Raw genomic sequence first — 55,709 nt, forward strand, 5'->3', positions numbered from 1 at the left:
TCGACCTGACCGCACTGCAGAACACCCCCGCCCTGCCCCTCGGCGAGCTCGAGCACGCGCGCTGGCTCGCCGCCGGACGCGCCCCCGAGCCGGTCGCGCAGGACTGCTCCGGCAAGCACGCCGGCATGCTCGTCACCTGCAAGGTCAACGGCTGGTCGATCGAGGACTACCTCGACCCCGCGCACCCCCTGCAGCAGGCGATCCGCGCGACCACCGAGGAGGTCGTGGGCGCGGTGACCCACACGACGGTCGACGGTTGCGGCGCACCGCTCTTCGCCGTGCCGCTGCGGGGTCTGGCGGCGGCCTTCGGTTCCCTCGCCGCCGCGGACGAGGGCTCGGACGAAGGGAGGGTCGCCGCGGCCATGCGCGCCGCACCGCACATGGTGGGCGGCACCGACCGGGACGTCACGGCCTTCATGGAGTCCGTGCCCGGCCTCATCGCCAAGGACGGCGCCGAGTCCGTCTACGCCGCAGGCCTGCCCGACGGTCGGGGTGTGGCGATCAAGGTCGCCGACGGCACCTCCGGAACCCGCGCGCGCCGCGGCCTGCTCGCCCACGCCCTGCTCGCGCTCGGCGTGGACACCGAGGGCCTGCGCGCCCTCGCCGACCAGCCGGTCCTCGGCCACGGCCGCCCGGTGGGCGCCGTGGAGGTCGTCGGGCTGACCGCATGAGGACGGTCGTGCAACGGGTGACCTCGGCCCGCGTGCGAGTCGGCGAGGAGACCGTCGGCGAGATCGGACCCGGCCTCGTCGCCCTCGTCGGCGTGACCCACGACGACGGGCCCGAGGAGATCGCGACGACGGTGCGCAAGATCGCCGAGCTGCGCATCATGGCCGGCGAGACGTCCGTGACCGACAGCGGCGGTGCGGTGCTCGTGGTCAGCCAGTTCACGCTGCACGCCGACATCCGCAAGGGGCGGCGCCCCTCGTGGAACGCCGCCGCCCCGGGGCCGGTCGCCGAGCCCGTCGTCGAGGCCGTCGCCGCGGGGCTGCGCGAGCGCGGCGTGACGGTGGCGACCGGCCGGTTCGGCGCCGAGATGGCCGTCGACATCCACGGTGACGGTCCGGTGACCCTCGTCATCGACGTGCCCGCCTAGGTTGCCTCGCCAGTAGGCTGGGTACGTGCAGATCATCGGTCAGATCCAGGGCTGGATCATCCTCGGTCTGGGGCTCCTCGCCCTGGCCACGGAGGCCTACGCCCTCATCCACGCCGTCCGGCAGCGCCCGGACGCCTTCACGGCTGCCGGCAAGAAGTCGAAGACCTTCTGGGTCGCGGCCCTCGCCCTCGCCACGCTCCTGGGCTTCGCCGTGCTCGGCAGCGGCCTCGGCCTGCTGGCGATCATCGGCATCGTCGTCGCCGGCGTCTACCTCGCGGACGTGAGGCCCGCCATCGACACGGTGATGGGTCGCGGCCGTTGAGCCGCGGCACCATGCCTTGTCCATCACCAGGGGGAGAGTCCGTGAGCGACCTGCCTGACCCGCGACGGTCGATCTTCGTCTCGCAGCGCCCGTGGGGCCGGTTCGAGCAGTTCACCAGCAACGAGCCGACGAGCGTCAAGCTCGTCACCGTCGAGCCGGGCCACCGCCTGTCGCTGCAGACCCACGAGCACCGGGGCGAGTTCTGGCAGGTCCTCGACGGGCCGCTGGACGTCACCGTCGACGACGAGTCGTGGTCGGCGCAGGCCGGCGAGAAGGTGTGGGTGCCCCCGGGCGCCGTCCACCGGCTGGGCAACTCGGGTGACGCGCCGGCCCGGGTCCTGGAGATCGGGTACGGCGACTTCGACGAGGCCGACATCGTGCGCCTCGACGACGACTACCGCCGCTGAGGTCCCGCCAGCGGGCCGGATCGCGAGGCCACGAGCGACCACGGGACGGTCAGCTCACCCAGTCGCCACCGGTCGGACCGGCCGATGACCGGGACATCCTTCGCGACCTCCCCGATGGCGGCCACCGCCCGCTGCCGGGCCCCGTACGGGGCGAAGGGGGCCGACCACCGCCACGCGTCGTCCAACCGCTCGAGCAGGTCGTGGACCGGCTCGCCCGGGACGTTGCGGTGGATCAGAGCCTTGGGCAGGCGCGCGGCGACCGCTGAGGGTTCCCGCCGCGGGCCGAGGTCGCGCAGTCGCCACGAGAGGGTGAGCGTGCGCGGTCCCTCCGGCCCGAGGGTGATCCAGCTGCCGAGGCGGCCGAGCTCGTCGCAGGTGCCCTCGACGAGGATGCCGTGCTCGTCCAGCCGCTCGAGCATCGTCGCCCAGTGCCCCTCGACCTGGCTCTCGTCGTACTGACGCAGCACGTTGAAGGCGCGGATCACGCGGGCCCGCCGCCCGCGGGGCAGGGGCACCTCGAAACCGCCGAGGGCGAACTCCACGCCGGGGCCGGCCCATGCCTGTGCGCTCGCGACCCGCACGGGGTCGATCTCCAGACCGCGCACCCGTGCCTCGGGGCGCACGGTGCGCACCCGCTGGGCCCACTCCGCCGTCGTCACCCCGCTGGCGCCGTGGCCGAGGTCGACGAGGACCGGCGGCGGCCCGGCGCGCAGGAGACTGCGGTGAGTCGAGACCAGCCAGCGGTCGCACCGGCGCAACCTGTTCGGGTTCGTCGTTCCCCGCGTGATGCTGCCGACGGGACGCTGGCTGGACACCCGGGAAGCGTAGGCCGAGCCGGGACACAACTACGCTGTCGGGGTGGACGATCGAGTGAAGGGCGGTCCGGTGAGCGATCAGCCGATCCGCCGAGTGGCCATGATCAGCGTGCACACCTCGCCGCTGGAGCAACCCGGCACGGGTGACGCCGGCGGGCTCAACGTCTACGTCGTCGAGTCCGCCCGCGAGCTGGCCGCCCGTGGCGTCGAGGTGGAGATCTTCACCCGGCGCACCGCGGCCGATCTGCCGGACGTCGTCGAGATGGAGCCGCGGGTACTCGTGCGCCACGTCGACGCCGGCCCCTACGAGGGCCTGCTCAAGGAGGACCTGCCGGGTCAGCTGTGCGCCTTCGCCGCGGGGATGATGCGGGAGATCGCCCGCGTGCCCCAGGGGCACTACGACCTGGCGCACTCGCACTACTGGCTCTCGGGGCAGGTCGGCTGGCTCGTCGCCGAGCGCTGGCAGGTGCCCCTCGTGCACACCATGCACACGATGGCGAGGGTGAAGAACCGCCAGCTCGCCGAGGACGACGTCCCCGAACCACTCGGGCGTGAGATCGGGGAGATCCAGGTCGTCGACATCGCCGACCGGCTCATCGCCAACACCCTGCAGGAGGGCGACGAGCTCATCGAGTACTACGACGCCGACCCGGACGCGGTCGAGGTCGTGCCGCCCGGCGTCGACCTGACGACCTTCACCCCGGGCGACAGGGACGACGCGCGCTCGCGGGTCGGCCTGCCGAAGGACGCGGTCGTCCTCCTCTTCGTCGGCCGGATCCAACCGCTCAAGGGCCCGGACGTCCTCGTGCGGGCCGCGGCCGAGCTGCTCGAGCGGCGCCCGGAGCTGCGCGACCGCCTCGTCGTCGCCGTCCTCGGTGGCGCCTCGGGCCGCGGGCTCGTGGCACCGGACCGGCTGCACCAGCTCGGGGAGGAGCTCGGGGTCACCGACGTCCTGCACCTCGCACCGCCCGTGAGCCGGGCGGAGCTGGCCGACTGGTACCGCGCCGCCGACCTCGTCGCCGTCCCCTCGCACACCGAGTCATTCGGCCTCGTGGCCATCGAGGCGCAGGCCAGCGGGGCGCTCGTCGTCGCGGCGGACGTCGGCGGTCTGCGCACCGCCGTCGGCGACGGCGGCGTGCTCGTCCCCGGCCACGACCCCCACGTCTGGTCCCGGCACCTGGAGGTGCTCATCGACGACCCGGCCGAGGCCGAGCGGCTGCGGCGGCGTGCCCGCTCGCACGCCGAGTCCTTCGGCTGGTCGGCGACGGTGGACCGACTCCTCGATGTCTACGCTGGGGCCGTGGCCGAACGGCACAACATGCTCGTGGAGGTGGCGCGATGAACGATCGGGAGCAGGCCCTCGAGGTGGTGCGCTCGGTCATCGCCGAGGCCGGCATCGAGAACGAGCCCGGCGCGCGCGACGGCGAGATCGTCGTCACCCTGCCGGGGGAGCAGAAGCTGAAGACGGTCGCCTCGCTCCTCGTCGGTGAGCAGGCGCTGTCCGTCTCCGCCTTCGTCATCCGCAACGCGGACGAGAACCACGGCCGCTTCTACCAGTTCCTGCTGCGCCGCAACCTGCGCATGCGCCTGCTCGCCTACTCCATCGACTCCTCCGGTGACGTCTACGTCGGGGGGAGGATCCCCCTTCGCGCGGTGACTCCGGAGCTGGTCGACCAGCTCCTCGGCCTCCTGCTCGAGGCGGCGGACGAGCCCTTCAACGAGCTGCTGCTCATCGGCTTCCGCAGCTCGATGCAGAAGGAGTGGGACTGGCGCGTCTCCCGCGGGGAGTCCCTGCGCAACCTCGAGGCGTTCCGCTCGGTCCTCGAACACTGAGCCCCGCGGCTCGGGTCGATGGGGATGCGGCCCGACTCAGGGAGTGAGGAACGAACGACCAAGGGCCGTGTGCCCATCGGCCTGTGCCGCGTACCCGTCCGCGTGGGACGGGGCTGCGTCGCTACGCTGGGCCCCATGTCGACACTGATCCTGCTGCGCCACGGGCGCTCTGACTGGAACGAGAAGAACCTCTTCACCGGCTGGGTCGACGTCGACCTGATCGACCGGGGCCGTGAGGAGGCCGTGCGCGGCGGTCAGCTGATGAAGGAGGCGGGGATCCTCCCGGACGTCGTGCACACGTCGGTGCTGCGCCGGGCGATCACCACTGCCAACATCGCCCTCGACGAGGCCGACCGGCACTGGATCCCGGTGCGTCGCGACTGGCGCCTCAACGAGCGCCACTACGGCGCCCTGCAGGGCCTGGACAAGGCAGCCACGCGGGAGAAGTACGGCGAGGAGCAGTTCATGCTCTGGCGCCGCAGCTTCGACACCCCGCCGCCGCAGATCGACCCCGACAGCGAGTACGCCCAGACCGACGACCCGCGGTACGCCGGCATCGAGGTGCCGCGCACCGAGTGCCTCAAGGACGTCATCGAGCGCTTCATGCCCTACTGGGAGGGCCCGATCCGCGAGGACCTCGCCGCCGGCCGGACCGTCCTGGTCACCGCGCACGGCAACTCCCTGCGCGGGCTCGTCAAGCACCTCGACGGGATCAGCGACGAGGACATCGCCGGTCTGAACATCCCGACCGGCATGCCCCTCGTGTACGACCTGGGTGAGGACTTCATGCCCACGCGCCCGGCCGAGTACCTCGACCCCGAGGCCGCCGACGCCGAGGCCGCGAAGGTCGCCAACCAGGGCAGGTAGTGCGTCAGGCGCCGTCGTCGACGTCGACGTCCTCATGGTCGACGCCGTCGGCCTCGCCGGTGACGAGGAAGCGCACGCGGCGGGCGACGGTGACGGCGTGGTCGCCGAAGCGCTCGTAGTAGCGGCTGAGCAGGGCGACGTCGACGGCCGCGCTGCTGCCGTGCTCCCAGCGGCTGTCGGCGAGACGGGCGAACATCGAGCGGTGCAGCTCGTCGAGCTCGTCGTCGATCTCCTCGATCGCGCGGGTGCCCTCGAGGCTCTGCGTCACGATGATGTCGGCGACGCGCGCGACGATGCGCTCGGCGACGTGACCCATCTGGAGGAAGGACGCGCGCATGTCGTCGGGGACGGCGTTCTCCGGGTAACGCAGCCGGGCGACCTTGGCCACGTGACGGGCGAGGTCGCCCATCCGCTCCAGGTCGCTGGACATGCGCATGGACGTGACGACGGCCCGCAGGTCGCTCGCGACGGGGGCCTGCCGGGCCAGCAGGTCGATGGCCTTCGAGTCGAGCAGGTTGCGACGCTCGTCGATCTCCTGGTCGGCCTCGATGACCTGCTCGGCGAGCTGGACGTCGGCATCGAGCAGCGCGGACGTGGAGCGGCGGATCGCCGAGCCGACGAGGTGGGCGAGCTCGACGAGGTCGTTCGACACCTGCTTGAGCTCCTCGTGGAAGACCTGGCGCATGGGTCGCCTTTCGTGTCGGGGCTTGGTACTGGGTCGGATTCAACGCTGCCTGCGTGAACGAACTCCAGCCTGAAGATGAACATCGTGGGATGCACCGCTGGATGCGGCGTCCTGGTGCCAGCATGCCTGATCCGAGAAGTACTCTCGATGTCGTGGAGCCAACGACCGCGGCAATTCTGGGTGGGCTGGCCGGCCTGCTCATCGGATTTCTCGTCTGGGCCGCGATCACCATGACCGACCGGGAGCGGGCCATCGAGCCGGCCCCGGAGCCGGAGGTGCCTCGTGGTGTCGGAGATGTGCTCGCCGTGCTGCGCTCGTCCGGCGTGGTCCTCGACCTGGACGGCGGGGTCGTCACCACCTCCCCGGCAGCGGTGACCTACGGGCTCGTGCGCGCCGGCCGGCTGGCCCACCCCGAGATCCGTGAGATCGCCGACAAGGTCGCCCGCGACGGGGTGATCCGCGAGGCCCAGCTCGAGCTCAGCCGGCAGGGGTTGAGCTCCACGGTGTACGTCTCGGCACGGGTGGCACCGCTCGGTGCCCGCCACCTGCTCCTGCTCGTCGACGACCAGACGCAGGGACGGCGCGTGGAGGAGACCCGCCGGGACTTCGTCGCGAACGTCAGCCACGAGCTGAAGACACCGGTCGGCGGCATCTCACTGCTCGCCGAGGCCGTCATGGACGCCAAGGACGACCCCGAGGCCGTCGACCGATTCGCCCGCCGCATGCAGGGTGAGGCCACCCGGCTGTCCAGCCTCATCAAGGAGATCGTCGAGCTCTCCCGCCTGCAGGGCACCCCGGTCCTGCAGGACCCGGAGCTGGTCGAGATCGAGGAAGTCGTCCAGCTGGCACTGGAGCACGTGCGCATCGAGGCCGAGGCGAAGCGGATCACCCTCACCGACAAGGTCGCCGACGAGCTGTACGTGCGCGGGGACCGGGACATGCTCATCACCGCGGTGCGCAATCTCGTCGGCAACGCCATCGCCTACTCGGATGCCGACACCGCGGTCGGCGTGGGTGCCCGCCTGGTGGACGACACGGTCGAGATCGCCGTGACCGACCAGGGGTCCGGTGTCCCGGAGGCCGAGCAGGGCCGGATCTTCGAGCGCTTCTACCGGATGGACATGGCCCGCTCCCGCGCCACCGGTGGCACCGGCCTGGGGCTGTCGATCGTCAAGCACATCTGCGCCAACCACGGTGGCGACGTGCGGGTCTGGAGCGATGGCCAGCACGGCTCGACCTTCACGATCCGCCTGCCCGTCGCCTCTGAGACGCTCGAGTCGTTCGACCAGAACCGCGAACCACCAACCCCCACAAAGGAGTTCCGCCGATGACCCGAATCCTCGTGGTCGAGGACGAGGTGTCCTTCTCCGACCCGTTGTCCTACCTGCTGGAAAAGGAGGGGTACGACGTCGAGGTCGCCGAGAACGGCCCCGACGCCGTGTCCTCCTTCGAGGCCGACGGTGCCGACCTTGTCCTGCTCGACCTGATGCTGCCCGGGCTGTCCGGCATCGACGTCTGCCGCACGATCCGGCAGCGCTCCAACGTGCCGGTCATCATGCTGACGGCCAAGGACGGCGAGATCGACAAGGTCGTCGGTCTGGAGATCGGGGCGGACGACTACGTCACCAAGCCCTACAGCTCGCGCGAGCTCCTGGCCCGGATCAAGGCCGTCCTGCGCCGCCGGGCCGAGCCGGAGGAGCTGGTGCCGTCGACGATCGAGGGCGGTCCCGTGCGCATGGACGTCGACCGGCACGTCGTGGCGGTCGACGGTGAGCAGATCCAGCTCCCGCTCAAGGAGTTCGAGCTGCTCGAGATGCTGCTGCGCAACGCCGGTCGGGTCCTCACCCGCGTCCAGCTGATCGATCGGGTCTGGGGCAGCGACTACGTCGGCGACACCAAGACCCTGGACGTGCACGTCAAGCGGCTGCGCGCCAAGGTCGAGCCCGACCCCGCGAAGCCGGTGCACATCGTCACCGTCCGCGGGCTCGGCTACAAGTTCGAGGCCTGAGCACACGAAGGGGGGCCGACCGGATCAACCGGTCGGCCCCCCCTTCGTCATGGGTCGGGTGGGTCAGTGCTCCTCGGACCCCTCGCCCGCGGTGCTGCTCGGGGACGGTTCGGGGGTCCAGCCCTTGGGTGCGTAGGGCCGGTAGTAGCCGCTCGGGTCGACTGCCGGGACCAGGACCGGCACCGTCTTGTCGACGGCGCTGACCTCGACGTCGACCATGTCGCCGGCGCCCTCCTCCAGGCCGCTGAGCGTCAGGTCGGCGTCGCCGAGCGTGACCACCGAGTTGGGGTCGACGGTGGTCGAGGCCTTGCTGCCACCGGCCGAGATGGTGAACTCGACCTTGTCGGAGCCCGTGTTCTCCACGGTGCCGGTGACGACGGCGTCGCCGCCCTCCACACCGGTGACCAGGGCGAGGTTCTCGACCTGGAAGTCGGGCAGGCCCGGGACGGCCACACCGTCTCCGATCGACTGCGTCTCTGCCGTCTGGAACGGGGAGAACACGGAGCAGCCGGCGGTACCGACGGTCAGGACGACGGTCAGCGCGAGGGCGCGGCCACGGGTGCGGAGATTGTGCTTCACGGGGCACATCGTACCGGGAGCGCACCGGCAGGTGGATCGGGGTGCGGCCGTGGATGATCGACCCGGCTCGGGCCGTTCATGCCGGCCGCCCCACGCCCGCGCGCGGGGCATTCTGTCGCTGCTGGTCACCTGTGCGACCCACGACACGCCGTGTTAAACTGGAGGTCGCGAAAGGGGCAATCTCCACATGGATTTCACAGTCGGCGAGACGGTCGTGTACCCCCACCACGGGGCTGCTTTGATCGAAGAGATCAAGTTCCGAAAGATCAAGGGCGAGGACAAGCAGTACCTCAAGTTGAAGGTGGCACAGGGCGACCTGACCATCGAGGTGCCCGCCGAGAACTGCGACCTCGTGGGTGTCCGCGATGTCGTCGGCAAGGAAGGGCTGGATCGGGTCTTCGAGGTGCTGCGCACGCCGCACGCCGAGGAGCCCACGAACTGGTCACGTCGCTACAAGGCCAACCTCGAGAAGCTGGCCTCCGGTGACGTCATCAAGGTCTCCGAGGTCGTCCGCGACCTCTGGCGCCGTGAGAAGGACCGCGGCCTGTCCGCGGGCGAGAAGCGGATGCTGGCCAAGGCGCGCCAGATCCTCGTCTCCGAGCTGGCACTGGCGGAGAAGACGGACGAGGACAAGGCCGAGACCATCCTCGACGAGGTCCTCGCGTCCTGAACCACCCACTCATCGACGACGCCCACACCGACTCCGGTGTGGGCGTCGTCGTCGTGGCAGCCGGGTCCGGCAGGCGGTTGGGTGCCGATCGACCCAAGGCCTTCGTCGAGCTCGCGGGGGTGACGCTGCTCGAGCACGCGCTGCGCGGCGTGGTCGCCGCGGGCGTCGACGAGGTGGTCGTGGTCGTCCCGGCCGACCTGGTCACGCAGGCGGACGCGGTCGCGGTACCCCTCGGCGGAGCCACGGGGCCGACGATGATCGTCGTCGCCGGTGGGGCCGAGCGCACCGACTCGGTCGCGGCCGGGCTGTCGGTCCTCTCCGAGAGGGTGCGCCTCGTGCTCGTCCACGACGCGGCCCGGTGCCTGACTCCCGTGGCCGTCTTCGAGCGTGTGCTCGCGGCGCTCGAGCGAGGGGCGAAGGGGGCGATCCCGGGGGTCCCCGTCGTGGACACGATCAAGACCGTCGATCCCGACGGGGCCATCACGGGCACCCCGTCGCGTGACTCGCTGCGTGCGGTGCAGACGCCGCAGGGGTTCCGGCGGGACGTGCTCGAGCAGGCCCACGCCTCAGGGGTGTCCGCGACCGACGACGCCGCGCTCGTCGAGGCGCTCGGTCACCGGGTCCTCGTCGTCGAGGGGGACCACCGCTCGCTGAAGATCACCACCCCCGAGGACCTCGCGCACGCCGAGCGCCTGCTGCGCGCCTGATGTGCAACTGCTTAGGCAGTTGCGATCCCTGTACGCAACTGCTTAGGCAGTTGCAGAGGGTCGTAAGAGGTGGCGCCGCACGGCCAGGGCAGCGGCGCGGCCGGCCCGGTTGCCCCCGATGGTGCTCGCTGACGGCCCGTAGCCAACCAGCTGCACCCGGGGGTCGACGGCGCTGGTCAGCGAGGTCTGCACGTCCGTGCTCCCGGGCAGGAGCGCGATGCCGCCCTCGGGGCTGCGCAGGCCCAAGGGCGCCAGGTGGCGCACCGCGGGACGGAAACCGGTGGCCCACAGGATCGCGTCGACCCGCTCGAAGGTCCCGTCCGCCCACCGCACCCCGTCCCGCTCGATCCGCTCGAACATCGGCCGCCGCCGGTCGTAGACACCGGTGCGGGCCGCGGCCATCTCCTGCGGACGCAGCGCCAGCCCGGTCACCGACACGACGCTGGCCGGCGGACGACCCGCCCGCACCCGCTCCTGGACGAGCTCGATCGCCTCGCGACCGGAGAACTCCCCGTCGGTCCACACCGGCTCGCGCCGGGTCACCCAGATGACGTGGGCGATCATGGCGATCTCGCCGATGAACTGCACGGCGGACGCGCCACCGCCGACGACGAGCACGCGCTTGCCCCGGAAGTGCTCCGCCCCCGGGTAGGCGACGGTGTGCCACTGCTCCCCGGCGAAGTCCCGCTGGCCGGGGTAGGCCGGGATGAACGGTCGCGTCCACGTCCCCGTGGCATTGACCAGCGTGCGCGTGGTCCAGGACCGCCCTCCGGCGTGGACCACGAGCAGCCCGTCCTCGTCCCGTACCCGGTCGACGTGGACCGGCCGCAGCACCGGGAGCTCGTGGGTGGCCTCGTACTCGTCGAACCACTCGGCGATGACCTCGTTGGCCCGGTCGCCGGACCCGCCCGGAGCGGGCGCGTCCGGCAGGTCCGCGACACCGTGGACGTCGTCCATCGACAGCGAGTCCCAGCGGTGCTGCCACGCGCCACCGGGGCGGGTGTTCGCGTCGAGGACCACGTGCTCGATGCCCAGGCGGCGCAGGTGGAAGGACGCGGACAGACCTCCTTGGCCCGCACCGATGACGACCGAGTCGTGGATCTGCACGGACTCCACGCTAGACGCCCTCGCGAGCGGGGCCGGTTCTCCTCGCGAGCGGGGTCGGTGCTGCGAGACTGGCGCCATGACTGCCCTGCCCCGTACCGGGATCGGTGTCGACGTCCATGCCTTCGCCGAGCCCGGCTCCGGCCGCGAGCTGTGGGTCGGGGGACTGCTGTGGCCGGGCGAGGTCGGCCTCGAGGGGCACTCCGACGCCGACATCGCCTGCCACGCGGCCTGCGACGCGCTCTTCTCGGCCGCCGGGATCGGGGACCTCGGCGCCCACTTCGGGACCGGGAGGCCCGAGCTCGCCGGTGCCTCCGGACTCACCCTGCTGACCGAGGCGGCGCGGCTCGTCGGCGAGGCCGGCTTCGAGATCGGCAACGTCGCGGTGCAGGTCGTCGGCAACCGGCCCAAGGTCGGCACCCGCCGCGACGAGGCCCAGACGGCCATGTCGCAGGCGTGCGGCGCTCCGGTCAGCCTGAGTGGCACGACGTCCGACGCCCTGGGCCTCACCGGCCGTGGGGAGGGCGCGGCCGCCCTGGCCACCGCGCTCGTCGTCCCGGCCCGGGGGGCCTGAGGCGGCACCGCCCCGGGCGGTGGTGTCGTACGGTGTCGGTGTCATGATCGGTCCCAGCAGCGTCGTTGATCTTCGGTCCCGCCTCGGGGAGGTCGGGTACCTGGCCGACGACGGCCTGGCGACCGTCACCCACCTCGCCATGGCGATGCAGCGGCCGCTCCTGCTCGAGGGTGAGCCCGGCACCGGCAAGACCGCGCTCGCCGAGGCCCTGGCCGAGTCCTTCGACCTGCCGCTGATCCGCCTGCAGTGCTACGAGGGCATCGACGCCAGCCAGGCGCTCTACGACTGGGACTTCACCCGCCAGATCCTCCACCTGCGTGCCCTCGAGGCCACGGGGGAGGCGGTGGAGACGAGCGTCGTCGAGCAGTCCCTCTTCGACGAGCGGTTCCTCATGGCCCGACCGATCCTGCGCGCCCTGCGGGAGAGTCCGGCTGTGCTCCTGGTCGACGAGATCGACCGCGCCGACGACGAGTTCGAGGCCTTCCTCCTCGAGGTGCTCTCGACGTACCAGGTCTCGATCCCCGAGCTCGGGACGGTCCGCGCCGGGCAGCCGCCCATCGTCGTCCTGACCTCCAACCGGACCCGGGACCTGCACGACGCCCTGCGGCGACGCTGCCTCTACCACTGGCTCGAGCACCCCGGCCCCGAGCGCGAGACCGCGATCGTGCGTGCCCGGCTGCCGCAGGTGAGCGCCACGCTCACCGAGCGCGTCGTGGGCATCACGCAGCGCCTGCGCCCCGAGGGCGTGCTGATGAAGCCGCCGGGGGTCGCCGAGACCCTCGACTGGGTGCGGGCCCTGCACGAGCTCGGCCGCACCGACATCGACCTGGAGTCGGCCTCGGCCACCATCGGGGCCCTCTGCAAGTACCGCGAGGACACCGACCGGGTGCGCGCGCTCCTGCCCGAGCTCGTCGGCGGGTGAGTCGACGTGGCCCCGGGGACCTCCGCCGACCCGGTCGCCGGGCTCGTCGGCTTCACGGCTGCGTTGCGCGCCGCGGGCGTCCGGGCGGACCGGGCCAAGGACTTCGTCGAGGCGGTCGGTCACCTCGACGTCGGGAGGCGTGAGGACGTCTACTGGGCCGGCCGGGCCACGTTGTGCGACGAGCCGGACGACATCCCCGTCTACGACCGTGTCTTCGCCCACTGGTTCGTCCCCGAGCGGGGGGACGACGCTCGCGTGCGGACGACCAGCGCCCATCAGATCAGTGTGGCGCCGCTCGACGTCGACGACCCCGGCGACGGCCAGCAGGAGGGCGACGGTGACGTGGTCACTGCCGTCGCCTCGACGATCGAGCAGCTGCGGCACCGGGATGTCGCCGAGCTCGCCCCGGACGAGCGAGCGCGCCTCAACGCCCTGCTCGCGGGGCTGGACGCCCGTGGCCCGGTACGCCGCTCACGACGGCGCTACGCCTCGGCGCGCGGGGAGATCGACATCACCCGCACCGTCCGCGAGCAGCTGCGCCGGGGCGGTGAGCCGGGGCCCCTGCGCCGACGCACGCGGCGCGACCGCCCCCGACGGGTGGTCCTGCTCATCGACGTGTCCGGGTCGATGGAGCCGTACGCGGACAGCCTGCTCCGCTTGGCGCACCGGGCGGTGGTCGCGGCTCCACGCACGACGGAGGTCTTCACGCTCGGCACGCGACTGACCAGGGTCACGCCGGCCATGCGCCACCACGACCCCGACCTCGTGCTGGCCGAGGCCGGGTCGATGGTGCCGGACTGGTCGGGCGGGACCCGATTGGGTGAGGTGCTGCGGGCCTTCGTGGACCGCTGGGGCCAGCGTGGGGTCGTTCGCGGCGCGGTCGTCGTGGTCGCCAGCGACGGCTGGGAGCGTGGAGGGGCGGAGCTGCTCGGCGAGCAGATGGCCCGGCTGCGTCGGCTGGCGCACGCGGTGGTCTGGGCGAACCCGCACCGGGGCAAGCCCGGCTACGCACCCGTCCAGGGCGGGATCATCGCCGCCCTGCCGCACCTGGACGGGATGGTCGACGGGCACTCCTTGGCGGCCTTCGCAGAGCTGCTGGAGGTCGTCCGCGACGCCTGAGGGGCGCCGGCCCGGACGGGTCAGTGTCGGAGCACGGCGGCGAAGGCGGCCGCGACCGGGCGCCACGCGGCCTCCACGGCGGGTTCGGCTGCCTCGATCTCGGCGAGGACCGCCGGGACGTCGACGTCGGCCAGCTCGCGGGTACCCACGTCCTTGCTCGCCCAGTCCGAGACGATCGCGCGGTCCGCCTCCGGGTGTCCCTGCACGCCCCACACCGTGGGTGCGAGACGGGCGAGCAGCAGGTCGCCGCGCTCGTTCGTCGCCAGCGGTGTTGCGCCCGAAGGGGGCTCGGTGACGATGTCGTCGTTCCACTGCACCACGGGAGCGGCATCGGCAGCGGCCAGGACGGGGTCGCCGGCCAGTCCCGGGAAGCCGAGCACGGACAGGACGCCCAGGGTGCGCCCCGCCGGGTTGCGGCCGACCCGTCCACCCAGCGCCGACACGGCCAGCTGGTGGCCGAGGCAGATGCCGAGGACCGGCACCGCCCCCTTCGCCGCGGTGCGGATGAGCCCACGCGTGGCGGGCAGCCAGGGGGCCACCTCGTCGTCCGCGTGACCCATCTGCCCACCGAGGACGAGGAGGCCGTCGTGGCCGCTGAGGTCCTGCGGCAGGTCGTCCCCGGCGTACGGGCGGCGCACGTCGAGCGCGACCCCGGCCTCGGCGAGCCAGGTGCCCACGCGGCCCGGAGGGCAGGTCTGCTGGTGCTGGACGACGAGGAGGGCCATGGGCGGCAGGCTAACCCGCGGACGGGGGTGAGTTTCCCTCGCGGTCGCGCACCCGCAGGGAGGAGACCCGGGCCAGTCGCTGCAGCTCCGAGACGTGCCCGCACAGGGCCTCCCGGCCCTGCGTGGTGAGCGCCACCAGCGTCAGCCGTCGTCCCCGGCTGACCTCGCGCGAGGTCGTGACGTACCCCGCGGCCTCGAGGCTGCTCAGGTGCTTGCTCAGCGCCGAGTCCGACAGGTCGAGGTCGTCGCGGATGCTCGCGAAGGGCATCCCTCGGGTCGGCGCGAGGAGGGCGCAGATCTGCAGTCGGTGGCGCTGGTGCACCACCGGGTCGAAGACCGGGCGCGGCATGCCCCCAGAGTAGGTGACTTGCCGCGGTGGAAAGTGCGGTGTCCCGCCGACGGCGCAGGCTGCGGGGGGTGGCCTCGAGGGCGCGGGCGACCCCCCGTCGTCCGTGGGCGAGGATGGGAGCCACAGCACCGGGGCTCTGCCCCCGACCCAGCGAAAGGAGTCGCGTCGTGTCCCAGACCGTCAAGGCAGTCATCGCCCGCTCGAAGGGGGCGGACGTCGAGCTCGTCGACATCGTCGTCCCCGACCCGGGACCGGGTGAGGCCGTCGTCAGCGTGCAGACCTGTGGGGTCTGCCACACCGACCTGCACTACCGGGAGGGCGGGATCAACGACGAGTTCCCCTTCCTCCTCGGCCACGAGGCCGCCGGCACCGTCGAGGCCGTGGGGGAGGGCGTCACGGACGTCGCCCCCGGTGACTTCGTCGTCCTCAACTGGCGCGCGGTGTGCGGCCAGTGTCGCGCCTGCGCGAAGGGCGAGCCGCAGTACTGCTTCGACACCCACAACGCGACGCAGAAGATGACCCTGACCGACGGCACCGAGTTGACGCCCGCGCTGGGCATCGGTGCCTTCGCGGAGAAGACGCTCGTCGCCGCCGGCCAGTGCACCAAGGTCGACCCCTCCGCCGACGCCGCCGCCGTGGGCCTGCTCGGTTGCGGTGTCATGGCCGGTTACGGCGCCGCGGTCAACACCGGCGGCGTCACCCGCGGTGACTCGGTCGCCGTCATCGGCTGCGGAGGCGTCGGCGACGCGGCCGTCGCGGGCGCCCACATCGCCGGGGCGACGACGATCATCGCCGTCGACACCGACCCGCGGAAGCTCGAGATCGCCAAGGGCTTCGGCGCCACGCACACGGTCGACGCGAGCAGCGAGGACACCGTCGAGCGCATCCGTGAGCTCACCGGCGGCTTCGGCGCGGACGTCGTCGTCGAGGCGGTCGGCCTGCCGCAGACGTACGAGCAGGCTTTCTACGCCCGCGACCTCGCCGGCACCGTCGTGCTCGTCGGCGTCCCGACACCGGAGAAGGAGGTCACCCTCCCGATGATCGACATCTTCGGTCGCGGCGGCGCCCTCAAGTCCAGCTGGTACGGCGACTGCCTGCCCAGCCGCGACTTCCCGGTGCTCGTCGACCTCTACCAGCAGGGACGCTTCGATCTCGACGCCTTCGTCACCGAGCGCATCGGCCTGGGGGACGTCGAGTCCGCCTTCGCGAAGATGCACGCCGGCGACGTCCTCCGCTCGGTGGTGGTCCTGTGACCGCCCGCATCGACAAGGTCGTCACGTCCGGCACCTTCGAGCTCGACGGCGGCTCGTGGGAGGTCGACAACAACGTCTGGATCGTCGGCGACGACAGCGAGTGCATCGTCCTGGACGCCGGGCACGAGGCCGGCCCCATCCTCGAGGCGATCGGGGACCGGAGGCTCGTCGCGGTCGTGTGCACGCACGCGCACAACGACCACGTCAACGCCGCGGCCGATGTCGCCGACGCCATGCAGGCGCCGATCTGGGTGCACCCGGACGAGGCCCCGCTGTGGCGGATGACCCATCCCGACCGGGCGCCCGACGGCGCGCTCGCCCACGGGCAGATCATCACTGTCGCGGGCACCGACCTGCACGTGCTGCACACCCCGGGCCACGCACCGGGCGCCTGCTGCCTGCACGCGCCGGAGCTGGGTGTCGTCTTCTCGGGTGACACCCTCTTCGACGGCGGGCCCGGGGCCACGGGTGGCCGCTCGTACAGCGACTACGACCGGATCGTCACCTCGATCCGGGAGAAGCTGCTCGGACTCCCTGCGAACACCGTCGTGCACACCGGGCACGGGCCGGACACCACAATCGGTGCCGAGGTCGCGCGCGAGCCGGGGTGGGAGCGCCCCGAGGGCGCATAGGCGGTACCCGCCAACGACGGGCGAAGGGAGCCCCGGTGGCCCCCTTCGCCCGTCCTGCTCGAGCGGCCGGATGACCGCCCCGTCCGTCCGCGCCGTTAGCCTTGGGCCTGTGACCCTGCAGCTCTTCGACTCCGCCACACGCACCCAGCGCGACTTCGTCCCCGTCACCCCGGGTCGGGTGGGGATGTACATCTGTGGGCTGACGACGCAGGGCGCGCCGCACATCGGTCACCTGCGTTTCGCCGTGGCCTTCGACATCCTGCGGCGGTGGCTCGTGCGCGGGCACGGCTACGACGTCTCCCTCGTGCGCAATGTCACCGACATCGACGACAAGATCCTGCGCAAGGCCGCCGAGACGGGCGAGGACTGGTTCGCCCTCAGCTACCGCAACGAGCGCTACACCGCCGAGGCCCTCGACCTGCTCGGTGTGCTCCCCGCGACCTACGAGCCGCGCGCGACCGGGCACATCCCCGAGATGGTCACGCTCATCGACACCCTCGTCGAGCGGGGCCACGCCTACCCGGCCGAGGACGGCAGCGGTGACGTCTACTTCGACGTCAAGAGCTGGCCCGACTACGGCGAGCTGAGCAACCAGGGGCTCAACGACATGGTGGCGGCCGACGACGCGGACCCGCGCGGCAAGCGCGACCCGCGTGACTTCGCCCTGTGGAAGGGCCGCAAGGGGGAGGAGCCGACCAGCGCCAACTGGCCGACCCCCTACGGCGAGGGTCGTCCCGGGTGGCACCTCGAGTGCTCGGCCATGTCCCGCAAGTACCTCGGGGACACCTTCGACATCCACGGCGGCGGCATCGACCTGCGCTTCCCCCACCACGAGAACGAGCAGGCCCAGTCCCGCGCCGCGGGCTTCGGCTTCGCGAACTTCTGGCTGCACAACGGCTGGGTGACGGTCAAGGGCGAGAAGATGGGCAAGTCCCTCGGCAACGCCCTCGAGGTCCAGCACCTCGTGCGTGACCACGACCCGCTGACCGTGCGCTACTTCCTCACCGCCGCGCACTACCGCTCGATGATCGAGTACCACCCCGGCTCCCTCGACGAGGCGGGGTCGGCGGTGGAGCGCATCGCGGGCTTCCTGCGCCGTGCGCTGCCGGGCCAGCCGGTCGTCGAGGCGGACCCGCAGGTGGAGATCCCCGCGGAGTTCACCGAGTCGATGGACGACGACCTCGGGGTCGCCGGTGCTCTGGCCGTCATCCACGAGACCGTCCGCAAGGGCAACACCGCGCTGGACGAAGGGGGTCGGGCCGAGGCCGCGGAGATCGCCGCCACGGTGCTGGCGATGACCGACGTCCTCGGGATCAACCCGCTGTCCGCCACCTGGGGTGGCGCGGGCGGCAGCCGCGAGGAGGAGCTGCACGAGGCGCTCGACGCGCTCGTGCGCATGCAGGTCGACGCGCGCGCGGAGGCCCGCGCCGCGCGCGACTTCGAGACAGCCGACCGGATCCGGGACGGTCTCGTCGAGGCCGGGATCACCGTCGAGGACACACCGGGCGGCGCCCGGTGGAGCCTGAGGAAGGAACACTGATGGCCGGCAACAGCCAACGACGAGGCGCGGTGCGCCGGTCCGGGTCGAAGAAGGGGATGCAGGTCGGTACGGGCGGCCAGCGTCGCAAGAGCCTGGAGGGCAAGGGCCCGACGCCCAAGGCGAGCGAGCGTCCGAACCACAAGGCGTACAAGCCCAAGGCGGAGCAGAAGCGTCCCGCGAAGCCGCAGCGCAAGAAGACCTCCTCGACGGAGGTCGTCGCCGGGCGCAACTCCGTGCTGGAGGCGCTGCGCTCGCAGCTGCCGGTGACGACGATGTACATCGCGCACCGCATCGACAGCGACGACCGGGTCAAGGAGGCGCTGCAGGTGGCCGTCGCCGCCGGCACTCCGATCATCGAGGCCTCCCGGCAGGAGCTGGACCGGCTCACCGACGGCGCCGTGCACCAGGGCATCGCGATCCAGGTGCCGCCGTACCAGTACGCGCACCCGAAGGACTTCATCGACTCCTCGCTGCCGGGCGTCCCGCTCGTCGTCGCGCTCGACTCGATCACCGACCCGCGCAACCTCGGGGCGATCGTGCGCTCGACCGCCGCCTTCGGTGGCCACGGCGTCGTCGTCCCGCAGCGGCGCAGCGCGGGCATGACCGCGTCGGCGTGGAAGACCTCCGCCGGTGCCGCCGCGCGCCTGCCGGTCGCCCAGGCGGCGAACCTCACCCGTGCTCTCGAGGACTACCGCAAGGCCGGCTTCTTCGTCGTCGGGCTCGACATGGACGGAGACGTCGAGCTGCCCGGGCTGGAGCTGGCGACCTCGCCGCTCGTGGTCGTCGTCGGCTCCGAGGGCAAGGGCCTCTCGCGTCTCGTGCGCGAGACCTGCGACCAGATCGTCTCGGTGCCGATGAGCAGTGCCGTCGAGTCCCTCAACGCGGGCATCGCGACCAGCGTGGCCCTGTACGAGATCGCCCGCCTGCGCCACGCCGAGGGGTGATTGCCCGGGCGCACCGCGCATGATGGGGTGGGGCCGAGCGGGGGTCGCAGGGGTCCTCGCCAGCGCAGGAGGGAACCCGATGTCCGCAATGCCCCCACCCCCGCCGCCCGGCGGTGACCAGTCCGGCTACCAGCCGGCGCCCGCGTACTCGTCCCCGGGTGGTTACCCGGGCGGCCCCGTGATGACGGCGGCGCCACCGTCGATCGTCCGGGCCAAGTACGCGATGTGGGCCGGTGCGGTGCTGCAGCTGGTCACGATCCTCACGTCCTTCGTCGGCATGGACGACATGCGTGCCCAGGTCATGGAGGCCTTGGACCAGCAGGGCGTCCCCTACACGGAGAGCACCATCGACGCCGCCGTCGCGCTGGGGGTCGGGTTCAGCGTCTTCCTCGGCGTGGTCGGTGCGATCCTGTGGGTGCTCATGGCGTGGCTGAACGGCAAGGGCAAGGGCTGGGCGCGCATCGTGGCGACGGTCCTGTTCGCGCTCTTCGTCATCAGCTTCCTCTTCAGCTTCGCGCAGGCGACGTCGGCGGTGACGATGATCGTCAACGTCCTGGTGCTCCTGGCCGGAGCCGCGGCGGTCTTCTTCCTCTGGCAGAAGGACTCCACCGCCTGGTTCCGCGCCCACAAGGGCGTCTGAGCCCACGGGCGAAGGGGGCGCGCCGGCTGGCTCAGCCACCCTCCTCGTCGACCACGGGCAGCTCGGCGGTGTCCGCCCCCAGGAGCTCGCGCTCGTCGGGCTTGCCGGGCAGCACCTCGCGCAGGTAGTCCGCGAGCGCCTCCTCGATGGGGATGTCGTGGCCGGTCCGCTCGGCCAGGTACCACCGGTGCTCGAGGATCTCGTGGAAGAGCTCGGCCGGCTCGAGCTTGCCACGCATCTCACGCGGCACCGCGCGGGTCGTCGGCTCGTAGACGCGGGAGAGCCACTCGTGGGCGACGATCGACTCCTCGTCGCCCTGCCGGTCGGTCGCCGCGCGGTAGGAGTCGAGGTCGTTGAGCAGGCGACGGGCCTGGTTCTCCTCGACGTCGAGGCCGGTCAGGCGCAGCAGCCGGCGGCTGTGGTGGCCGGCGTCGACGACCTTGGGCTCGATGCGCACGTGGGTGCCGTCGAGGTCGGTGGCGATCGCCAGCTCGTCGACGTCGAAGCCCAGGGCGTTCAGCCGCCGGATCCGCTCGTCGACCCGCCAGCGCTCGCCGGCCTCGAACCACTCGTCACCGGTCAGCTCCTGCCACAGCCCGCGGTAGCGCTCGATGATCTCGTGGGAGACCTCGATCGGGTCGAGGCCCTCGGGCAGGTACCCCCCGGCGGCCAGGTCCATCATCTCGCCGGCGATGTTGACCTGGGCCAGGTCGAGGTCGTGCTCGCGCTGCCCGGTGCTCAGCGTGTCGTGCAGCTCGCCGGTCTCGGCGTCGACGAGGTAGGCGGAGAAGGCGCCGGCGTCGCGGCGGAAGAGCGTGTTGGACAGGGAGACGTCCCCCCAGAAGAACCCGGCGAGGTGCAACCGGGCCAGCAGGACCGCGAGGGCGTCGGCCAGCCGGGTCGTCGTGTCCTCGCGGAGGTGCTGGCTGAAGAGCGCCCGGTAGGGCAGCGAGAACTGCAGGTGCCGGGTGACCAGGCACGCGTCGAGCGGATCGCCGTCCGCGTCGGTGCGCCCGGAGACCACGGCGAGGGGCTCGACGCACGGCAGGTCGAGGCGGCGCAGCGCCCGCAGCAGCTGGTACTCCCCGCGGGCGAGGTCGGCCCCGATCTCCTTGACGGCGACGATGCCGCCGGAGAGGTGCGCGAAGCGCACGACGTGCCGGGAGATGCCGCGGGGGAGGGCGGCGAGGATCTCGGGGGGCCACTCCTCGAGCGGGACCGACCAGGGCAGGTCGAGCAGTGCCGGGTCGGGCCGGGCGGCGGAGATGTCCAACGGCACGGCGGCCTCCTCAGGCGGTCCGGGCTGCGACGAGGGCGTCGAGGACCGCGGGGACCTCGCTGCAGTCGTCCAGGCGGGTGCGGGCGGCGGTCTCACCGGGCCCGACCTTGATGGACAGGTCCCGTGGACCGAGCACCGTGAAGACGTGCTCGTCGGTGACGTCGTCGCCGAGGTAGACGACCGCGTCGACGCGCAGGTCCCCGGCGAGGGCCTGCAGGGCGGTGCCCTTGTCCGCTCCGACGACGCTCAGCTCGTGGACGCCCTTGCCGGAGAGGAGGCTGACCCCGGACATCCGGGCGGCCTCGGTGGCGATGTCGGTGGCGGTGTCGACGGCCTCCTCGGGCAGCCCCCGGGTGTGGAGGACCAGCGCGGTCGGCTTGTGCTCCATGCGGATCCGGGGGTCACGGGTGGCGACGGCGGGCTCGACCCAGGCGCGCAGCGCGGTCAGCCGGGCCCCGGCCGCCTGATCGGTGGGGCCCTGCCGGGCGCGGTTGGTCTCGGCGCCGTGGCTGCCGATGAGCGTCGTCCCCGAGTCGCCGAGACCGCTGAGCTCGGTGAGGGTGGCCAGGTCGCGCCCGGAGACGACCGCGGTCCACGTGTCCGCGGCGGCCGCCAGCGTGGTGATCGCCTCGATCGTGCCGGCCTGCGGTCGGGCGTCCAGCGGGTCGAGGACGAAGGGGGCGAGGACCCCGTCGAAGTCCGTCGCCACGAGCAGCCGGGGCCGCGCGGCGACCGCCGCGATGCCGTCGCTGACCTCGGGGCGCACTCAGGCCCCCTTCGCCGTGGACCGGGACGGGCGGTCCGGTGCCGTCTCGAGGTTGGCGAGGAACGTGTCCGCCCACTTCTGCACGTCGTTGTCGGCGACGCGCCGGCGCAGGGCCCGCATCGACCGGCGCTTGTCCTTCGCGGACATGTTCATCACGCGCAGCATCACCCGCTTCAGGCCCTCGATGTCGTGCGGGTTGCACCGGAAGGCCTGCTTCATCTCGTGCCACGCGCCGGTGAACTCGCTGAGGATGAGCGCGCCGCCGTCGTCGTGGCGGCAGGTGACGTACTCCTTGGCCACGAGGTTCATCCCGTCGCGCAGGGGGGTGACGAGCATGATGTCGGCCGCCTGGAAGAGTGCGGCCATCTCCTCGCGCGGGTAGCTCTGGTGCAGGTAGTCGACCGCCGGTGCGCCGATGGTGGAGTAGGCGCCGTTGATGTGACCGACGACGGTCTCCACCTCGGTGCGCAGCTGCTGGTAGGCCGCGACCCGCTCACGGCTCGGTGTGGCCACCTGGACGAAGGTGATGTCCGGCGTGGAGATGGCGCCGTCGGCGAGCAGCTCCTCGTAGGCCTTGAGACGGTGGCGGATGCCCTTGGTGTAGTCGAGGCGGTCGACGCCGAGCATCACCACCTCCGGGTCCCCGAGCGAGGCACGGATCTCCCGGGCCCGCTCCTGGACGGCCTCGGTGCGCGCCAGCTCCTCAAGACCCCGGTAGTCGACGCTGATCGGGACGGCGGAGGCGCGGACCTGGCGACTCGTGCCGTCCGGGTCCTGGGTGGTGACGACCTCCCCCCGCGTCGTGCGCCCGTCGAGCTGGCGGCAGGCGCGCAGGAAGTTCTGCGCGTCGGGGGCGCGCTGGAAGCCGAGGTAGTCGGCACCGAGGAGGCCCTCGAGGATGCGTGAGCGCCACGGGAGCTGGGCGAAGAGCTCCACGGGCGGGAAGGGGATGTGGTTGAACCAGCCGATCCGCACGTCGGGGCGGCGCTCGCGCACCATCGCCGGCACGAGCTGGAGCTGGTAGTCGTGGATCCACACCTTGGCGCCCTCGGCCGCCACCTCGCACACCGCCTCGGCGAAGCGCTCGTTGACGATCTGGTAGCAGCGCCACCACTCGCGGTGGAAGTGGGCCTGGACGATGACGTCGTGGTAGATCGGCCAGAGCGTGTCGTTGCTGAAGCCCTCGTAGTAGCTCTCGCGCTCCTCCTCCGACAGGGGGACGGGGTGCAGCCACATCCCGGCCTCCTCGAAGGGCTCGGGGGCCTCGCCCGTCTCGCCGGCCCACCCGACCCAGGCGCCCTCGCGGTGCTGCATCACCGAGTCCATCGCGGTCACCAGCCCCCCGGGGGAGCGGTGCCACTCCGAGGAACCGTCGTCGGCGACGACACGGTCGACGGGGAGCCGGTTGGCGGCGATGACCAGATCGAAGACGCGCTGGGCAGTCATGGGACGGACCTCCTGGATGATGGCCCTCCCACCATATGGCGATGGCCTTCCGCCGGGGCGTCCGGAGCACTAATCTCGATGCATGAAGATCTCGGACGTTCTGCGCAGCAAGGGCTCTGATGTCGTCACGATCGCTCCGGACGACACGGTGGCCACCCTCCTGGGCCTCCTCGCCGAGCACCGCATCGGTGCCGTCGTCGTCTCGGGTGGTGACGGCGCGGTCGACGGCATCGTCTCGGAGCGGGACATCGTCCGGCATCTGCACCGCCTGGGCGCCGCGGTCCTCGACGAGCCGGTCAGTGCGATCATGACCGCCGAGGTGCACACGTGCACCACCCACGACGACGTGCGCGACCTCGCGGCCCGGATGACCGAGCGGCGCATCCGCCACATCCCGGTCGTCGAGGACGACACGCTGGTGGCCATCGTCAGCATCGGTGACGTCGTCAAGCACCGCATCCGGGACCTTGCCGCCGAGCGGGACCAGCTGGAGGCCTACATCACCCAGTGACACCAGGTCACAGCCGCCACACAGGCATTTCTCCGTGATCACCCAACCACGGCCTTCTAGGCTGGTGGCATGACGACACAGGTGCTCGGGGAAGAACCGTCCCCGGAGGAGCGTGGTGAGGCCACGGTGTCGCACTTCGAGACGATCGGGCGCTACCGCGTGCTGCAGGAGCTCGGGCAGGGCGGCATGGGCATCGTCCACCTGGCCCTCGACGAGCGCGGGCGCGCCGTCGCCGTCAAGGTGCTGCGCCCGCACGTGGCCCACGACGAGGACGCCCGTTCGCGGTTGGCCCGCGAGGTCGACACGCTCGCCAGGGTGCGCTCGGACCGGATCGCCCCGGTCTTCGACGCGGACCTCGAGGGCGATCGTCCCTACATCGTCACCCGCTACGTTCCCGGGCCGAGCCTCGACCAGCTCGTGCGCGACGAGGGGCCGCTCGACCCGCAGGCCCTGCTCTCCCTGGCACGCGGGCTCGTCGACGCCCTGCGCGCCATCCACCGCGTCGGCGTGATCCACCGGGACCTCAAGCCCGGCAACGTCCTCATGCTCGACGGCGCCCCCGTCGTCATCGACTTCGGCATCGCCCACGTGGCCGAGAGCTCGCGGATGACGATGACCGGCCTGGTCATGGGCACCCCCGGCTACCTCTCGCCCGAGCTGGTCGAGGGCGGTGACGTCACCGCGGCCACGGACTGGTGGGGGTGGGCCGCCACCCTCGTCTTCGCGGCGACGGGACGACCCCCCTTCGGCCGGGGCGGCATGGAGGCCGTCCTCGCCCGGGTCGCCCGCGGTGAGGCGGACCTGCGCGACGTCGACCCCGGGCTCGCCCCGCTCCTGTACGCCTGCTTCGACCCGGACCAGTCACGGCGTCCCGACGCCGACGAGGTGCTCACGGCTCTCGACGCCTGGGCCAACGGCCGTCCGGTGACCGAGGTCCTGCCGCAGCGCACCCGCACGCTCGAGCAGGGAGCGACGCAGGTCGTGACGCCCGCCCCGGCGCCGGTCGAGCCGCCCTCCCCGTGGGGGCAGGGCGACTGGCGCGACCCGAACCCCCGTCCCGCGCCGGTGAGCGCACCACCGCAGGCGAACCAGCAGTGGCCGGGCATGGCGGCGGGCGACCCGGACCGCCCGGGCGACCCGCGGATCGGTCGTCCCCGGCGCTCCGACGTCCTCGCCGCGCTGCTGGCCGTCCTCGTCGCGATCTTCGCCGCTGCCCCGTGGGTGGGCATGGCCCTGGCCCTCGTGTGGTCGTGGCTGGCCCGCACCGTCGACCTGTCGATGACGAGCACCGTGCGGCGGCGTCACCGCTCCGGGCGACGCCGCAGCGACGGGGTCGTTGCCGCGTTGGCGAGCCCGTGGCACCTGCTCACCGGTGCGCTCCAGGCGCTGGTGTCGGCGCTGCTACCCCTCGCCGTCGGTGCCGCCGGCGTCCTCGTGACGGCGCTCGGGCAGAGCGCGCTCGACGGGCTCGGCGTGCGGCTGGAGTCGCCGCTCCCGCTGGCCGTGGGCGCGCTGCTCGCGCTGCTCGTCGGGTGGTGGGGCCCGGGCGGCCCGGGCCTGCGTCGCGGCAGCCGCAGCCTCGCGCGCAGCGTCACCGGCATCCCGGTCGTGCGCCTCGTGGTCATCGCCGTGCTCGTGGTCATCGCCGTCGGGGTCCTCGGCGCCCTCTTCGCCGGTGCGCTCGACATCACGTGGTGGCCCGGCACCCTCTCGCCCCTACCCGGACCGGAGCAGCTGCCCACCCGATGACGACACCGCCTCCACCCCCGCGACCGCGCCGGGACCCCCAGAGGTCCCGGGTGGTGCAGGACCCCATCACCGACGACCTGACCCCCCAGCAGCGTGCCGCTCGTGACTCCGCTCGGGAGTCGTCGGCGTCCGAGCAGACGGCGGTGGCCGTGCCGGTGACGAAGCGGCGCCGTGACTCGCGCTTCCGTCCTGCGGAGAAGACGCAGGCGGTGCCCCGGCCGCGCCAGGAGCCCAGGCCCGAGGAGCGCAAGGAGAAGCCCGGCCGGAACAAGCCGGTGCCCCGGCCGGCGGCCAAGCCGAAGCGGGAGAAGGCGGCGCCCACGCCGCGCCGGGAGCACCGCTCGCGGTTGCGCCCGCTGCTGCGCGGGGAGGAGCCGACGCAGACGATCCCGCTGCGAGGCTCCCTGCGCGGCACCCCCTACCGTGACCCGCGTGTCACGCGCGCGGTCGCGGAGGAGCAAGCCGCGACGACCGCCCTCGACCTCGCGCTGCGCGTCGCCGAGCTGATGCTGCGCTCCGGCTCCAGCTCCAGCGGTGTCGAGACGGCCGCGATCGCCGTCGGTGTCGCCGCGGGTCTGGAGGACCTCGACGTCGACCTGACGATGCAGTCCCTGCACATGCAGTGCCGGACGCCGTCGGGGCAGACGATCTCGCGGCTGCGGGTGGTGCGCCAGCCACGGCAGGACTTCGCCCGTCTGGCGATGGTGCACGCCCTCGTCGACGACCTGATCTCCGGGGACATCGACGTCGAGCAGGCCGACGCGAAGATCAAGGAGATCAACACGACGCGTCGGACGTGGTCGCGCTGGGTGGTCGCCCTCGGTGAGGGGAGCGTCGCCGGTGGCGTCGCACTCATCCTCGGCGCCAGCATCCTGGGTGTGCTGCTGGCGATGCTCTCCGGCGTGCTCATCATCATGCTCGCCGGGTGGGTCGCGCGGATCGACCTCCCGGACTTCTACCTGGGCGCGCTGGGCGGGGCGCTGGCCACGGTGATCGCCTTCCTCGCCTACGTGTACGGACCGATCAACGGCGCGGACTTCGCCTTCGTCGTCGCCGGTGGGATCGTCGCCCTGCTGCCCTCACGCACCCTGACATCGGCCACGGAGGACCTCCTCTCGGGCTTCCCGGTGACCGGCACGGCACGGTTGTTCGCCGTGATGTTCCACACCCTCGGTCTGATCATCGGTGTGGCCAGCGGCCTGGGGATCAGCCTGCAGCTGGCCGTCGCGCTCGAGCTCGGCTTCGAGCCCCCGGGGATCGACAAGCTCGCGTGGGCCTCGGCCCCCGTCCCGATCGTCATCGGGGGCGCGGTCTTCATCGGCTTCGCCGGTGCGCTCACCCTGCAGAACAATCCGCGGATGCTCCCGCCCGCCGCCATCCTGTGTGCGCTCGGCGTGACCGTCGCGCTGGCCTCCACGGATGCGGGCCTGGGCCGCGTGACGTCCACCGGGCTCGCGGCCGTGGTCATCGGCTTCTTCGCGCGACTGATCGCCCTGCGGATGGACTCCCCGCCCATCACCCTCTTCGTGCCCGCGTCCTTCGGCCTGTATCCCGGTCTCGGGATCTTCATCGGGCTGTACCACCTGACGAGCTCGGCGGGTGGGTACAACCTCGAAGGGGGTCTGGTCTCGGTCTTCTCCTCGCTCGGCGTGATCATGGCGATCGCGACGGGAGCGACGTTGGGGGACAGGCTCGCGACGCCACTCGACGCACCCGTTGCCCAGCGGCGGAAGCAGGCGGTGGAGGCCGAGAGCGACCGGCGCACGGACGAGGGCTGGGAGATCGTCTAGCGACACTTGGTCACGGGGTTTGACCCGTTTGATCACAGGACGGTAACGTTCCCACGTCCGCAGATGGCCAGACCTTCTGGCAGCTTCACCACGAAGCCCCCTGAACTCCGTGGAAGGAAATCCCACCGCATGTTCTACTCCCCCAAGCACGCCACGGCCGTTGCCGCCTCCCCGACCCGCCGGCGGATCGCCGGTGTCGCGGTTGCAGGTGCCACCGCAGCCGTCGGCTCCATCGCCACCGCCTCCAGCGCGAACGCCGCGACGTCCAGCGGCGTCTGGGACCGTGTCGCCCAGTGCGAGAGCGGCGGCAACTGGTCGATCAACACCGGCAACGGCTTCTACGGCGGCCTGCAGTTCACCACCTCCACCTGGCAGGCCTTCGGTGGCGGCCAGTACGCCCCGAACGCGCACCAGGCCACCAAGGCCCAGCAGATCGAGGTCGCCCAGAAGACGCTGCAGGCGCAGGGTCCCGGCGCGTGGCCCGTGTGCTCCGTCGAGGCCGGCCTGACCACGGCCAACGGCATGACCGGCGGCTCCTCCGCCCCGGCCCCCGAGCCCGCCCCGGAGCCGGCCCCCGCCCCGGCCCCGCAGCAGGCGCAGGAGCGTCCCGCTGACCAGGGCGCCTCCCGCAGCGCCGAGCGCAGCGGCGCCGGCCTCGCCGTCGACGGCATCTTCGGCCCGAACACCAAGGCCGCCGTCGAGAAGTGGGTCGGTGGCAGCGTCGACAGCGACCTGAGCTCGGACGACATCAAGGCCCTGCAGGGCGCGCTCGGCGTGACCCAGGACGGCGTCGTCGGCCCGATCACGACCAGCGCGCTCCAGGCGCACGTCGGTGCGACGCAGGACGGCATCTGGGGTCCGAAGACCACCGCCGCGCTGCAGCAGCACCTCAACGGCTGAGACTGAGTCTTCGCCCTCGAAGGGGGCGTCGCACCCACGGGTGCGACGCCCCCTTCGTCATGTCTCGGTGGTGTCAACGGGCCAGAAGTTACAAGTCTGTATTTATGTGACGAGTGTTGTTTGTGGGACTCGTGAGTCCCTAGCGTCGCTCTCGGACCGTGCGGGGCCCCCTGCCCGCACTCAGCCGAAAGGGACCACAATCATGTTCAGCACCAACGACTTCCCCGATCAGCCGACATCGCGTCGTGGCCGTCGGTTCAAGGTTGCCGGCGCCACCATCACCATGGGCGCGCTCGCTGCGGGCGGGGTCGTCGTCGCGACCGGCGCCGGCGCGTCCGGCACCGTCTGGGACCGCATGGCCGACTGCGAGTCGTCGGGCAACTGGAGCATCAGCACCGGCAACGGCTACTACGGCGGCCTGCAGTTCTCCTTCCAGACGTGGAAGGGCTTCGGTGGCCAGAAGTACGCCTACACCGCCGACCGCGCCACCAAGGGCCAGCAGATCGAGATCGCCCAGGAGGTCCTCAAGGTCCAGGGCCCGGGCGCCTGGCCGGTCTGCTCCGTGCGGGCGGGCCTGACGGTCGCCAACGGCCTCGCGGTGGACCCGTACAGCGGCCAGGAGCGCGCCTCGCGCGACTCCGAGCGCACTACCATCTCCGGCGAGCTCGCCGTCGACGGCATCCGCGGACCGAAGACCAACGCCGCCATCGAGAAGTGGGTCGGCCAGTCCCAGGACGGCAATCTCGGCTGGCACGACCGCGCCGCCCTCCAGGCCAAGCTCGGGGTCAACCGCGACGGCATCGTCGGTCCGGTCACGACCAGCGCTCTCCAGCGCAAGGTCGGCGCGGACGTCGACGGCGTCTGGGGCCCGCAGACGACCACGCGCCTGCAGAGCTTCCTCAACAAGTACGTCCTCTGAGGTCCTGACTCGGTGAAGGCCGGGGCCGCGGGCTACGATGCCGCGGTCCCGGTTTTTCGAACCCGGGCACGCTGGCGTGGCGCAATTGGCAGCGCACCTGTCTTGTAAACAGGTGGTTGGGGGTTCGAGTCCCCCCGCCAGCTCTCTGAGCAGGGCAGACACGTCAGTCACCGCCCTCTACGTCGTCCAAGCCTCCACTTTCGCCTCCACTTTGGGGTAGCGAAGGGGGCCGTGGGTTCGCCGCTTCGAGCGCCGCGAGCACCCGCGGATCCTGCTCGCCGCGCCCGAGGTAGACGTCCTGGGTCATGGACACCCGTGAGTGGGCGAGCTGGTCGGCGATGATCCGCGCGGTCACGCCCGACCCGTCGAGGATGCTGGCCGTCGTCTTGCGCCATGCGTGCGAGGTCACCCACTCCAGGTCACTGTCCGCGCGGACCTCGTGAAGCCAGCGGCTGACCGTGCGCGGCTCACGAAAGCCCCCGTCGATCGTGCCGAAGACCGGCTCGTCCGGGCCGACCCCGACCTCAGCGCGCCGCCGCAGCATCGCCACGCACCACTGCGGAAGGGGGAGACGGCGCTGCCCGGCGGACGACTTCGTGGCCTTGCGGATGACGCCCTGCCCGGTCACCCGGATCAGCGTCGAGGTAACGTCCACGGCGCCCTCCTCCAGGTCGATCTCCGACCACAGGACCGCGACGACCTCGCCGAGCCGCAGACCTGTGGCCAGCATGAAGGCGCACAGGTCCGGCAGGTCACGCGAGACCGCACGTGGGTCACGGGTCACCGCGAGGAACCACGCCGCCCGCTCCTGCTCGGTCAGCGCCCGTGGCCGACGACGCGGGGCAGTGCTCAGGCGGCGAACCTCCCGGGTCGGGTTGAAGCGAATCGCGCCCTCGCGCACCGCGCGGCCCATCGCGCCGGAGATCACCGCACGGGCCGTACGCGAGGTCGCCGGCCCGACCCGCTCGTGCAGGTCGACCAGGAAGCGGTCCACGACCGGCGTGGTCACCTCGCCCAGCCGCAGATTGCCCAGGGCAGGAGAGACACTGCGCTTCCACTGCCGTCGGTAGGTCTGCACCGTGCCCGGTGACCGCTGATCCATCCGCACCAGCTGCTCCAGGTCGTCCAGCCATTGCCGCACCGCCTCGTCCAAGGTGTCTCGCGCTGTCAGCCGACCCACGCCGGCCGTCGCGGCGTCCTGCAACGCGGTGGCCAAAGCACGCTGAGACGCCGCTTGCGATGTACCCCAACGCTCCATGCGACGGCGGCGACCGTCGAAGCCCCGGAACCATGCGCGGCTCTTGTAGGCCGTCCCGGAGGCAGTGGTCACCCGTACCGTCGATATCGAGCCCCACTCACCAGGGGCCAGTCCCTGACGTCCCATGGCTCACGCTGCCGTCTGCTCTTCGAGCCACGCGAAGACGTCGGTCTCGCGGTAGCGAAGCCGCCGACCCACCTTGAAGGCGGGCGGTCCCTCACCACGGCAGCGCCAGTCGTAGAGCGTTCCCACGGGTATCCCGAGGAACGTCGCCACGTCCTGAATGGTCCACAGCGGGTCATGTCGATTGCACATCTGAATCCCTTCTCTCTTTCTCTCTCAGTCATCGCGTTGTTGTCGCCCGTGCCTTCTCCGCTCGCCACTGGTCGTAGGCACGAGCACGGTCCGCCGCGGCCAGTGCCAGGGCGGTGTCCGCGTCGGTGTCCCACCCGGTCCCGACGTAGCTCCAGGAGCCGACGACGAGCGTGGTCTCCTCCTCCTCGTCGGCCATCAGGTCCGCGAAGTCCAGAACCGGCATCTCGCACCCGTCCCGAGCGCTGTCGGCGGCGATGCGCTGCCACCGCTGCCGAGCGCGACGCAGGGCACCGAGGGTGATCGAGTAGCACCGCGACTTGCTGGAGAAGTGCCCGCGGAAGCCGAGCATGTGCACCCACTTGCCCAGCAGCTCGTACTCGTCCTCCGGCGACCGGTGCGCCGCCAGGTCATCGATCGTGGCCCGCAGCCGCCGATAGTGCCCCGACGCGCGACGCGGATCGGTCGTGTCCGAGGCCGCCTTCGTCGCGTACTTCGCCAGATAGCCGGCCACCTGCTCACCCACCAGCGGAGCGTCCGGGTCATCCACGCGCGTGGCCGTCACCGAGCGGGCATCGACCTGGGCGCCGAAGCTCAACCGCCTCACCTCACGACCGGCACACGGCGGCGCATCGAAGCCCACACGACCAGCGGCGTCCTCGAGCATCCCGGCCAGCACCCCGGCCGAGACACCCTCTGGGGCAGGGGCGTACCCGTCAGCGGTCTTCGGCCCGTCGAGGCGTACCAGAGCGTGGAAGTGGACCACGCCCCGCGCCTGGTACTCCGCGACCTTCGCGTACTGCAACGTCACGACCTCCCGCAGCCGCGAGGCCGGGACACCCATTGCCCGGGCGATCACGCGCCGGGTGGTGATGGTGAATCGCCGCCACAGCTCCGGTGCCCACCACTGCCAGATCACGTGCGCGGCGTAGTCGTAGCAGTCCGGGCAGATCGGGGTCCCCACGTCGAGGTCGTCGCTCTCGTGCGCCTGCCAGCACGCCACCGGGCGACCGTGCTCGCACACCTCGTGTCCATCCCGAGGACGGCACCGCTGCCCACCCTTGGCCGTGTGCACCGACCCGAAGGAGGGAGCCGTCAGGGTGAGGAACACCAGCGGGTTGCCGCTCACGCGCTCCGGCACGCTCTTGCCGCCGACCACCCCGGCCCGGATCATCTCGAAGGTGTCGCGCGCATAGATCCGCGAGCACGCCGGGCAGACACTCGCACGCCGGTTGCCGCACCGCACGTACGTCACGCCGAAGGGCTCCTGGGCCGAGGAGTAGCTGGAGACCACCTCGCCCGTGGCCCGGTCCACCCGGCTGGAGGAGCCCACCAGCTTGATCGGTTGGGCGCAGTGCCCGACCCGAGCGGCCGCATCCGACCAGGCCTCGAAGGTCCCGCCCAGGAGCCGGTCGACCATCCCCGCTTGTGCCGTGGCTCCCACGTGGTCGAGGTCGAGGGGCGAGGCATCGCCGTACCCCGGGAACCCGCCATGCGACGTCCCGGCCACCGGCATGCCCTCAGGCCGTGTCATCGCGAACCTCGTCGTCGCTCCACCCCACGAGACCGTCGAGGGACTCCCCACGAAGCAGCCGCGCCGTCATCGCCTCCCGCTGTACCGGGGTGGTGCCACCCCAGATGCCGTACTCCTCGCCGAACCACAACGCCGACGCCAAGCACACGCGCTGCACCGGGCACGAGCGGCAGGCCCGCCGAGCCGCGCGGGAGGCCAGCGAGCCGTCCTGGGCGAACCACGCCGCACCGCCATCCGCAGACTCTGCGCACGCCCCGTCGATGCGCCAGCCCCATGCATCGAGCCGCGATGCCAGCGAGGGCGAAGCCGTCACCCCGCCAACCGGCGTGCCATAGACACGCTGTCGCACGTCCCGGTCCGTGCCGTTGCCGACCTGGGCACTGCGTAGGCGCTTCATGCCGCTTCACCGCCCTCGCTGCTCTCCTCCGTGTGGCCGAGGGGTGCGTGCGCGGGGATGCTCTTAGCCAGGGCCACCACGTCGTCGTCGGTGAGGTAGGCCGACCGGACACGGCGGATCGCGCGGGTGCCCTCCACGCGCACGTATCCGACGCCGGGCATCAGTTCGCTGATCTCGTCGGCGCGGGCGCCGCTGTCCCGTGCTCCTTCGCCGAGCACCATGTCGACCTGGATCGGGTTGTCCACCCGCAACGAGATCCGGGTGGGGAAGAGGTCTCGCCAGGTCACGACGTCCTTGCCGGGGTCCTGCACCGCCGCCACGACGCTGATGCCCACCGCGCGGCCCTGCGTCAGCAGCAGGCCCATTGCCTGGTCGATGCGGCGCGTGACGGCCCGCTCGGCGAAGGCGGTCAACGTCGCCAGCTCGTCCACGACGATCACCAGATGTGGGTCATCCGCAGTGGGGGAGTGCAGCCGCTGCCCGGTGTCCGCCAGTCGAGCCGCCCGCTCGCTCTTGACCTTCACCGCCTCTTCGAGGAGGTCGCACATCGCCTCGGCGTCGCCGCCCTCGAACCGGGCGAAGCAGCCCCGCCCGAGACCAAGTTCCATGCCCCCCTTGGGGTCGATGGCCCACACCTGCGCCCAACCGTCCCGCAGGGCCGGAGCCAGACCCGCCAACATGGACCACAGCACCGAGCCCTTCCCGGACCCCGTGGCCCCGGCGATCAGGGTGTGCGTGCCCGACAGGCGCATCCGCCACGTGCCGCCGTCATCGGCCAACCCCACCGGCAGACCCGCGAGGTCGGTGCCCGACGAGGCGATGGGCGCGACCACGCGGGCGAGCACGTCGCGACGGACCAGTTCGATCCATACCCGCCCGGGGCGAGCAGGCGCCACCCGAGCCGACCGCGAGCCGAACGCCTGCCCGACCGCCTCGACCCGAGCCGCCACGTCATCGAAGGTCAGCCCCACCGGTACCTGGACCAGCAGCCGCTCGATACCGGCCGGGGTGACCTGGAGGCGACGCAGCTTCGCCACCTCGCACGCCGTGTGCTCCTCGTTCCGGGGCGTCACCACCAGCCCACACCGGCTGGCCACGTGCGGCCAATAGACCCGATAAGCCGGCAGCCGCCACGCCTGCGAGAGCCGAGGCCGAGCCAGACGCCCGAACGAGTCCGGGTACACGATCCGCCACACGACGAGCCCCAGGACGGCGATGGCGATGAGAGCCACGACGATGCTCGGGCTGACCATGCGCCAAAGCAGCACCCCGAGCACGACCACGACCCCCGCCACCGGGTGACGCACCGCCGACACCGCCAGCCACCACGTCCCACGGAGGAGGAGCCAGCACGCACGCAGGGCGGCCTCCACGACAACGGAAACCACGTCATCGCCGAGACCGCCCTGTGCCCGCTGCGGGTACTCACGCATCGCGCGCGACCTCCCGGTGTGCGTCCTCGATCTGAGCGGTGGCCTCGTGCGCTGCCCGCTCCATCACCAGCAGAGCCGTGTCCAGATCGGGGTCCGGACCCGAGTGGACAAGGTTGCGCACGTTCATCACCCGCTCATCGATGTCCCGCAACGTACGCACCAGACCGAACAGCACGCCCGGAACGGCGTTCTCGCTCACACCCAGCGCGGACGCCCACGCCCCTGCACCCACAGGCCGTGCCATCTCACGCCACCTTCTCCGCAGACGAGGCAGCAGCCTTGCCCGGCGCCTTCAACGACTCCGCACGGAAGGACCACGCCAGCCGAGGCCGATTGCCGTTGTCGTCCACGTACGGCAGCGCCGTCAGCCCGACGAACTCCACCGGCGTCCACGGAAACGACGTCGTGTTCTCCGGAGGCACCGGCTGCACCTTCGCCGCGATCTTGATCGAGATCGCCGTCTCCTTCTTGCCGGCCTCCTCATCCGCGTCCAGGACCATCACCTGCCACAACGGCAACCCCGAGTCCTTGTCCAGCTGCTGCGACCGCGACCCATCCGCACGCCGCTCCGCATTGAAATCCGCCACCGGCTCCACACCCCCCTTCAAAAACGCACCCGCGGGAAAGACGTCCGCGTGACCAACCGGGAACCGACGCTGCATTGCCATGTCACTCACTCCTAAGTGGTATATGCCAGTTATCCCAAGGTGGCATATACCACTTGGATGGTCAAGTGGAACTGCGCTGAATCTGGAGTGATCCGCTAAGGGAGGTCGTACCGCTGCTCGGCGGTGTAGCGCCCAGGTGGGTAAACGGCTTCGGCGAACTCGATGGGAGCGTCTGCCCCGTCGTAGACGATGTGCTCCACCACGAGGACCGGTGTCGAGGGCTTAGCCAGCCCGAGTTCGGCGGCGTCCTCCTTACCTGCGGTGCGAGCGGTCATCCGGTCGCGTGCGTAGCGCGCGGTGCGACCAGTTTTCTCCTCGACGTAGGCCACCGTCCCGGTGCGGATGCGCTCGGTCGACAGGAGGCGTGGGGCCACGGATGCCAATTCTGCGCTGAACCACGAGGTGGAGATTTCAGCCTGCTCGTCCCCCTCCCACGTGATGCGGTGACGTCGGATCGCAGCCGTCCCCTCTGGCAATGCCAGCCCGCGCACCACGTGTCCGGGAGGCTGCTCGACCACCCCCGCGGCCACAATCTCTGCCCGCTCGTTCCCGCTGTAGATGCGACCGGCGCGCTTGGCCCTCGCGTACCGATCCTGCGGGCGGCGATGGACATTGAGGTCAGCGACGAACGTTCCGGACCCCTGGACCGACGTAAGGAAGCCCTCGGTGCGGAGCAGCGACAGCGCCTTGGTGGCTGTAGGTCGAGAGACGTCGTACTGAGTCGCCAGAGCACGCTCGCTCGGCACCTCGTCGCCCGCCCGGAGTTCCCCGCTGAGGATCCGCGTGCGGAAGTCGTCGGCGATGCGTCGAAACTTCGCGGCGGTCTGGCTGCTCATCACTCACACCTCATCTGGCTAATACCACTTAAGAGTAGAGGTTGCAGCGTCCCCGAGACACAATCGCTCGTATGAGGACTCTCTATGTGGCAGCCGGCGGCGGCGGCGATGCGGTCGGCGCCCTGCTGGCCAGACGAGCCCTCGGCGATACGGACCAGCGTCCACCCCTCGTCACGACGTACGCATGGGAACGGCTTCGGATCGATCCTGTCCCGGGTCCTCGCGCTCGGACAGACTTCACGGCCTTGGCGCCGGTGGGAGACCAGCCGTTTGAGGTGACGTCTGGCTCTGACACGGCGCCTCCAGGCAGGAGCGTGCTCCCACGTCTTGTAGAGTCGAGCGGAGCTCGGATCTTCTTGCACGATCTCGATGGTGGGACCATAGGGCTCAGGGATCAGTTGCGACACCTCGCGCGGTCACTCGACGTCGGCGAACTCGTGGTGGTCGACGTTGGTGGAGACATCGTGGCGCGAGGGTCAGAGCCCGGCCTTCGGAGTCCACTGGCCGACTCGCTCAGCCTGGCCGCTGCACTTGGGACAGGAATTCCGACCACCGTGATGATTCTGGGTGCCGGGGCGGATGCGGAGGTTCCGGAGGGCGAGGTGAAGCGACTCTTGGAGGGCGCTGGAGGAAGGCCAGTCGGACGCGTCACTTCGGATGACGTACACGCTCTCGCACCGGTCCTCTCCTGGCATCCCACTGAGGCGACCGCCTTGGTAGCTGCCGGAGCGAAGGGGATGAGGGGCTTCGTCGCGATGCGGCGAGGACGAGATCCTGTGCCGGTCAGCGACCACACACCGGAAGTCTGGGTAGTTTCCCAGCCGACTCTTGATTCGTTCCCTCTCGCACGGATGCTCCAGGAGACAACGAGCCTGTCCGAAGCGGAAGACGTGATGCGATTCGCCGCTGTCAACGAGATTGACTTCGAACGCAAGGTCGCCGCGGAGACGCCGGCGGAGCGCCCTCGGAAGCCTCTGCCCGTGGTCATATCGGACATGGCTGCTATGGGCGCAACGCACATCACGAGTCGGCGATTGTCTGAAACCCTCTGTCTCCGTGGGCTGGACGAGGTTGAGTCGAGTGGGAGCACGCCGACTGATGGAATGTGGTCGAGAGACGACCTCGTTCGTATCGCCAGGTCAATAGAGGGCTAGCGCAAGCCGGCTATCTCGTGTGTGCCAGGGTCTTCGGCCACGCGGTCGGTGCTGGCCACTAGGGTCGAGCCAACATCACGGGTCGAAAAGGGGAATGCATGGCGCCGGTCGGGTTCGCGGACAAGGTCGCGTTCGTGTGGAAAGTCGCGGACAAGTTGCGGGGTACGTTCAAGCAGCACGAGTACGGGTCGGTGATGCTGCCGCTTCTGGTCTTGCGCCGCATGGACGCGGTGTTGGCTCCGACCAAGGAGGCCGTGCTGGACCAGGCGGTCACGCTCGGTGCCCTGCAGGCGGACCGCAAGACCACCGGCAAGGCCGTGGACGAGGGCATGGACTACGTGCTCAAGCACGTTGCGGGTCAACGCTTCTACAACCTCTCGCCTTTGACGTTCACGAGCATGCTGCAGAACGACAAGGAGCTCGCGGAGCAGCTGGCCAGTTACATCCGCCGCCTGTCGGGGGACGCCTACGGCGTGATCGAGGCCTACAACTTCGATGCGAAGATCGCCCGGATGGACCGGGCGGGCATCCTCTACCCGGTGCTGGCGGACTTCGCCGATCTCGACCTGCGCCCCAATGCGGTCAGCAACGAGGCGATGGGTTACATCTTCGAAGAGCTGCTGCGGAAGTTCTCCGAAATGTCCAACGAGACCGCGGGTGAGCACTACACCCCGCGGGAAGTCATCGACCTGATGGTCGCGCTGCTGCTGCACGGCAAGACCAGCGCTGAGCTGACGGCAAATCCCAAGCCGGTGCGTACGGTCTACGACCCGGCCGCGGGCACGGGTGGGATGCTCATGGGCGCCGCGCACGGCATCACCGCGGCCAACCCCGCGGCGCGGGTGCAGGTGTACGGGCAGGAGCTGAACCCGGAGACGTGGGCGATCGCGCAGTCGGACCTGATGATGCAGGACACTGACCCGGGCCAGATGGCCTTCGGCAACTCGCTGACCCAGGACGCCTTCCCCGGCGAGCCTTTCGACTTCATCTTGGCCAACCCCCCGTATGGGGTGGACTGGAAGTCCTATGCCCAGCCGATCAAGGACGAGCACGCCAACCAGGGCTTCCACGGGCGCTTCGGCGCCGGCGTGCCGCGGGTCTCGGACGGGTCGCTGCTCTTCCTGCAGCACATGCTCGCCAAAATGAAGCCGTCCGGCTCCCGCGTGGGGATCGTGCTGTCCGGGTCGCCGCTGTTCTCCGGCGCGGCCGGCTCGGGCGAATCGGAAATCCGCCGATGGATCCTCGAGAAGGACTACCTCGAAGGCATCGTCGCGCTACCAGACTCAATGTTCTACAACACCGGCATCTCCACCTACGTGTGGATCCTGACCAACGACAAGGACGAGCAGGATCGCGGCCTCGTGCGCCTGGTCGATGGTCGGGAGCTCGGCACCAAGATGCGCAAGTCCCTTGGGGACAAGCGCAAGGAGCTCACTCCGGATGCGATCGCCGCGATCACCCGTCTCTACGGCGGCGCGCGGGACGAGTTCGCCGATGATGAGCGGGTTCGGGTGCTGGAGAGGGAGGAGTTCGCCTTTCAGCGCATCACAGTCGAGCGGCCGTTGAGGCGAAGGTGGGAAGTCACCCCCGAGGCCGTCGCCAGTGAGCCCTTCGGTGCCTTTGCGCATTTGGTGGGGCGCCGCTTCGAGACCGAGAAGGCCCTCCTGGCCGAGGTGGGCGAGTTGTCGACAAAGGACAAGAAGGCCTTCGCCAAGGCCTGCGTGATCGCTGACCCGGACGCGCCGGTGATTGCGAAGAAGGGCAAGCCCGAGCCGGACCCGGACCTGCGCGACCAGGAGAACGTGGCCCTGCCCGAGGGCTTCTTCGACCTCGACGAAGTCAGTCGTCCCGCAGTCCTGGAGAAGGAGGCCGAGCGGCACCTGACCGACGAGATCCACCCCTATGTGCCGGACGCGTGGATCGACCACACCAAGACCAAGGTCGGTGTCGAGATCCCCTTCACAAGGCAGTTCTACGTTTACGAACCATCAAGGCCCCTCCACGAGATCGCCGCTGAGATCAAGGACCTAGAGATGCAGATCCAGGGCTGGATGAAGGGCCTCGGCCTGTGAATCGCCGGATCCGGCTTCAGTACTTGTCTGCTATCCCGATCACCAACGGCTTGGGCCTGTCCGGTCAGCATGACAACCGGGATTGGCCCCGTTACGTTCGCACCACTGACATCGCCGGACCACGCTCTCTTCGGGATGACGTATTTGCATCGCAACCACCAGATGTGGCTGAGGCAGCGATGCTCGCGTCAAACGACATCATTGCCTGCGCGGTTGGGGCGACTGTCGGAAAGAGCACGCTCTTTACCTCTGAGGAGCCCGCCTGTTTTGCGGGGTTCTTGGTGAGAATTCGACCGAATGCCGACACCGATCCACGCTTCTTGTCCTATTGGATGCAGTCCAAGGACTACTGGGCTCAGATTGAGCAAGGCGTCGTCAAATCCACAATTGAGAACTTTTCGGCGTCGAGGTTTCGAGCTATGTCAGCGCCATACCTTGCGCTGGAGGAGCAGCGGCGGATTGCGGACTTCCTCGACGACCGGGTCTCCCGGATCGATCGAATCATCGCCGCCCGTCGCGAGCAGCTGGAAATGGTGCGCCACCAGTTTGCGAGTCTCCTTGAGTCGCGCCTCGACGCTTTGCCAGAGCGGGTTCGAGCGTCTCGTGTCCTGCGGGTTCTGCCGGGCTATGCGTTCCCAAGTGCGGAGTACTCAGAAGACCTTCGAGACATCCCCTTGCTCCGAGGCGTCAACGTTGGAGTCGGAACGTTGCGATGGGACGAAACTGTTCGTTGGCCGAGGAATCAGGTCAGCGATGTCGCGCACTTCCGGTTGTCGCCGGGCGATGTTGTTCTTGGGATGGACCGGCCTTGGATCGGTGAGGGCCTTCGTATCGCACAGGTGAAGGCCAGCGATGGTGGGCCGCTCCTCCTTCAGCGTGTCGCCAAATTGATTCCGAGCGACCGCTTGAATACTCACTTCATGATTCGCGCTTTCCAGAGCCACGCCTTCAGGGCCCAGATCGAATCGGTGCTCACAGGACTTTCGGTTCCTCACCTGAGTGGGGACCAGATCTTGGAGTACCGCATGCCATACGGTGCTCGTGTTCAGCAACGAGCTGTCGCTGAAGAACTCGATGAAGCCGATGCCGTCGCCACGCAGTCGACGCAGCAACTTCAGCGGTCGATCGACCTGCTGACCGAGTACAAGTCGTCGTTGATCACGGCGACCGTTACGGGGGAGTTGGACATGTCGACTGCTGCTTCGAGGCTTCCGGGGTGAGTTGAATGAGTAACACGACCGAGGCGGTGTTCGAGGGCAACATCGAGACCCACCTGACGACGAATGGGTGGGGGGCGGTGCCCCCTTCGTCATATGACCGGGATCTGGGGTTGTTCCCGGACGAGGTCATCGCCTTCGTTCAGGAGTCGCAGCCGAAGGCATGGCAGCAGTTGGTCACGCGACATGGCGGGGAGGCCACTGCGAGACAGCGCCTGGTCAAGGTTGTCGCGGGTGCCATCGATCATCGGGGCACGATCAGTGTGCTGCGCGGGACCGTCAAGGACTCGGGTGTAGTGGTGCGGATGTGTTGGTTCAAGCCGGCCAACACCCTCGCCCCTGAGCTCCAAGAGCGGTATGAGGCGAACCGGTGCGCGGCGGTGCGCCAGCTGCATCACTCGGAGTCTCGCCCGGCAGACTCCCTGGATCTGGTGCTCGTGATCAACGGCGTCCCGGTGGCCACCGCGGAGTTGAAGAACCCGCTGACCGGTCAGGGGCTGGAGCAGGCGATGCACCAGTACCGGGTCGACCGGAACCCGCACGATCGCATCTTCGCCAAGCGGACACTGGTGCACTTCGCGGTCGACCCGCACCAAGTCGCGATGACCACGAAGCTGGCGGGTGAGGCCACGCGGTTCCTGCCGTTCAACCAGGGCACCGCTGGTCCGGGGAACCCGGGGGCGGCCGGCAACCCGCCGAACGACGGCTACCAGAGTTCGTACCTGTGGGAGCAGGTCTGGGACAAGGATGCGTGGCTGGACCTGATTGCCACGTTCATCCACGTCGAAGATGGGCGCGTGCTCTTCCCGCGATTCCACCAATGGCACGCAGTCCGCTCCATTCTCGCCGCAACCCATACGGACGGGGCGGGGGTGGATCGGTTGATCCAGCACTCGGCCGGGTCGGGCAAGTCGAACACCATCGCCTGGACGGCGCACTCTCTCTCCCGGCTGCATGACGAGGGTGATCAGCCGATCTTCGACAAGGTCATCGTCATCACCGATCGGCGGGTGCTCGACAAGCAGTTACAGGACACCGTGGCTGGGTTGGATCACACGCCAGGCACGATCGTGCGGATCGACCAGAAGTCCGACCAACTCAAGGACGCGTTAGCCGGGCACGGGGCGCGGGTGATTATCACCACGCTTCAGAAGTTCCCCGTCGTCGCCAAGCTCGCCGCCGAGGAAGCGGCCGAGGGCGAAGCGCGAGGTGTCGCGGGGCGGCGGTTCGCGGTGATCGTGGACGAGGCGCACTCCTCGACCACGGGTGACTCGATGAAGAAGCTGAAGAAGGTTCTGGCCTCCGGCGATGACGCGCTGGCGGAGGCAGAAGCGGCGGAGGCGGAGGTCGAGGCGAGTGAGGCCCCGGATGATGCGCTGGTCGAGTCGGCGCGCAACCGCGGCAAGCAGTCGAACCTGTCCTACTTCGCCTTCACCGCCACTCCGAAGCCAAAGACCTTGGAAACGTTCGGGCAGTCCAACGGCGACGGCGTGAAGGTTCCCTTCCACACGTACTCGATGCGTCAGGCGATCGATGAGGGGTTCATCCTCGATGTGCTGGCGAACTACACGACCTACTCGACCTACTACAAGCTTGCGACAGCCGAGCCGCGGGAGGACCCGGAGGTCGACTCGGCGAAGGGGCGGGCGGCGTTGGCGCGGTTCGTCTCGCTGCACCCGTACATGATGGACGCCAAGGCGGAGGTGATCGTCGAGCACTTCCGGCAGAAGTCCGCGCACAAGATCGACGGCCAGGCCCGGGCCATGGTCGTCACCCGCTCGCGACTGCACGCGGTGCGCACCAAGGAGGCGATCGAGGCATACATCAAACGCAAGGGCTACGACACGGGGGCGCACCCCCTTCGCGCCCTAGTCGCCTTTAGCGGGACGGTCACCGACCCGGACGCTCCGGAGATTGCCTACACCGAGGCGATGCTCAACGGGTTTCCCGAGACCCAGCTGCCCAAGCGGTTCGAGGAGGACTACCAGGTCCTCGTCGTGGCGGAGAAGTACCAGACCGGGTTCGACCAGCCGCTGCTGCACACGATGTACGTCGACAAGAAGCTCGCCGGGGTCAAGGCCGTGCAGACCCTCTCCCGGCTGAACAGGACCCATCCGGGTAAGGAGGACACCTTCGTCCTGGACTTCGCCAACACCGCCGAAGAGATCCAGGAGGCGTTCGAGCCGTTCTACGAGCAGTCGCTGGCGCAACCGACCGACCCGAACGTGCTGTACACGATGGAGCACGACCTGATGTCGGCCGGCGTGCTGTCGCTGGATGAGATGGCCGCGGCCACGAGCGCACTGCTCTCGGACGATCCGAAGCAGCAGCCGACCATCTACGGGAATGTCACCCCCGCCGTGGGGCGGTTCGTCACCCTCGACGAGGACGCACAGGAGTCCTTCCGCGGAACGCTGACCCACTTCGTGCGGGCCTACGCCTTCGTCGCGCAGGTCATGCCCTGGGCGGATGCGTCGTTGGAGCGGCTCTTCCTCTACGGCAAGCTGCTGCTCACCGAGCTTCCCGCAGCGGAGTCCGATCCGATGCCTCAGTTGAGCAAGAGCGTGCAGCTGACCCACCTGCGCCTGTCCGTCACGAGCGAGGGCACCATTGGGCTCGACGGCGCCGACGAGGCCGGCGTCGCCCTGCCCGGGGAGGGCAAGGGCTCGGCCACCGAACCCATGCTCGACAAGCTCTCCGCGCTCATCGCCGTGATGAACGAGAAGTACGGCGCCGACCTCGGCGAATCCGACAAGGTATGGGTCGACCAGCAGTGGGCCGTCGTCATGGAAGACGAGGAGATGGAAGCGGTCGCGCTCCATAACGACCGCTCCCAGTTCGAGCTTGTCCTCGAGGAGAAGATCAAGGAACTGCTCCTGCAACGGCACGATAAGAACGGCGAGCTGTTCAGCCAGTTCTTCGCCAACCCCGACTTCCAGCAGATGTTGCTGGGCTACCTCGGGGGAACCTACGACGAAATTCGAGCCCGCACAGTGTGAGTTCGTTGACCCAGGGTCTTTGTCGAATTCCGCCTTGCAGTAGTCAACAGAACTCTTAGATATCTACTCAGGCTCCTCTGTTGCGTCTGCATTGGCGTATGTCTGCAGCGCTCCTTCCAGGCTCTTGTAGCGATCCTGATAGACAGCTGCTTTAACGGTCTTGGGGTACTTCAAAAAGCCGTAACCGCCAATCCGTCTCAAGTTTCCCTTAGGGCCCGATTCGGGGACACCCCACATGAGCTTGGCGATAGGCGCAAACATAGCCAAGGCTAGGTCGTCTCGTCCGGAACCCGTGGCGGTGTTCACGCAGTATCGGAAGGCTCCGAGGGCGATGTCGACCAGAGAACTCATGTGGCTCGCGCCATCGCACGTTTGGCTCAGGTGTAGCGTGCGGGTGAGCATAATAGAGCGGCCACCCGGCAACTCTAGAGGTTTGGTGAAGCGCTCCTCCAAGTAATCGTAGCCAAGGCTATCAACGCGATCCACGGAAACAATGCCGTAGGAATTGTGCCTACTAAGGTAGCGAAGGTCGAAGTGGCCTAACACGGCATTTAGGGCATACCGCATCTTATCTTCAGCGCTAACGTTCCTGGCGAGGTCATGCAGAACCACATAGGTGATCAAGTCAAGATCCTCGATCTCCGCGGCGCGCTTGAGCAACTCGGTTTTCGCAGCAGTCCAATGGCCGATCTCCATACCATCGGGCCGTGACCTTGTGTGAAATTTGAACGAGTCTATAGGTTTGAAGCCATACTTCGACCGTACGTCGGCCACGAGTCCGTGCGCCTTGATCATTCCTTCGGGTGTCGTCGCAAGACCCCCGTAGATGAAGAAGTCGCCGTCGCTTGACGTCACGTTGGTCTCGTCCCCAAATAACATATGCATGCCCATGCTCGGAGCCTACCGAGCACCTAAAGCGGGTCGCCGAGCGACTTGCCCGCACGCGTGAGTACTTTCTCTACTGACTCAAGCGCGCCTTCGGCGCGAGCCGGCGGGCCTTCGGCCCGCCGCCGTGCCGGGCATGCGGCCTGGCGGCCGTTCCGGGCTCGGCGTCGGGCCAGGCCCGCACGGCACTGAGGCGAGGCGGAGCCCCAAAGCAGCCCCGCCCCGCTGTCGTGGTGCTCATCGCTAGGCTGCCAGTCCCTTGCCCCATAACGGACGGAGCCAGTCGTGGCAGTTCCCACCTACGAGGACATGATGCGGCCCGTGATGGAAATCCTGGCCACGAACGGCGAAACCCAGTTCAGGGCGATGCCCGAGCACATCGCCGACGCAATGAACATCAGCGACTAGGACCGGGGCCAGACGATCGGCAGCGGACAACTCGTGGTGACCAATCGGGTTGGCTGGGCCGTCACTTATCTCGTGCAAGCCGGGGTTGTGGTTCGGCCCCGTCGTGGCCATGCCGAACTCACGCCCCGAGGTCGTCAGTTGCTCGCCGACACCACGGGCCCGATCTCCAACGCCGATCTCGCTCAGTTCGCGGAGTTCCAGGAGTTTCGCAAACGAAGCCGCAAGCGAACCCCCACGAAGGCCGCAACCGATCCGACCGCCCAGCCAATTACTGAGCCAGAAGAAGCAGACACGCCCGAAGACATCATCGACGCCACCGTTGCCACCGTGCACAGTGCCTTGGCCGCCGAGATCCTCGACCGGGTTATGCAACTGTCCCCGAAGAGCTTCGAGAAATTGGTTCTGCGAGTTCTTTCCGCCATGCAGTACGGGACGTCTGGACATGTCGAATCCACAGGGGACAGCGCCGATGCAGGCATCGATGGCGTGATCAGCCAAGACCCGCTGGGCTTGGACCGCATCTACGTACAAGCCAAGCGCTACGCCCGCGACCGCACCGTGGGCCGCCCCGCCATGCAAGCCTTCGTCGGGGCGCTCCAAGGACAGCAGGCCGACCGCGGCGTCTTCATCGCCACCTGCGACTTCACCCGCGACGCCCTCGACTACGCCGACCGAGTGGGGGTGCGCATCATCCCAGTCAACGGCATCGAACTCGCCGAACTCATGCTCAAACACCGCGTCGGCGTCCAAACCAACTACGTTGCGACCCTCCTCCGCCTCGATGAGGACTTCTACGACTCCCTCTGAGCAGCCGTCACCTTCACGCCTCCGACCCTCCGCTCCACTCTCCGCCCGCCTCCGGACCGCATCAAGGGCGCTTCGCGTCACTGCGTGATGGACTCCGTCCACCCTTGACCCGGCCACTCCGGCAGGCTCCTCTGCTCCGCTACAGGGTCGGCGGCTAGAACCGGCCAGCCCTCCACTTTGCCCTCCACTTGCGAACGCTGGCTCGCCGAAACAGGCCGAGACAGGCCCGCTCGATGCCAACGACAAGCCCGGAACGACGGGCGAGCAGCATCTCAGGAGCAACCACCAGAGAAGGCCGAAAGGCAAACAGGTGGTTGGGGGTTCGAGTCCCCCCGCCAGCTCCCCCCATCGACGGTGGCTGAGGTGCGAGGCCGTTCACGGCCGAAGCCTCGAAGCCGGGCTCGGCGGCGAGAACCGGCCACCACTCCTGGCGTCCCTGCGAGAAGGAGTAGCGACTCGCCGCACGGCGCCGTGACACCAACACGGACTACTCCTAGGGTCCGCGAAGACCCCCGCTCCCCCCGGGGGAGATCGTCCGCCTTCCGTGCGGCACTATCCGCGTTGCCCCCTTCCCTCCCCCAGACGAAGGGGGCAATCGTGTGTTCAGGACAGGGTTCCTCACCACTTTGGTCACCGCGTCGGCCCCAAGAGGGAACGACCCACCCCGAGAGGCATCGCCGACCGACCGCTTCCGGTGCAGCCCGTGCGTCTACCCTCGGAATCGTGATCGAGCAACGACGGGCCCACTGATGGAGGACGTCACGCTCGAGTGGCTGGATGCCCACAGCCACCACCACGAGGACTTCGCCGCCGCCGACCTGGTCGAGCGTCTGAGGGCGAAGGGGGAGACCGTCACCGTCGTCATCCCCGCCCGCAACGAGGCCGAGACCGTTGGCGACGTCGTCTCCGTCCTGCGGCGCGAGCTCGTCGAGGACACCCCACTCGTCACCGAGCTCGTCGTCATCGACTCCGACTCCACCGACGCGACCGCCCGGGTCGCCGCCGACGCCGGTGCCACCGTGCACCGGTCTGTCGACATCGCCCCGCGCCTGGGCAGCCACCCCGGCAAGGGCGAGGCGCTGTGGAAGTCCCTCTTCGTCACCACCGGCGACCACCTCGTCTTCGTCGACGCCGACCTCACGTCGTGGGGACCCCACTTCGTCACCGGGCTCGTGGGTGCGCTGACCGCGGACCCGACCACGCAGCTGGTCAAGGGGTGGTACGACCGCGTCCTCGACGTCGACGGCCAGGAGCCGAGCACCGAGGGGGGCCGGGTCACCGAGCTCGTCGCCCGCCCGGTCCTCGACCTGTGGTGGCCGCAGCTGGCCGGGGTCGTGCAGCCGCTCGCGGGGGAGTGGGCGGTGCGCCGCTCGCTGATGGAGTCGATCACCGTGCCCACCGGGTACGGCGTCGAGATCGCCACCCTCATCGACACGCACGCCCGCCACGGCCTCGAGGCGATCGCCCAAGTCGACCTCGGAGCCCGCGCCCACCGCCACCAGAAGGACCACGACCTCGCCGTCATGGCCGCCGAGCTCCTCGCCGTCGTGAACGCGCGGTGCCACGGCACAGCCGGGTCGATCGACGTCGCGGCACAGGAGCTGCAGCAGTTCACGCGGGACGGCGGCTGGCGCTCCCGGCCGGTCCCGCTAGCCCAACGACCGCAGGCTCGCGAGCAGACCGGCTACCCAGGAGGTCGACGATGAGACTCGGGCGCCACACCTTCGCCGACGACGCGATGCTCATCATGGCGATCGTCAACCGCACGCCCGACTCCTTCTACGACAAGGGCGCCACCTTCGCCGAGGACAAGGCGATGGAGCGGGTCGACCTCGTCGTCGAGCAGGGCGCCGAGATCGTCGACATCGGTGGGGTGAAGGCCGCCCCCGGCGGTGACGTCGACGCCGCCGAGGAGATCGACCGCGTCGCCGGTCTCGTCGCCCGCGTCCGCACCACGTACCCGGACCTCGTCATCTCGGTCGACACGTGGCGCGCCGAGGTCGGCGAGGAGGCCTGCCGCGCAGGGGCCGACGTGCTCAACGACGCCTGGGGCGGCGCCGACCCCGCGCTCGTCGACGTCGCCGCCCGCCACGACGCCGCGATCATCTGCACCCACACCGGGGGCGTCACGCCCCGCACCCGGCCGTACCGCACCGGCTACGAGCGGGACATCATGGCCGAGGTCCTAGACGGGGTCCTCGGGTACGCCGAGCGCGCGGTCGCCGCCGGTGTCGCCCGGGAGTCCGTCGTCATCGACCCGGCGCACGACTTCGGCAAGAACACCCACCACACCCTCGAGATCACCCGCCGCCTCGACGAGATGTTCGAGACCGGCTGGCCGGTGCTGGTGTCGTTGTCCAACAAGGACTTCGTCGGCGAGACCCTCGACCGGCCGGTCGACCAGCGCCTCGTCGGCACCCTCGCCACCACGGCCGTCTCCGCGTGGCTGGGCGCGCGGATCTACCGGGTGCACGAGGTCGCCGAGACCCGTCAGGTCCTCGACATGGTCGCGACCCTGCGCGGCGAGCGGCCCCCCGCCCGCACCATGCGGGGGCTGGCATGAGGGCCGTCGTCGTCCCGGCCGCGCCGGCGCTGCTGCCGGGCATCGGCGGCGCCGCCGACCCGCTCGCCGACCTGCGGGAGCGGGCTCGCGCCCTCGTCGCCGACACCATGACGAAGGGGGTCACCCGCCTCGTCGTGATCGGCGCGGCCCGGTCCACGCAGACCTGGCCGAGCGATGCGCCCTCCGGCGCAGCCCGGTTCACCACCGGCCGCGCCCCCGAGGGGGCGCTGCCCACCGACCTCGAGATCGGCCGCCTGTTCGCCCCCTCCGCAGGGGGCGAACCGGTCCTGCAGTCGATAGCCGCCGACGCCCACCCGGCCGACTGTCTCGAGCTGGGCCGCTCGCTCGCCGACGAGGAAACGCTCCTCCTCGTCGTCGCCGACGGGCCGGCCACCCTCACCGAGAAGGCGCCGGGCCACCTGCAACCGGACGCGGCCCCCTTCGCCGACGAGCTGGGCCGGGCACTCGCGGCAGCCGACACGACCGCGCTCGCCGACCTCGACCCGACCACCTGCGACCGGCTGTGGATGCGCGGGCGCCCGGCGCTGCAGGTCCTCGCCGGCGCCTTCACCGGTGAGCGGGTGCACGGCGAGGTGCTCGCGGAGGAGTCCCCCTTCGGAGTCCAGTATCTCCTCGCCCGCTGGAGCGGGAAATAGCATGAGCGCGTGACCGGGACCCGACAGCTGCACAACATCGGACGGCGCCGCGCCTACCTCATCTGGGCGACCGCGCTCGCCGTCTACGTGCTCGCCGTCTTCCACCGCACCTCCCTCGGCGTCGCCGGGCTCCTCGCGGCGGAGCGCTTCGACATCAGCGGCAGCCAGCTGGCGACCTTCACCGTCCTGCAGCTCGCCGTCTACGCGGGGATGCAGATCCCGGTCGGCGTGCTGCTCGACCGCTTCGGGTCCAAGGCACTGATCATCAGCGGACTCGTGGCGATGACCGCGGGACAGCTCTGGTTCGCCACGGCCGACAGCTTCGCGATGGGTCTGGGCGCGCGGGCCCTCATCGGTGCCGGCGACGCGATGGTCTTCACCTCCGTGCTGCGGCTGATCGCGCTGTGGTTCCTCGTGCGGCAGGCGCCGGTCATCACCCAGCTCACCGGGATGATCGGTCAGATGGGTGCCGTCGCCGCGGCCATCCCGCTCAGCGCCGCACTGCACGCGTGGGGCTGGACGATGACCTATGCGACGGCCGGCTTCCTCGGCGTCGTGGGCATTCTCGGCATCTTCCTCGTCGTCAAGGACTCGCCCTACGAGCGCGGCGCCGTCGAGAAGATCAAGATTCGCGCCCTGCGCGACAGCCTCGGGCAGGTGTGGCGTGACCCGGGGACGCGGCTGGGGTTCTCCGTGCACTTCACCACGCAGTTCGCCCCGACCGTCTTCGCGCTGCTGTGGGGCTTCCCATTCCTCGTCGCCGGGCAGGGCCTGACGCCGGGGCAGGCCTCGGCGCTGCTGACGTGGATGACCTTTGTCGCGCTCTTCGCTGGGCCGACGATCGGCCGCTGGACCGGGCGCCACCCCTACTACCGCTCGCTGATGGCCCTGGTGGTCGTCGGCGCCATCTCCCTGGTCTGGGCGATCGTGCTCGCCCTGCCGGACCGGTCACCGTTCTGGCTGCTGATCGTCCTCGTCTCGGTCACCGCGGTCGGCGGCCCGGGGTCGATGATCGCCTTCGACCTGGCCCGCAGCTTCCACCGCAGCGAGCGCTACGGGCGGGCCTCCGGGATGGTCAACATGGGCGGCTTCATCGCCTCGCTGACGACGATGGCTCTCGTGGGGGTCATCCTCGACCAGATCGCGCCGGGCGGTCCGGAGACGTACACGCTCGACGACTTCCGGATCGCGATGAGCTCACAGTTCCTGCTGTGGGGCTTCGGTGCGTGGATGATCTGGCGCTACCGGCGGCACAGCCTGCGTCGGGTGGCACGCGTGCCCGGCGCGTTCGAGGCGCTGCGCGGTGGCTCGACCCTCCTGCCGGGCATCTCGCGCGACCCGGACGACGACTGACCCGGGAGCCAGCAGCAGTACGTATCGTCCGCAGCACCTCGAGCTACTGCAGGCGATACGAACTGCTGCCTGCAGTAGCTCGTAGCGGGGGCGTCAGAGCGAGGCGAGCAGCTGCCGGGAGATGACCAGGCGCTGGATCTGGTTGGTGCCCTCGAAGATCTGGGTCACCTTCGCCTCGCGGAAGTACCGCTCGACGGGGAAGTCCTCGGTGAACCCCGCGCCGCCGAGGACCTGGATCGCGTCCGTCGTCACCCGCATCGACGCATCGGTCGCGACGAGCTTGGCGACGGCGGCCTCCTTGCCGAAGGCGCGCCCGGCATCACGCAGCCGCGCGGCGTGCAGGTAGGTCGCGCGGGCACTCGTGACCGCGGCCTCCATGTCCGCCAGGAGGAAGGCCAGGCCCTGGTTGCTCGCGATGCTCCGCCCGAACTGCTCGCGCTCGGTGGCGTACTTCGCCGCGACGTCGAGCGCCGACTGGGCCAGACCGGTCGCGACGGCCGCGATGCCGAGCCGTCCCGCGTCGAGCCCCGCGAGGGCCATCGGCACCCCGCGCCCGAGGTCCCCGACGAGACGCTCGCCCGCCACGGGCACGTCCTCGAAGATCACCTCGCGCACCGTGTCGCCGTGCAGGCCCATCTTCTTCTCCGGGGCGCCGAAGGTGATGCCCTCCGCGTCGCCGGGCACGACGAAGCAGCTGACGCCGCGACCGCCGTCGTCGCTCGTGCGGGCGAAGGTCGTGTAGTAGTCGGCGTGGCCGCCGTGGGAGATCCACGCCTTGCGCCCGCGGATGCGCCAGTCGTCGCCGTCGGGGGTCGCCCGGGTGGTCATCGCCGCGATGTCGGACCCGGCGAGCGGCTCGGAGAGCGCGTAGGCGCCGAGCGTCTCCCCGGAGAGCATGTCGGGCAGCAGGGCCTCCTGCTGCTCCCGGCTGCCGAAGGTGTGCACCGCGTAGGCCGTGAGCGAGTGCACCGAGACCCCGACGGCGACCGACGCCCACGCCGAGGCGATCTCCTCGACGACCTGCAGGTAGACCTCGTACGGCTGCCCACCGCCGCCGAGCTCCTCCGGGTAGGGGAGGGAGAGCAGACCCGCCCGCCCCAGGGTGCGGAAGACCTCCCGGGGGAAGACCTCCTCGGTGGCCGCACGGGCCTCGACGTCGTCGACCTGGGGGCGCAGCGACTTGTCGCAGATCGAGCGGGTGAGCTCGATCAGGTCGTCGCCGATCTCTGTGGGCATGAGCCTGGTTGCTGGCATGCGACCCACTGTATGAGGGATGGGGGAGGGCGTGGCGAGAGTCCCTCCGGACGGGGGCCACCTCGGTTGCTCCTCCGACGCCGCCCTTGGTCTTCCGTCCACTCGGGTCCATGGTGGAGACATGACCAGATCGCGGATCGCCCTCACCACCCTCACCACGGCCTCGGTGCTCGCGGTTGCCGCGTGCGGCTCGGACGGCACCTCCGAGGATACGACGACCTCGAGCGCGACGAGCAGCTCCCAGGCCTCGCCGGCGAGCGGATCCGAGAGCGACCCCTCCGGTCCGTCCGGGGAGGTCGGTGACCTCGAGAGGGTCCTCGCTGCGATCGAGGCCGCCGTGGCCGAGGCCGGCGGTACGGCCTACGAGATCGAGGAGAGCGACGACGACGGCATCTGGGAGGTGGAAGTCGCCGAGGGGGTGCACGGCGTCGCGCTCGAGGTGAAGCCGAACCACGACGTCACCGAGCACGAGGAGTTCGGCCTCCATCCGGAGGCACGCGAGGGCCTGGACCAGGCGGAGATCGGTCTCGGCTCGGCCGTCGAGACGGCGATGTCCGAGGTCGACGGCAGCTTCGACGAGACCCGCCTGATCGAGATCGACGGCCAGCACTACTGGAAGGTCACGGTCGACACCGCGGCGACCGAGGAGGAGGACGACGACCACCAGGTCCTCGTCGACGTCACCGACGGCACGGCGACCGTCGAGAAGTGACCCCTCCACCTACCGTGGAGGGGTGAGACCTCCCTCCGCCCGCGCCACGGCGGTCACCACCGTGGCGGCGCTGACCCTGATCGCCTGCACCGGCTCCCCGGACGAAGGGGGTGACACCAGCTCGTCAACCACCACCACCTCGTCCTCGTCGTCCGAGACCACGTCCTCCTCGTCGACCACCTCGACGCCCACCGTCGCCATCGACGGCGCCTCGCAGGGACTGACCGAGGCCGTGGCGAAGAAGTACGGCTCGCAGTCGATCACCGGCGCGGCGACGACGGGCACGTGGCGGGGTGCGAAGGTCGCCGTCGTCACCTCCGAGGACGACGTCACCCTGGCCGCGCGCCCCAAGGGCGAGCAGTGGCGCGTCGTCGGCGGGTGGTGGCCCTCCATGGACGAGAAGGCCGACCTCGGCACGGGCCCGCGCCACGTCCTCCTGCTCGGCAGCGACGCGCGACCCGGCCAGACGGTCGAGCGCTCCCGCGCGGACGCGATCCAGCTGCTCGGCGTCGACGGGTCCGGCGGCGCGGGCGTCATGGGCTTCGCGCGCGACCTGTGGGTGCCCATCCCCGGGCACGGCCACGGCAAGCTCAACGCCGCGATGGTCTACGGCGGCCCGAAGGCCGAGGTCGGCGCGGTCTCGAGCCTCAGCGGCATCGACGTCGACGGCTACCTCGTCACCGGCTTCGGGGGGTTCAAGGCGATCGTCGACGAGCTGGGGCCGCTGAGCTTCGACTCCCCGGACGGCCTCGACTCGCACCTGCCCGGCGGCCAGATCCCCGAGGGCAAGAGCAAGCTGGGCCCGAACGAGGCGCTCGCGTACTCCCGGGAGCGCAAGACCCTGCCGCGCGGCGACTTCGACCGCTCCCGCCACCAGGGTCTGCTGATCCTCGCCGCCGCGATCCAGGCGCGGGTCCAGGGGCCGGACACGCTGCCGCGGGCGCTGACCGTGATCGACGAGCACGCGACCAGTGACCTCACGGCGACGCAGATGCTGCGCTTCGCGGCGAGCTTCTACAAGGTCAACCCGATGAAGGTCGGCCACGAGGTCGCCGTCGGCCCGACCGGCATGCAGTCCGGCCAGTCGATCGTGCGCCTGGGCGCGGAGTCGAGGAAGGACCTGCGCAGCTTCCGCGACGGCCGGCTGTAGCTAGTCCGCGGCGTCGGGCGGCACGGCGTGGGCCGCGTGCACCCGCACCTGGCTCGCCTTGACCGAGGCCCACACCCCGTCACCCGGGCGAAGGGGGAGTGCCGCCAGCGCCGCAGGGGTCACCTCTGCGCTCATCGGCACCGGTGTCGACAACCACACCCGGGCCCGGCCGGCGTGCGCCTCGACGCGGGAGACCCGGCCGTGCCACACATTGCGCGGGGACCCCTCGGGGTGCTCGCGGTGCAGCGAGACCGCGTCGGGGGTGAAGGTCACCCAGCACGCGCCGATGACGTCGTGCGGACCGGTCGCGATCTCCAGCGTCGAGCCGTGGAGGGACGCGAGCGCCCCGCTGCCCGGCAGCGCCTCGGCGTGGACGAGGTTGAGCCCGGCCAGGCCGGCGGTGAAGGCGCTGCGCGGGTGCTCCAGCACATGCCGCACCGGCCCGTGCTCCACGCGCTCCCCGAGGACGGTCATCGTGTCCGCGGGCCCGTCGGCGACCGTGAGCACGTCGAGCACGTCGTGGGTGACGAGCACGACGACGAGGTCCTCGCGCGCGTGCGTGACGTCGGCGAGGACGGCTCGCATGGCCGGCGTCGCCTCGACGTCGAGCGCGGCGAGGGGCTCGTCGAGCAGGAGCGCGTCCGGCTCCGCGGCGAGGGCCCGGGCGAGCGCCACCCGCGCGGCCTGGCCCCCGGACAGCTGCGAGGGCCGACGGCCGGCGAAGGCACCCATGCCGACCACCTCCAGCCAGTGGTCCGCGGTGGCGCGGGCCCCCCTTCGTCCCCGGCCGGCGCTGCGCGGGCCGAAGGCGACGTTGTCGCGCACGTCGAGGTGGGGGAAGAGCGCCGGTGACTGGCTCATCAGCCCGACCCGGCGGCGGTGCGGGGGGACGTCGTCGAGGACCCGGCCGTCGAGCACGACACGCGAGGACTCCGGTCGGGCCAGGCCGGCGATGACGGACAGGAGCGAGGTCTTGCCGCTGCCGTTGGGGCCGGTGACCGCGTGCCGGCCGGGGGGCAGGTCGAGGTCCACGGACACGCCCCGCTGCGCCCACTCGGCGCGGACCTGCAGGCTCATGCCGCCGGCTCCGGCCGGACGGTGCGTGCGTAGACCGTGCCGACGATGACGGTCGCGAGGACGACGAGCACGAGGGCGAGCGCGACGGCGGCGTCGGGGTCGCTCTCCCGCTGGAGGTAGATCTCCAGGGGTAGGGTGCGGGTGCGGCCCTGGGCGGACCCGGCGAAGGTGAGCGTCGCCCCGAACTCCCCGAGCGCACGCGCGAACGCGAGGACGCATCCCGAGACCAGTCCCGGTGCGACGAGCGGCAGGGTGACGTGGGTCAGCCGCCGCCAGGGACCGGCGCCCAGGGTGGCCGCGACCTCCTCGTGGCGACGACCCAGACCGCGCACGGCCCCCTCGAGGGAGAGCACGAGGAAGGGCAGCGCGACGAAGCTCTGCGCGAGGACGACGGCCGTGGTGCTGAAGGAGATCGACAGCCCGGCCGCCTCGAGGTGCTGGCCGATCAGGCCGCGCCGGCCGAAGGTGAAGAGCAGCGCGAGGCCGCCGACGACCGGCGGCAGCACGAGCGGCACGAGGACGAGGGCACGCAGGAGCGACTGGCCGGGCCAGCGACCGCGGGCCAGCAGGAGCGCCAGCGGGGTCCCGAGCAGCAGGGACACGACGGTGGCGGCGCTCGCCGTCCGCAGGGAGAGCAGCAGCGCGTCGATGGAGGCCTGCGTGGTCAGCAGCTCGGGGAGCCGGTCGGGCTCGACCTCGGCGACGAGACCCAGCAGCGGGACCACGACGAGGAGCACCGCTCCCGACGCGGGCAGCCACAGCCAGGCAGGTGGTCTCACGGCAGGCCGAAGCCGTGGTCGTCGAGGATCCGCTGCCCCCGGGAGCCGGTGACGGCGTCGACGAAGGCCTGCGCCTCGTCGCTCGGGGCGCTGGTGAGCACCGCGATGGGGTAGCGGTTGGGCTGCGCGTCGGCGTCCCTGATCGGGACGGTCGCGACGTCCTTGCCGGCGCCGGCCGCGTCGGTGACGTAGACCAGCCCGGCGTCGGCCTCGCCGGAGGTGACCTTGGCCAGCACGTCGGTGACCCGGGACTCCTCGCTCACCGGGGTCAGCATCACGCCGCGGGCCTCGGCGAGGTCCTCGGCCGATCGCCCGCACGGCACCTGGGGGGCGCACGTGACCACGTCGAGCGTGACGTCCTCGAGGTCGGCCAGGCCGGAGATGTCCCTGGGGTTGCCCGGCTCGGTGACGATCGTCAGCGTGTTGGTGGCGAAGACCGTCGGCTCGCCCGCGACGTCCGCCGAGACCCGCTCCATGGTCTCCTCGTCGGCGGAGGCGAAGACATCGACCTCGGCACCGTTGCTGATCTGCGCGGCGAGGTCGGAGGACCCGGCGAACTGCAGCTCGACGGTCACATGGCGGTTCTCCGCCTCGTAGTCCTCGGCGATCTCCTCGAAGGGCTCCTGCAACGACGCGGCGGCGCCGACCCGGAGGGTCTGCTCGGTGTCGGGCCCGGAGCCGCAGGCGGTGAGGACGAGGGCGGTGACGGCCAGGCCGGCGGTCATGCCGGATCTCATGCAGGTCCTCCGGCGGTGCCGATGATGACATTGGTCGACTTGATCGAGGCCACCGCGACGCTGCCGGGCTCCAGACCCAGCTCGTCGGCGGCCTCGCGGGACATGAGGGAGACGATCCGGAAGGGGCCCGCCTGCAGGCTCACCTGGGCCATCACCCCGTCGCGCTTGACCTCGGTGACGATGCCGCGCATCCGGTTGCGCGCGGACTCGTCGCGGACCGGACCGACCGACGGCGGGGCGGCGACCTCCTGGGCCAGCCGGGCGAGGCCGACCCCGTCGACGAGGGTGGCGCCCTCC

At 70.4% G+C, this 55,709-nt stretch carries 59 protein-coding genes, 1 tRNA gene and 1 pseudogene (2 of these 61 cut by a window edge); 38 read left to right on the forward strand and 23 right to left on the reverse strand.

The features are described 5' to 3' along the window. The 4 genes in view from O9K63_RS14035 to O9K63_RS14050 are tightly spaced (at most 41 nt apart) and all read left to right on the forward strand, a layout consistent with a single transcriptional unit that may run on beyond the window. A protein-coding gene (locus O9K63_RS14035; protein ID WP_277238817.1) for an asparaginase crosses the window boundary here: on the forward strand, window positions 1–671 show its 3' portion. The gene continues 316 nt to the left of window position 1, outside the view; only the last 671 of its 987 coding nucleotides appear in the window; its start codon lies off the left edge, out of view; the stop codon is at window positions 669–671. Then, window positions 668–1,096, forward strand: a complete 429-nt coding sequence (dtd, locus tag O9K63_RS14040) for a D-aminoacyl-tRNA deacylase (RefSeq protein WP_277238819.1) — start codon at window positions 668–670, stop codon at window positions 1,094–1,096. The genes O9K63_RS14035 and dtd overlap by 4 nt, the downstream gene beginning before the upstream one ends. Window positions 1,097–1,121: 25 nt before the next feature. Beyond that, the gene (locus O9K63_RS14045) at window positions 1,122–1,418 is read left to right on the forward strand and encodes a DUF2516 family protein (protein WP_277238821.1); all 297 of its coding nucleotides are present in this window, start codon (window positions 1,122–1,124) and stop codon (window positions 1,416–1,418) included. Between the two features lie 41 nt (window positions 1,419–1,459). Next, the gene (locus tag O9K63_RS14050) at window positions 1,460–1,825 is read left to right on the forward strand and encodes a phosphomannose isomerase type II C-terminal cupin domain (RefSeq protein ID WP_277238823.1); all 366 of its coding nucleotides are present in this window, start codon (window positions 1,460–1,462) and stop codon (window positions 1,823–1,825) included. Here the strand turns inward: O9K63_RS14050 and O9K63_RS14055 are convergent. Continuing rightward, window positions 1,813–2,640, reverse strand: a complete 828-nt coding sequence (locus O9K63_RS14055) for a class I SAM-dependent methyltransferase (protein ID WP_277238825.1) — start codon at window positions 2,638–2,640, stop codon at window positions 1,813–1,815. The two genes, O9K63_RS14050 and O9K63_RS14055, sit on opposite strands and share 13 nt — an antisense overlap. A 100-nt stretch (window positions 2,641–2,740) precedes the next feature. Here O9K63_RS14055 and mshA point away from each other — a divergent pair, with 100 nt between their 5' ends. The 3 genes from mshA (at window position 2,741) to O9K63_RS14070 (ending at window position 5,340) form a co-directional block, all read left to right on the forward strand. Next, window positions 2,741–3,982 (forward strand): D-inositol-3-phosphate glycosyltransferase, encoded by a 1,242-nt coding sequence (gene mshA / locus O9K63_RS14060; protein ID WP_431190395.1) that lies wholly within the window; start codon window positions 2,741–2,743, stop codon window positions 3,980–3,982. Further along, window positions 3,979–4,473: a YbjN domain-containing protein gene (locus tag O9K63_RS14065; RefSeq protein WP_277238827.1), complete on the forward strand. Its 495-nt coding sequence runs from the start codon at window positions 3,979–3,981 to the stop codon at window positions 4,471–4,473. The genes mshA and O9K63_RS14065 overlap by 4 nt, the downstream gene beginning before the upstream one ends. A 135-nt stretch (window positions 4,474–4,608) precedes the next feature. Then, complete coding sequence (locus O9K63_RS14070) at window positions 4,609–5,340, forward strand: phosphoglyceromutase (protein ID WP_277238829.1); 732 nt, start codon at window positions 4,609–4,611, stop codon at window positions 5,338–5,340. Between the two features lie 4 nt (window positions 5,341–5,344). Here the strand turns inward: O9K63_RS14070 and phoU are convergent, their stop codons facing one another. Beyond that, entirely contained in the window at window positions 5,345–6,025 is a 681-nt protein-coding gene (gene phoU, locus O9K63_RS14075; protein WP_277238830.1) for a phosphate signaling complex protein PhoU, read from the reverse strand. Between the two features lie 152 nt (window positions 6,026–6,177). On the opposite strand from phoU, the gene O9K63_RS14080 reads away from it, so the two are divergent. Continuing rightward, complete coding sequence (locus O9K63_RS14080; protein WP_277238832.1) at window positions 6,178–7,356, forward strand: sensor histidine kinase; 1,179 nt, start codon at window positions 6,178–6,180, stop codon at window positions 7,354–7,356. Continuing rightward, window positions 7,353–8,033 carry a response regulator transcription factor gene (locus O9K63_RS14085; protein WP_277238834.1) on the forward strand — a complete coding sequence of 227 codons (681 nt, stop codon included), beginning with the start codon at window positions 7,353–7,355 and terminating at the stop codon, window positions 8,031–8,033. Before O9K63_RS14080 ends, O9K63_RS14085 begins: the two co-directional genes overlap by 4 nt. Window positions 8,034–8,096: 63 nt before the next feature. On the opposite strand, the gene O9K63_RS14090 is transcribed toward O9K63_RS14085, so the two are convergent. Then, on the reverse strand, window positions 8,097–8,612 hold the full coding sequence (locus O9K63_RS14090; protein WP_277238836.1) for a hypothetical protein: 516 nt from the start codon (window positions 8,610–8,612) through the stop codon (window positions 8,097–8,099). Between the two features lie 187 nt (window positions 8,613–8,799). On the opposite strand from O9K63_RS14090, the gene O9K63_RS14095 reads away from it, so the two are divergent. After that, entirely contained in the window at window positions 8,800–9,282 is a 483-nt protein-coding gene (locus O9K63_RS14095) for a CarD family transcriptional regulator (protein WP_277238838.1), read from the forward strand. Window positions 9,283–9,320: 38 nt separating this feature from the next. After that, the gene (gene ispD / locus O9K63_RS14100) at window positions 9,321–9,989 is read left to right on the forward strand and encodes a 2-C-methyl-D-erythritol 4-phosphate cytidylyltransferase (RefSeq protein WP_277238839.1); all 669 of its coding nucleotides are present in this window, start codon (window positions 9,321–9,323) and stop codon (window positions 9,987–9,989) included. A 42-nt stretch (window positions 9,990–10,031) separates the two neighbouring features. On the opposite strand, the gene O9K63_RS14105 is transcribed toward ispD, so the two are convergent. Continuing rightward, window positions 10,032–11,096: an FAD-dependent oxidoreductase gene (locus O9K63_RS14105; protein ID WP_277238841.1), complete on the reverse strand. Its 1,065-nt coding sequence runs from the start codon at window positions 11,094–11,096 to the stop codon at window positions 10,032–10,034. A gap of 76 nt (window positions 11,097–11,172) precedes the next feature. Between O9K63_RS14105 and ispF the strand changes: the two genes are divergently transcribed. Genes ispF through O9K63_RS14120 form a run of 3 tightly spaced genes read left to right on the forward strand, consistent with a single transcriptional unit; the run spans window position 11,173 to window position 13,708 of the window. Beyond that, window positions 11,173–11,667, forward strand: coding sequence for a 2-C-methyl-D-erythritol 2,4-cyclodiphosphate synthase (gene ispF / locus O9K63_RS14110; RefSeq protein WP_277238842.1), 495 nt, complete (start codon window positions 11,173–11,175; stop codon window positions 11,665–11,667). Window positions 11,668–11,710: 43 nt separating this feature from the next. Further along, a complete protein-coding gene (locus O9K63_RS14115; protein ID WP_277238844.1) occupies window positions 11,711–12,589 on the forward strand; it encodes an AAA family ATPase in 879 nt (292 codons plus the stop codon). A gap of 6 nt (window positions 12,590–12,595) precedes the next feature. Then, on the forward strand, window positions 12,596–13,708 hold the full coding sequence (locus tag O9K63_RS14120) for a vWA domain-containing protein (RefSeq protein WP_277238846.1): 1,113 nt from the start codon (window positions 12,596–12,598) through the stop codon (window positions 13,706–13,708). Window positions 13,709–13,728: 20 nt separating this feature from the next. Here O9K63_RS14120 and O9K63_RS14125 read toward each other — a convergent pair whose 3' ends face one another. Continuing rightward, the gene (locus O9K63_RS14125; protein WP_277238848.1) at window positions 13,729–14,433 is read right to left on the reverse strand and encodes a type 1 glutamine amidotransferase; all 705 of its coding nucleotides are present in this window, start codon (window positions 14,431–14,433) and stop codon (window positions 13,729–13,731) included. Between the two features lie 10 nt (window positions 14,434–14,443). After that, window positions 14,444–14,782, reverse strand: a complete 339-nt coding sequence (locus O9K63_RS14130) for a transcriptional regulator (RefSeq protein ID WP_277238849.1) — start codon at window positions 14,780–14,782, stop codon at window positions 14,444–14,446. 167 nt (window positions 14,783–14,949) lie between these two features. Here O9K63_RS14130 and O9K63_RS14135 point away from each other — a divergent pair, with 167 nt between their 5' ends. From O9K63_RS14135 to O9K63_RS14155, 5 genes are all read left to right on the forward strand, one after another. Next, window positions 14,950–16,035, forward strand: coding sequence for an S-(hydroxymethyl)mycothiol dehydrogenase (locus O9K63_RS14135; protein ID WP_277238851.1), 1,086 nt, complete (start codon window positions 14,950–14,952; stop codon window positions 16,033–16,035). Continuing rightward, entirely contained in the window at window positions 16,032–16,667 is a 636-nt protein-coding gene (locus O9K63_RS14140) for an MBL fold metallo-hydrolase (RefSeq protein ID WP_277238853.1), read from the forward strand. Before O9K63_RS14135 ends, O9K63_RS14140 begins: the two co-directional genes overlap by 4 nt. A gap of 109 nt (window positions 16,668–16,776) precedes the next feature. Then, window positions 16,777–18,207 (forward strand): cysteine--tRNA ligase, encoded by a 1,431-nt coding sequence (gene cysS / locus O9K63_RS14145; RefSeq protein ID WP_277238855.1) that lies wholly within the window; start codon window positions 16,777–16,779, stop codon window positions 18,205–18,207. Further along, on the forward strand, window positions 18,207–19,151 hold the full coding sequence (gene rlmB, locus O9K63_RS14150) for a 23S rRNA (guanosine(2251)-2'-O)-methyltransferase RlmB (RefSeq protein ID WP_277238857.1): 945 nt from the start codon (window positions 18,207–18,209) through the stop codon (window positions 19,149–19,151). The genes cysS and rlmB overlap by 1 nt, the downstream gene beginning before the upstream one ends. Before the next feature lie 79 nt (window positions 19,152–19,230). After that, a complete protein-coding gene (locus O9K63_RS14155) occupies window positions 19,231–19,791 on the forward strand; it encodes a hypothetical protein (protein ID WP_277238858.1) in 561 nt (186 codons plus the stop codon). A gap of 31 nt (window positions 19,792–19,822) precedes the next feature. Here O9K63_RS14155 and O9K63_RS14160 read toward each other — a convergent pair whose 3' ends face one another. Genes O9K63_RS14160 through O9K63_RS14170 form a run of 3 tightly spaced genes read right to left on the reverse strand, consistent with a single transcriptional unit; the run spans window position 19,823 to window position 23,282 of the window. Next, the gene (locus O9K63_RS14160; RefSeq protein ID WP_277238860.1) at window positions 19,823–21,070 is read right to left on the reverse strand and encodes a DUF4032 domain-containing protein; all 1,248 of its coding nucleotides are present in this window, start codon (window positions 21,068–21,070) and stop codon (window positions 19,823–19,825) included. Window positions 21,071–21,080: 10 nt separating this feature from the next. Then, window positions 21,081–21,836: a trehalose-phosphatase gene (gene otsB, locus O9K63_RS14165; protein ID WP_277238861.1), complete on the reverse strand. Its 756-nt coding sequence runs from the start codon at window positions 21,834–21,836 to the stop codon at window positions 21,081–21,083. Beyond that, window positions 21,837–23,282 (reverse strand): alpha,alpha-trehalose-phosphate synthase (UDP-forming), encoded by a 1,446-nt coding sequence (locus tag O9K63_RS14170; RefSeq protein WP_277238863.1) that lies wholly within the window; start codon window positions 23,280–23,282, stop codon window positions 21,837–21,839. Window positions 23,283–23,364: 82 nt separating this feature from the next. Between O9K63_RS14170 and O9K63_RS14175 the strand changes: the two genes are divergently transcribed. The 6 genes from O9K63_RS14175 (at window position 23,365) to O9K63_RS14200 (ending at window position 29,294) form a co-directional block, all read left to right on the forward strand. Further along, window positions 23,365–23,793 (forward strand): CBS domain-containing protein, encoded by a 429-nt coding sequence (locus O9K63_RS14175; RefSeq protein WP_277238864.1) that lies wholly within the window; start codon window positions 23,365–23,367, stop codon window positions 23,791–23,793. Window positions 23,794–23,862: 69 nt separating this feature from the next. After that, window positions 23,863–25,542 (forward strand): serine/threonine-protein kinase, encoded by a 1,680-nt coding sequence (locus tag O9K63_RS14180; protein ID WP_277238866.1) that lies wholly within the window; start codon window positions 23,863–23,865, stop codon window positions 25,540–25,542. Between the two features lie 53 nt (window positions 25,543–25,595). After that, the gene (locus tag O9K63_RS14185; RefSeq protein ID WP_277238868.1) at window positions 25,596–27,332 is read left to right on the forward strand and encodes a threonine/serine exporter family protein; all 1,737 of its coding nucleotides are present in this window, start codon (window positions 25,596–25,598) and stop codon (window positions 27,330–27,332) included. 129 nt (window positions 27,333–27,461) lie between these two features. Beyond that, window positions 27,462–28,232, forward strand: coding sequence for a transglycosylase family protein (locus O9K63_RS14190; RefSeq protein WP_277238870.1), 771 nt, complete (start codon window positions 27,462–27,464; stop codon window positions 28,230–28,232). Window positions 28,233–28,434: 202 nt separating this feature from the next. Beyond that, entirely contained in the window at window positions 28,435–29,151 is a 717-nt protein-coding gene (locus O9K63_RS14195; protein WP_277238871.1) for a transglycosylase family protein, read from the forward strand. A gap of 70 nt (window positions 29,152–29,221) precedes the next feature. Then, window positions 29,222–29,294 (forward strand) — tRNA-Thr (locus O9K63_RS14200). A 20-nt stretch (window positions 29,295–29,314) separates the two neighbouring features. Here O9K63_RS14200 and O9K63_RS14205 read toward each other — a convergent pair. The 8 genes from O9K63_RS14205 to O9K63_RS14240 form a co-directional block, all read right to left on the reverse strand. After that, a complete protein-coding gene (locus O9K63_RS14205; protein WP_277238872.1) occupies window positions 29,315–30,481 on the reverse strand; it encodes a tyrosine-type recombinase/integrase in 1,167 nt (388 codons plus the stop codon). Between the two features lie 57 nt (window positions 30,482–30,538). Next, window positions 30,539–30,724 carry a helix-turn-helix transcriptional regulator gene (locus O9K63_RS14210; RefSeq protein ID WP_185990760.1) on the reverse strand — a complete coding sequence of 62 codons (186 nt, stop codon included), beginning with the start codon at window positions 30,722–30,724 and terminating at the stop codon, window positions 30,539–30,541. A 28-nt stretch (window positions 30,725–30,752) separates the two neighbouring features. Next, entirely contained in the window at window positions 30,753–32,255 is a 1,503-nt protein-coding gene (locus O9K63_RS14215; RefSeq protein ID WP_277238875.1) for a replication initiator, read from the reverse strand. Then, a complete protein-coding gene (locus tag O9K63_RS14220; RefSeq protein WP_277238876.1) occupies window positions 32,242–32,652 on the reverse strand; it encodes a WhiB family transcriptional regulator in 411 nt (136 codons plus the stop codon). The genes O9K63_RS14215 and O9K63_RS14220 overlap by 14 nt, the downstream gene beginning before the upstream one ends. Beyond that, window positions 32,649–34,085 carry an FtsK/SpoIIIE domain-containing protein gene (locus O9K63_RS14225; RefSeq protein WP_277238877.1) on the reverse strand — a complete coding sequence of 479 codons (1,437 nt, stop codon included), beginning with the start codon at window positions 34,083–34,085 and terminating at the stop codon, window positions 32,649–32,651. Before O9K63_RS14225 ends, O9K63_RS14220 begins: the two co-directional genes overlap by 4 nt. Next, window positions 34,078–34,284: a hypothetical protein gene (locus tag O9K63_RS14230; RefSeq protein ID WP_277238878.1), complete on the reverse strand. Its 207-nt coding sequence runs from the start codon at window positions 34,282–34,284 to the stop codon at window positions 34,078–34,080. Before O9K63_RS14230 ends, O9K63_RS14225 begins: the two co-directional genes overlap by 8 nt. Before the next feature lie 46 nt (window positions 34,285–34,330). After that, the gene (locus O9K63_RS14235) at window positions 34,331–34,753 is read right to left on the reverse strand and encodes a plasmid replication, integration and excision activator (RefSeq protein ID WP_277238880.1); all 423 of its coding nucleotides are present in this window, start codon (window positions 34,751–34,753) and stop codon (window positions 34,331–34,333) included. Between the two features lie 95 nt (window positions 34,754–34,848). Then, window positions 34,849–35,589, reverse strand: a complete 741-nt coding sequence (locus tag O9K63_RS14240; RefSeq protein WP_277238881.1) for a GntR family transcriptional regulator — start codon at window positions 35,587–35,589, stop codon at window positions 34,849–34,851. Between the two features lie 71 nt (window positions 35,590–35,660). On the opposite strand from O9K63_RS14240, the gene O9K63_RS14245 reads away from it, so the two are divergent. From O9K63_RS14245 to O9K63_RS14260, 4 genes are all read left to right on the forward strand, one after another. After that, entirely contained in the window at window positions 35,661–36,743 is a 1,083-nt protein-coding gene (locus O9K63_RS14245) for a DUF1152 domain-containing protein (protein WP_277238883.1), read from the forward strand. A 98-nt stretch (window positions 36,744–36,841) separates the two neighbouring features. Continuing rightward, window positions 36,842–38,815, forward strand: coding sequence for a type I restriction-modification system subunit M (locus O9K63_RS14250; RefSeq protein ID WP_277238884.1), 1,974 nt, complete (start codon window positions 36,842–36,844; stop codon window positions 38,813–38,815). Then, entirely contained in the window at window positions 38,812–40,035 is a 1,224-nt protein-coding gene (locus O9K63_RS14255) for a restriction endonuclease subunit S (protein WP_277238885.1), read from the forward strand. The genes O9K63_RS14250 and O9K63_RS14255 overlap by 4 nt, the downstream gene beginning before the upstream one ends. A gap of 26 nt (window positions 40,036–40,061) precedes the next feature. Next, entirely contained in the window at window positions 40,062–43,031 is a 2,970-nt protein-coding gene (locus O9K63_RS14260) for a type I restriction endonuclease subunit R (RefSeq protein ID WP_277238886.1), read from the forward strand. A 63-nt stretch (window positions 43,032–43,094) separates the two neighbouring features. Here O9K63_RS14260 and O9K63_RS14265 read toward each other — a convergent pair whose 3' ends face one another. Further along, window positions 43,095–43,922, reverse strand: a complete 828-nt coding sequence (locus O9K63_RS14265) for a hypothetical protein (protein WP_277238887.1) — start codon at window positions 43,920–43,922, stop codon at window positions 43,095–43,097. 279 nt (window positions 43,923–44,201) lie between these two features. On the opposite strand from O9K63_RS14265, the gene O9K63_RS14270 reads away from it, so the two are divergent. The 7 genes and pseudogenes from O9K63_RS14270 to O9K63_RS14295 all read left to right on the forward strand — a co-directional run bounded on the left by O9K63_RS14270 (window position 44,202) and on the right by O9K63_RS14295 (window position 49,703). Continuing rightward, window positions 44,202–44,324: a hypothetical protein gene (locus O9K63_RS14270; protein ID WP_277238888.1), complete on the forward strand. Its 123-nt coding sequence runs from the start codon at window positions 44,202–44,204 to the stop codon at window positions 44,322–44,324. Between the two features lie 15 nt (window positions 44,325–44,339). Then, window positions 44,340–44,459, forward strand: a pseudogene (locus O9K63_RS16875) (winged helix-turn-helix domain-containing protein); the annotation flags it as partial. Window positions 44,460–44,462: 3 nt separating this feature from the next. Further along, a complete protein-coding gene (locus tag O9K63_RS14275) occupies window positions 44,463–45,131 on the forward strand; it encodes a restriction endonuclease (protein ID WP_277238890.1) in 669 nt (222 codons plus the stop codon). A 749-nt stretch (window positions 45,132–45,880) separates the two neighbouring features. Further along, window positions 45,881–46,837 (forward strand): glucosyl-3-phosphoglycerate synthase, encoded by a 957-nt coding sequence (locus O9K63_RS14280; protein ID WP_277238892.1) that lies wholly within the window; start codon window positions 45,881–45,883, stop codon window positions 46,835–46,837. Then, a complete protein-coding gene (gene folP / locus O9K63_RS14285; protein WP_277238893.1) occupies window positions 46,834–47,694 on the forward strand; it encodes a dihydropteroate synthase in 861 nt (286 codons plus the stop codon). The genes O9K63_RS14280 and folP overlap by 4 nt, the downstream gene beginning before the upstream one ends. Then, a complete protein-coding gene (locus tag O9K63_RS14290; RefSeq protein ID WP_277238895.1) occupies window positions 47,691–48,350 on the forward strand; it encodes a hypothetical protein in 660 nt (219 codons plus the stop codon). Before folP ends, O9K63_RS14290 begins: the two co-directional genes overlap by 4 nt. A gap of 9 nt (window positions 48,351–48,359) precedes the next feature. Next, window positions 48,360–49,703, forward strand: coding sequence for an MFS transporter (locus tag O9K63_RS14295; protein WP_277238897.1), 1,344 nt, complete (start codon window positions 48,360–48,362; stop codon window positions 49,701–49,703). Window positions 49,704–49,796: 93 nt separating this feature from the next. On the opposite strand, the gene O9K63_RS14300 is transcribed toward O9K63_RS14295, so the two are convergent. Then, window positions 49,797–50,957 carry an acyl-CoA dehydrogenase family protein gene (locus tag O9K63_RS14300; protein WP_277238899.1) on the reverse strand — a complete coding sequence of 387 codons (1,161 nt, stop codon included), beginning with the start codon at window positions 50,955–50,957 and terminating at the stop codon, window positions 49,797–49,799. Between the two features lie 121 nt (window positions 50,958–51,078). On the opposite strand from O9K63_RS14300, the gene O9K63_RS14305 reads away from it, so the two are divergent. Together O9K63_RS14305 and O9K63_RS14310 are read left to right on the forward strand one after the other, a co-directional pair. Then, window positions 51,079–51,669, forward strand: a complete 591-nt coding sequence (locus tag O9K63_RS14305; RefSeq protein WP_277238900.1) for a hypothetical protein — start codon at window positions 51,079–51,081, stop codon at window positions 51,667–51,669. Between the two features lie 22 nt (window positions 51,670–51,691). After that, window positions 51,692–52,819 carry an LCP family protein gene (locus O9K63_RS14310; protein ID WP_277238902.1) on the forward strand — a complete coding sequence of 376 codons (1,128 nt, stop codon included), beginning with the start codon at window positions 51,692–51,694 and terminating at the stop codon, window positions 52,817–52,819. Here the strand turns inward: O9K63_RS14310 and O9K63_RS14315 are convergent, their stop codons facing one another. The 4 genes in view from O9K63_RS14315 to O9K63_RS14330 are tightly spaced (each overlapping or abutting the next) and all read right to left on the reverse strand, a layout consistent with a single transcriptional unit that may run on beyond the window. After that, window positions 52,820–53,896, reverse strand: a complete 1,077-nt coding sequence (locus O9K63_RS14315) for a sulfate/molybdate ABC transporter ATP-binding protein (protein ID WP_277238904.1) — start codon at window positions 53,894–53,896, stop codon at window positions 52,820–52,822. It abuts the gene before it with no gap. Further along, on the reverse strand, window positions 53,893–54,675 hold the full coding sequence (locus tag O9K63_RS14320; protein WP_277238905.1) for an ABC transporter permease: 783 nt from the start codon (window positions 54,673–54,675) through the stop codon (window positions 53,893–53,895). The genes O9K63_RS14315 and O9K63_RS14320 overlap by 4 nt, the downstream gene beginning before the upstream one ends. Further along, a complete protein-coding gene (gene modA / locus O9K63_RS14325) occupies window positions 54,672–55,412 on the reverse strand; it encodes a molybdate ABC transporter substrate-binding protein (protein ID WP_277238906.1) in 741 nt (246 codons plus the stop codon). Before modA ends, O9K63_RS14320 begins: the two co-directional genes overlap by 4 nt. Beyond that, a protein-coding gene (locus O9K63_RS14330; RefSeq protein WP_277238908.1) for a TOBE domain-containing protein crosses the window boundary here: on the reverse strand, window positions 55,409–55,709 show its 3' portion. 101 nt of this gene lie beyond the right edge of the window; only the last 301 of its 402 coding nucleotides appear in the window; its start codon lies beyond the right edge, outside the window — the gene reads right to left on this strand; it ends in the stop codon at window positions 55,409–55,411. Before O9K63_RS14330 ends, modA begins: the two co-directional genes overlap by 4 nt.

The organism is Janibacter cremeus (assembly GCF_029395675.1).
GTDB classification, from domain to species: domain Bacteria; phylum Actinomycetota; class Actinomycetes; order Actinomycetales; family Dermatophilaceae; genus Janibacter; species Janibacter cremeus_A.

Coding starts and splice junctions, on each gene's coding strand:
- O9K63_RS14170 (WP_277238863.1), bottom strand. CDS start 23,282: ATGACTGCCCAGCGCGTCTTCGATCTGGTCATCGCCGCCAACCGGCTC.
- O9K63_RS14220 (WP_277238876.1), bottom strand. CDS start 32,652: ATGAAGCGCCTACGCAGTGCCCAGGTCGGCAACGGCACGGACCGGGAC.
- ispF (WP_277238842.1), top strand. CDS start 11,173: ATGACTGCCCTGCCCCGTACCGGGATCGGTGTCGACGTCCATGCCTTC.
- O9K63_RS14175 (WP_277238864.1), top strand. CDS start 23,365: ATGAAGATCTCGGACGTTCTGCGCAGCAAGGGCTCTGATGTCGTCACG.
- O9K63_RS14265 (WP_277238887.1), bottom strand. CDS start 43,922: ATGGGCATGCATATGTTATTTGGGGACGAGACCAACGTGACGTCAAGC.
- O9K63_RS14240 (WP_277238881.1), bottom strand. CDS start 35,589: ATGAGCAGCCAGACCGCCGCGAAGTTTCGACGCATCGCCGACGACTTC.
- O9K63_RS14085 (WP_277238834.1), top strand. CDS start 7,353: ATGACCCGAATCCTCGTGGTCGAGGACGAGGTGTCCTTCTCCGACCCG.
- O9K63_RS14070 (WP_277238829.1), top strand. CDS start 4,609: ATGTCGACACTGATCCTGCTGCGCCACGGGCGCTCTGACTGGAACGAG.
- dtd (WP_277238819.1), top strand. CDS start 668: ATGAGGACGGTCGTGCAACGGGTGACCTCGGCCCGCGTGCGAGTCGGC.
- O9K63_RS14115 (WP_277238844.1), top strand. CDS start 11,711: ATGATCGGTCCCAGCAGCGTCGTTGATCTTCGGTCCCGCCTCGGGGAG.
- O9K63_RS14155 (WP_277238858.1), top strand. CDS start 19,231: ATGTCCGCAATGCCCCCACCCCCGCCGCCCGGCGGTGACCAGTCCGGC.
- O9K63_RS14095 (WP_277238838.1), top strand. CDS start 8,800: ATGGATTTCACAGTCGGCGAGACGGTCGTGTACCCCCACCACGGGGCT.
- O9K63_RS14125 (WP_277238848.1), bottom strand. CDS start 14,433: ATGGCCCTCCTCGTCGTCCAGCACCAGCAGACCTGCCCTCCGGGCCGC.
- O9K63_RS14315 (WP_277238904.1), bottom strand. CDS start 53,896: ATGAGCCTGCAGGTCCGCGCCGAGTGGGCGCAGCGGGGCGTGTCCGTG.
- O9K63_RS14290 (WP_277238895.1), top strand. CDS start 47,691: ATGAGGGCCGTCGTCGTCCCGGCCGCGCCGGCGCTGCTGCCGGGCATC.
- phoU (WP_277238830.1), bottom strand. CDS start 6,025: ATGCGCCAGGTCTTCCACGAGGAGCTCAAGCAGGTGTCGAACGACCTC.
- O9K63_RS14210 (WP_185990760.1), bottom strand. CDS start 30,724: ATGTGCAATCGACATGACCCGCTGTGGACCATTCAGGACGTGGCGACG.
- O9K63_RS14225 (WP_277238877.1), bottom strand. CDS start 34,085: ATGCGTGAGTACCCGCAGCGGGCACAGGGCGGTCTCGGCGATGACGTG.
- O9K63_RS14065 (WP_277238827.1), top strand. CDS start 3,979: ATGAACGATCGGGAGCAGGCCCTCGAGGTGGTGCGCTCGGTCATCGCC.
- mshA (WP_431190395.1), top strand. CDS start 2,741: ATGATCAGCGTGCACACCTCGCCGCTGGAGCAACCCGGCACGGGTGAC.
- modA (WP_277238906.1), bottom strand. CDS start 55,412: ATGAGATCCGGCATGACCGCCGGCCTGGCCGTCACCGCCCTCGTCCTC.
- O9K63_RS14190 (WP_277238870.1), top strand. CDS start 27,462: ATGTTCTACTCCCCCAAGCACGCCACGGCCGTTGCCGCCTCCCCGACC.
- O9K63_RS14300 (WP_277238899.1), bottom strand. CDS start 50,957: ATGCCAGCAACCAGGCTCATGCCCACAGAGATCGGCGACGACCTGATC.
- O9K63_RS14250 (WP_277238884.1), top strand. CDS start 36,842: ATGGCGCCGGTCGGGTTCGCGGACAAGGTCGCGTTCGTGTGGAAAGTC.
- rlmB (WP_277238857.1), top strand. CDS start 18,207: ATGGCCGGCAACAGCCAACGACGAGGCGCGGTGCGCCGGTCCGGGTCG.
- O9K63_RS14180 (WP_277238866.1), top strand. CDS start 23,863: ATGACGACACAGGTGCTCGGGGAAGAACCGTCCCCGGAGGAGCGTGGT.
- O9K63_RS14215 (WP_277238875.1), bottom strand. CDS start 32,255: ATGACACGGCCTGAGGGCATGCCGGTGGCCGGGACGTCGCATGGCGGG.
- O9K63_RS14130 (WP_277238849.1), bottom strand. CDS start 14,782: ATGCCGCGCCCGGTCTTCGACCCGGTGGTGCACCAGCGCCACCGACTG.
- folP (WP_277238893.1), top strand. CDS start 46,834: ATGAGACTCGGGCGCCACACCTTCGCCGACGACGCGATGCTCATCATG.
- O9K63_RS14280 (WP_277238892.1), top strand. CDS start 45,881: ATGGAGGACGTCACGCTCGAGTGGCTGGATGCCCACAGCCACCACCAC.
- O9K63_RS14195 (WP_277238871.1), top strand. CDS start 28,435: ATGTTCAGCACCAACGACTTCCCCGATCAGCCGACATCGCGTCGTGGC.
- O9K63_RS14245 (WP_277238883.1), top strand. CDS start 35,661: ATGAGGACTCTCTATGTGGCAGCCGGCGGCGGCGGCGATGCGGTCGGC.
- O9K63_RS14305 (WP_277238900.1), top strand. CDS start 51,079: ATGACCAGATCGCGGATCGCCCTCACCACCCTCACCACGGCCTCGGTG.
- O9K63_RS14235 (WP_277238880.1), bottom strand. CDS start 34,753: ATGGCAATGCAGCGTCGGTTCCCGGTTGGTCACGCGGACGTCTTTCCC.